Origin of the sequence: Rhizobium sp. BK181 (genome assembly GCF_014193305.1) — a bacterium.
GTDB lineage: Bacteria > Pseudomonadota > Alphaproteobacteria > Rhizobiales > Rhizobiaceae > Rhizobium.
The window spans coordinates 398,229-455,899 of record NZ_JACHZA010000002.1 but is presented as its reverse complement, the minus strand read 5'-3'; the positions used below and the strand labels follow the sequence as shown (position 1 = coordinate 455,899).

The 57,671-nt window shown below is 60.3% G+C and carries 52 protein-coding genes and 1 other RNA gene (2 of these 53 cut by a window edge); 16 read left to right on the top strand and 37 right to left on the bottom strand.

Going from position 1 to position 57,671, the window contains the following annotated elements; all coding sequences use genetic code 11:
- Window positions 1-2,369: the 3' portion of an ATP-dependent helicase gene (locus FHT77_RS09615; protein WP_183754632.1), read on the top strand. Its footprint begins 121 nt before the window's first position; only the last 2,369 of its 2,490 coding nucleotides appear in the window; its start codon lies beyond the left edge, outside the window; it ends in the stop codon at window positions 2,367-2,369.
- Window positions 2,370-2,689: 320 nt separating this feature from the next.
- Here FHT77_RS09615 and FHT77_RS09610 read toward each other — a convergent pair whose 3' ends face one another.
- From FHT77_RS09610 to FHT77_RS09600, 3 genes are all read right to left on the bottom strand, one after another.
- Complete coding sequence (locus FHT77_RS09610) at window positions 2,690-3,037, bottom strand: hypothetical protein (RefSeq protein ID WP_183754630.1); 348 nt, start codon at window positions 3,035-3,037, stop codon at window positions 2,690-2,692.
- Between the two features lie 88 nt (window positions 3,038-3,125).
- A complete protein-coding gene (locus FHT77_RS09605; protein ID WP_183754628.1) occupies window positions 3,126-3,527 on the bottom strand; it encodes a DUF488 domain-containing protein in 402 nt (133 codons plus the stop codon).
- Window positions 3,528-3,577: 50 nt separating this feature from the next.
- The gene (locus tag FHT77_RS09600; protein ID WP_183754626.1) at window positions 3,578-4,270 is read right to left on the bottom strand and encodes a methyltransferase family protein; all 693 of its coding nucleotides are present in this window, start codon (window positions 4,268-4,270) and stop codon (window positions 3,578-3,580) included.
- A 199-nt stretch (window positions 4,271-4,469) separates the two neighbouring features.
- Between FHT77_RS09600 and FHT77_RS09595 the strand changes: the two genes are divergently transcribed.
- The 3 genes from FHT77_RS09595 (at window position 4,470) to pncA (ending at window position 8,150) form a co-directional block, all read left to right on the top strand.
- Window positions 4,470-5,930: a sensor domain-containing diguanylate cyclase gene (locus tag FHT77_RS09595; protein ID WP_183754624.1), complete on the top strand. Its 1,461-nt coding sequence runs from the start codon at window positions 4,470-4,472 to the stop codon at window positions 5,928-5,930.
- 207 nt (window positions 5,931-6,137) lie between these two features.
- Entirely contained in the window at window positions 6,138-7,418 is a 1,281-nt protein-coding gene (locus FHT77_RS09590; RefSeq protein ID WP_409527438.1) for a sugar MFS transporter, read from the top strand.
- 105 nt (window positions 7,419-7,523) lie between these two features.
- On the top strand, window positions 7,524-8,150 hold the full coding sequence (pncA, locus tag FHT77_RS09585; RefSeq protein WP_183754622.1) for a bifunctional nicotinamidase/pyrazinamidase: 627 nt from the start codon (window positions 7,524-7,526) through the stop codon (window positions 8,148-8,150).
- A gap of 13 nt (window positions 8,151-8,163) precedes the next feature.
- On the opposite strand, the gene FHT77_RS09580 is transcribed toward pncA, so the two are convergent.
- Complete coding sequence (locus FHT77_RS09580; protein ID WP_183754620.1) at window positions 8,164-8,412, bottom strand: DUF2164 domain-containing protein; 249 nt, start codon at window positions 8,410-8,412, stop codon at window positions 8,164-8,166.
- A 133-nt stretch (window positions 8,413-8,545) separates the two neighbouring features.
- Here FHT77_RS09580 and FHT77_RS09575 point away from each other — a divergent pair, with 133 nt between their 5' ends.
- The gene (locus FHT77_RS09575) at window positions 8,546-9,262 is read left to right on the top strand and encodes an AzlC family ABC transporter permease (protein WP_183754618.1); all 717 of its coding nucleotides are present in this window, start codon (window positions 8,546-8,548) and stop codon (window positions 9,260-9,262) included.
- Window positions 9,263-9,264: 2 nt separating this feature from the next.
- Entirely contained in the window at window positions 9,265-9,573 is a 309-nt protein-coding gene (locus FHT77_RS09570; RefSeq protein WP_016554492.1) for an AzlD domain-containing protein, read from the top strand.
- Between the two features lie 15 nt (window positions 9,574-9,588).
- On the opposite strand, the gene FHT77_RS09565 is transcribed toward FHT77_RS09570, so the two are convergent.
- The gene (locus tag FHT77_RS09565; RefSeq protein ID WP_183754617.1) at window positions 9,589-11,424 is read right to left on the bottom strand and encodes an aminopeptidase P family protein; all 1,836 of its coding nucleotides are present in this window, start codon (window positions 11,422-11,424) and stop codon (window positions 9,589-9,591) included.
- 279 nt (window positions 11,425-11,703) lie between these two features.
- Here FHT77_RS09565 and FHT77_RS09560 point away from each other — a divergent pair, with 279 nt between their 5' ends.
- Window positions 11,704-11,877, top strand: coding sequence for a hypothetical protein (locus FHT77_RS09560; protein WP_183754615.1), 174 nt, complete (start codon window positions 11,704-11,706; stop codon window positions 11,875-11,877).
- 158 nt (window positions 11,878-12,035) lie between these two features.
- Here FHT77_RS09560 and FHT77_RS09555 read toward each other — a convergent pair whose 3' ends face one another.
- The 3 genes from FHT77_RS09555 to FHT77_RS09545 are packed head-to-tail and all read right to left on the bottom strand — an operon-like array spanning window position 12,036 to window position 14,660.
- Entirely contained in the window at window positions 12,036-12,914 is an 879-nt protein-coding gene (locus tag FHT77_RS09555; RefSeq protein ID WP_183754796.1) for a 50S ribosomal protein L11 methyltransferase, read from the bottom strand.
- An 11-nt stretch (window positions 12,915-12,925) separates the two neighbouring features.
- Entirely contained in the window at window positions 12,926-14,053 is a 1,128-nt protein-coding gene (locus tag FHT77_RS09550; RefSeq protein ID WP_183754613.1) for an FAD-dependent oxidoreductase, read from the bottom strand.
- Window positions 14,054-14,057: 4 nt separating this feature from the next.
- Window positions 14,058-14,660 (bottom strand): SCO family protein, encoded by a 603-nt coding sequence (locus FHT77_RS09545; protein ID WP_183754611.1) that lies wholly within the window; start codon window positions 14,658-14,660, stop codon window positions 14,058-14,060.
- Between the two features lie 353 nt (window positions 14,661-15,013).
- Between FHT77_RS09545 and FHT77_RS09540 the strand changes: the two genes are divergently transcribed.
- Both FHT77_RS09540 and FHT77_RS09535 read left to right on the top strand, forming a co-directional pair.
- Complete coding sequence (locus FHT77_RS09540; RefSeq protein WP_183754609.1) at window positions 15,014-16,978, top strand: methyl-accepting chemotaxis protein; 1,965 nt, start codon at window positions 15,014-15,016, stop codon at window positions 16,976-16,978.
- Window positions 16,979-16,980: 2 nt separating this feature from the next.
- Window positions 16,981-17,451, top strand: coding sequence for a chemotaxis protein CheW (locus FHT77_RS09535; RefSeq protein WP_056812703.1), 471 nt, complete (start codon window positions 16,981-16,983; stop codon window positions 17,449-17,451).
- Between the two features lie 103 nt (window positions 17,452-17,554).
- Here the strand turns inward: FHT77_RS09535 and FHT77_RS09530 are convergent, their stop codons facing one another.
- The 3 genes from FHT77_RS09530 to FHT77_RS09520 form a co-directional block, all read right to left on the bottom strand.
- A complete protein-coding gene (locus FHT77_RS09530) occupies window positions 17,555-18,424 on the bottom strand; it encodes an aldose 1-epimerase family protein (protein ID WP_183754607.1) in 870 nt (289 codons plus the stop codon).
- 79 nt (window positions 18,425-18,503) lie between these two features.
- Window positions 18,504-18,995 carry a CreA family protein gene (locus FHT77_RS09525; RefSeq protein WP_183754605.1) on the bottom strand — a complete coding sequence of 164 codons (492 nt, stop codon included), beginning with the start codon at window positions 18,993-18,995 and terminating at the stop codon, window positions 18,504-18,506.
- A gap of 62 nt (window positions 18,996-19,057) precedes the next feature.
- Complete coding sequence (locus tag FHT77_RS09520; RefSeq protein WP_183754603.1) at window positions 19,058-19,648, bottom strand: 3'-5' exonuclease; 591 nt, start codon at window positions 19,646-19,648, stop codon at window positions 19,058-19,060.
- A 269-nt stretch (window positions 19,649-19,917) separates the two neighbouring features.
- On the opposite strand from FHT77_RS09520, the gene FHT77_RS09515 reads away from it, so the two are divergent.
- Window positions 19,918-20,445, top strand: coding sequence for a GNAT family N-acetyltransferase (locus tag FHT77_RS09515; protein WP_183754601.1), 528 nt, complete (start codon window positions 19,918-19,920; stop codon window positions 20,443-20,445).
- A gap of 20 nt (window positions 20,446-20,465) precedes the next feature.
- On the opposite strand, the gene ligA is transcribed toward FHT77_RS09515, so the two are convergent.
- From ligA to FHT77_RS09475, 8 genes are all read right to left on the bottom strand, one after another.
- Window positions 20,466-22,631, bottom strand: a complete 2,166-nt coding sequence (gene ligA, locus FHT77_RS09510; RefSeq protein ID WP_183754599.1) for an NAD-dependent DNA ligase LigA — start codon at window positions 22,629-22,631, stop codon at window positions 20,466-20,468.
- 110 nt (window positions 22,632-22,741) lie between these two features.
- Window positions 22,742-24,415, bottom strand: a complete 1,674-nt coding sequence (gene recN / locus FHT77_RS09505) for a DNA repair protein RecN (protein ID WP_183754597.1) — start codon at window positions 24,413-24,415, stop codon at window positions 22,742-22,744.
- 5 nt (window positions 24,416-24,420) lie between these two features.
- On the bottom strand, window positions 24,421-25,290 hold the full coding sequence (locus FHT77_RS09500) for an outer membrane protein assembly factor BamD (RefSeq protein WP_183754596.1): 870 nt from the start codon (window positions 25,288-25,290) through the stop codon (window positions 24,421-24,423).
- A gap of 275 nt (window positions 25,291-25,565) precedes the next feature.
- Window positions 25,566-26,522 carry a UDP-3-O-acyl-N-acetylglucosamine deacetylase gene (gene lpxC, locus FHT77_RS09495; protein ID WP_183754594.1) on the bottom strand — a complete coding sequence of 319 codons (957 nt, stop codon included), beginning with the start codon at window positions 26,520-26,522 and terminating at the stop codon, window positions 25,566-25,568.
- A 287-nt stretch (window positions 26,523-26,809) separates the two neighbouring features.
- On the bottom strand, window positions 26,810-28,534 hold the full coding sequence (ftsZ, locus tag FHT77_RS09490) for a cell division protein FtsZ (RefSeq protein ID WP_183754592.1): 1,725 nt from the start codon (window positions 28,532-28,534) through the stop codon (window positions 26,810-26,812).
- 56 nt (window positions 28,535-28,590) lie between these two features.
- Window positions 28,591-29,922, bottom strand: coding sequence for a cell division protein FtsA (ftsA, locus tag FHT77_RS09485; protein ID WP_016554509.1), 1,332 nt, complete (start codon window positions 29,920-29,922; stop codon window positions 28,591-28,593).
- Window positions 29,919-30,851, bottom strand: coding sequence for a cell division protein FtsQ/DivIB (locus tag FHT77_RS09480; protein ID WP_183754590.1), 933 nt, complete (start codon window positions 30,849-30,851; stop codon window positions 29,919-29,921). The genes ftsA and FHT77_RS09480 overlap by 4 nt, the downstream gene beginning before the upstream one ends.
- Complete coding sequence (locus FHT77_RS09475) at window positions 30,839-31,765, bottom strand: D-alanine--D-alanine ligase (protein ID WP_114713179.1); 927 nt, start codon at window positions 31,763-31,765, stop codon at window positions 30,839-30,841. Before FHT77_RS09475 ends, FHT77_RS09480 begins: the two co-directional genes overlap by 13 nt.
- Window positions 31,766-32,242: 477 nt before the next feature.
- On the opposite strand from FHT77_RS09475, the gene FHT77_RS09470 reads away from it, so the two are divergent.
- The gene (locus FHT77_RS09470; RefSeq protein WP_183754588.1) at window positions 32,243-33,547 is read left to right on the top strand and encodes an MFS transporter; all 1,305 of its coding nucleotides are present in this window, start codon (window positions 32,243-32,245) and stop codon (window positions 33,545-33,547) included.
- Between the two features lie 116 nt (window positions 33,548-33,663).
- Here FHT77_RS09470 and murB read toward each other — a convergent pair whose 3' ends face one another.
- The 12 genes from murB to mraZ form a co-directional block, all read right to left on the bottom strand.
- Complete coding sequence (murB, locus tag FHT77_RS09465; RefSeq protein WP_183754586.1) at window positions 33,664-34,638, bottom strand: UDP-N-acetylmuramate dehydrogenase; 975 nt, start codon at window positions 34,636-34,638, stop codon at window positions 33,664-33,666.
- A complete protein-coding gene (gene murC / locus FHT77_RS09460) occupies window positions 34,635-36,050 on the bottom strand; it encodes a UDP-N-acetylmuramate--L-alanine ligase (protein ID WP_183754584.1) in 1,416 nt (471 codons plus the stop codon). Before murC ends, murB begins: the two co-directional genes overlap by 4 nt.
- Complete coding sequence (murG, locus tag FHT77_RS09455; protein ID WP_183754582.1) at window positions 36,047-37,171, bottom strand: undecaprenyldiphospho-muramoylpentapeptide beta-N-acetylglucosaminyltransferase; 1,125 nt, start codon at window positions 37,169-37,171, stop codon at window positions 36,047-36,049. Before murG ends, murC begins: the two co-directional genes overlap by 4 nt.
- Before the next feature lie 6 nt (window positions 37,172-37,177).
- Window positions 37,178-38,332 (bottom strand): putative lipid II flippase FtsW, encoded by a 1,155-nt coding sequence (gene ftsW / locus FHT77_RS09450; protein ID WP_183754580.1) that lies wholly within the window; start codon window positions 38,330-38,332, stop codon window positions 37,178-37,180.
- 1 nt (window position 38,333) lies between these two features.
- Complete coding sequence (gene murD, locus FHT77_RS09445; RefSeq protein ID WP_183754579.1) at window positions 38,334-39,746, bottom strand: UDP-N-acetylmuramoyl-L-alanine--D-glutamate ligase; 1,413 nt, start codon at window positions 39,744-39,746, stop codon at window positions 38,334-38,336.
- 6 nt (window positions 39,747-39,752) lie between these two features.
- Window positions 39,753-40,853, bottom strand: coding sequence for a phospho-N-acetylmuramoyl-pentapeptide-transferase (gene mraY, locus FHT77_RS09440; RefSeq protein ID WP_016554518.1), 1,101 nt, complete (start codon window positions 40,851-40,853; stop codon window positions 39,753-39,755).
- Between the two features lie 22 nt (window positions 40,854-40,875).
- Entirely contained in the window at window positions 40,876-42,309 is a 1,434-nt protein-coding gene (locus tag FHT77_RS09435; RefSeq protein ID WP_183754577.1) for a UDP-N-acetylmuramoylalanyl-D-glutamyl-2,6-diaminopimelate--D-alanyl-D-alanine ligase, read from the bottom strand.
- Window positions 42,306-43,766, bottom strand: a complete 1,461-nt coding sequence (locus FHT77_RS09430) for a UDP-N-acetylmuramoyl-L-alanyl-D-glutamate--2,6-diaminopimelate ligase (RefSeq protein WP_183754575.1) — start codon at window positions 43,764-43,766, stop codon at window positions 42,306-42,308. The genes FHT77_RS09435 and FHT77_RS09430 overlap by 4 nt, the downstream gene beginning before the upstream one ends.
- 67 nt (window positions 43,767-43,833) lie before the next feature.
- The gene (locus tag FHT77_RS09425; RefSeq protein ID WP_183754573.1) at window positions 43,834-45,576 is read right to left on the bottom strand and encodes a penicillin-binding protein 2; all 1,743 of its coding nucleotides are present in this window, start codon (window positions 45,574-45,576) and stop codon (window positions 43,834-43,836) included.
- Between the two features lie 2 nt (window positions 45,577-45,578).
- Entirely contained in the window at window positions 45,579-45,983 is a 405-nt protein-coding gene (locus tag FHT77_RS09420; protein WP_183754571.1) for a hypothetical protein, read from the bottom strand.
- A 1-nt stretch (window position 45,984) separates the two neighbouring features.
- Window positions 45,985-47,010: a 16S rRNA (cytosine(1402)-N(4))-methyltransferase RsmH gene (gene rsmH, locus FHT77_RS09415; protein WP_183754569.1), complete on the bottom strand. Its 1,026-nt coding sequence runs from the start codon at window positions 47,008-47,010 to the stop codon at window positions 45,985-45,987.
- Window positions 47,011-47,027: 17 nt separating this feature from the next.
- Window positions 47,028-47,465, bottom strand: coding sequence for a division/cell wall cluster transcriptional repressor MraZ (gene mraZ / locus FHT77_RS09410; RefSeq protein ID WP_246719752.1), 438 nt, complete (start codon window positions 47,463-47,465; stop codon window positions 47,028-47,030).
- A 579-nt stretch (window positions 47,466-48,044) separates the two neighbouring features.
- Here mraZ and FHT77_RS09405 point away from each other — a divergent pair.
- The gene (locus FHT77_RS09405) at window positions 48,045-48,239 is read left to right on the top strand and encodes a hypothetical protein (protein ID WP_016554526.1); all 195 of its coding nucleotides are present in this window, start codon (window positions 48,045-48,047) and stop codon (window positions 48,237-48,239) included.
- Window positions 48,240-48,280: 41 nt separating this feature from the next.
- Here the strand turns inward: FHT77_RS09405 and rnpB are convergent.
- The 5 genes from rnpB to FHT77_RS09380 all read right to left on the bottom strand — a co-directional run bounded on the left by rnpB (window position 48,281) and on the right by FHT77_RS09380 (window position 52,304).
- Window positions 48,281-48,676: RNase P RNA component class A (gene rnpB / locus FHT77_RS09400), an RNA gene on the bottom strand.
- A gap of 93 nt (window positions 48,677-48,769) precedes the next feature.
- Entirely contained in the window at window positions 48,770-49,957 is a 1,188-nt protein-coding gene (locus tag FHT77_RS09395) for an NAD(P)/FAD-dependent oxidoreductase (RefSeq protein WP_183754565.1), read from the bottom strand.
- A gap of 101 nt (window positions 49,958-50,058) precedes the next feature.
- A complete protein-coding gene (locus FHT77_RS09390) occupies window positions 50,059-50,574 on the bottom strand; it encodes a lytic transglycosylase domain-containing protein (RefSeq protein WP_016554528.1) in 516 nt (171 codons plus the stop codon).
- Between the two features lie 261 nt (window positions 50,575-50,835).
- Window positions 50,836-51,600, bottom strand: a complete 765-nt coding sequence (locus tag FHT77_RS09385) for an N-acetylmuramoyl-L-alanine amidase (RefSeq protein WP_183754563.1) — start codon at window positions 51,598-51,600, stop codon at window positions 50,836-50,838.
- On the bottom strand, window positions 51,597-52,304 hold the full coding sequence (locus FHT77_RS09380) for a J domain-containing protein (RefSeq protein WP_183754561.1): 708 nt from the start codon (window positions 52,302-52,304) through the stop codon (window positions 51,597-51,599). The genes FHT77_RS09385 and FHT77_RS09380 overlap by 4 nt, the downstream gene beginning before the upstream one ends.
- Window positions 52,305-52,717: 413 nt before the next feature.
- Here FHT77_RS09380 and FHT77_RS09375 point away from each other — a divergent pair, with 413 nt between their 5' ends.
- From FHT77_RS09375 to FHT77_RS09365, 3 genes are all read left to right on the top strand, one after another.
- Window positions 52,718-53,929: a pyrophosphate--fructose-6-phosphate 1-phosphotransferase gene (locus tag FHT77_RS09375; protein ID WP_114713193.1), complete on the top strand. Its 1,212-nt coding sequence runs from the start codon at window positions 52,718-52,720 to the stop codon at window positions 53,927-53,929.
- A gap of 58 nt (window positions 53,930-53,987) precedes the next feature.
- Window positions 53,988-54,623 carry a LysE family translocator gene (locus tag FHT77_RS09370; protein ID WP_183754559.1) on the top strand — a complete coding sequence of 212 codons (636 nt, stop codon included), beginning with the start codon at window positions 53,988-53,990 and terminating at the stop codon, window positions 54,621-54,623.
- A 113-nt stretch (window positions 54,624-54,736) separates the two neighbouring features.
- Entirely contained in the window at window positions 54,737-55,672 is a 936-nt protein-coding gene (locus FHT77_RS09365; RefSeq protein ID WP_183754557.1) for a lytic transglycosylase domain-containing protein, read from the top strand.
- On the opposite strand, the gene FHT77_RS09360 is transcribed toward FHT77_RS09365, so the two are convergent.
- Window positions 55,666-57,051 carry a serine hydrolase gene (locus FHT77_RS09360; protein WP_183754555.1) on the bottom strand — a complete coding sequence of 462 codons (1,386 nt, stop codon included), beginning with the start codon at window positions 57,049-57,051 and terminating at the stop codon, window positions 55,666-55,668. The two genes, FHT77_RS09365 and FHT77_RS09360, sit on opposite strands and share 7 nt — an antisense overlap.
- A 171-nt stretch (window positions 57,052-57,222) precedes the next feature.
- Between FHT77_RS09360 and FHT77_RS09355 the strand changes: the two genes are divergently transcribed.
- A protein-coding gene (locus tag FHT77_RS09355; protein ID WP_183754553.1) for a DUF3419 family protein crosses the window boundary here: on the top strand, window positions 57,223-57,671 show its 5' portion. Its footprint extends 796 nt past the window's final position; 449 of the gene's 1,245 nt are visible here — the first part of the coding sequence; it begins with the start codon at window positions 57,223-57,225; its stop codon lies off the right edge, out of view.

Below are 57,671 nucleotides of genomic sequence, written 5' to 3'. Positions count from 1 at the left end.
GCGATGGCGGCAAGCGCCCCGATTATCTTTCTGGCTTGAACCCTGAGCAGACCGAAGCCGTCGAAACGCTGGAAGGCCCGGTTCTCGTGCTTGCGGGCGCGGGCACCGGCAAGACGCGCGTTCTGACGACGCGCATCGCCCATATCCTCAACACCGGCCGCGCATTTCCCTCGCAGATCCTTGCCGTCACCTTCACCAACAAGGCTGCACGCGAGATGAAGGAGCGCATTGCCGTTCTCGTCGGCGGCGCCGTCGAGGGCATGCCTTGGCTTGGCACGTTCCATTCGATCGGCGTCAAGCTCCTGCGCCGCCATGCCGAACTCGTCGGACTGCGCTCCGATTTTACCATTCTCGACACCGACGATGTCGTGCGCCTGATCAAGCAGCTGATCCAGGCAGAAGGCCTGGATGACAAGCGCTGGCCTGCCAAGCAGTTCGCCGGCATGATCGACACCTGGAAGAACAAGGGCCTAGGACCGGGGGACATTCCGGAAGGCGACGCCCGCGCCTTCGCCAATGGCAAGGGCCGCGAACTCTACTTTGCCTACCAGCAGCGGCTGTCTACGCTGAACGCCTGCGACTTCGGCGACCTCCTGATGCATCCGATTGCGATCTTCCGGAAGAACCCCGATCTTCTCAAGGAATATCACGGCCGCTTCCGCTACATCCTCGTCGACGAGTACCAGGACACCAACACCGCCCAATACATGTGGCTGCGGCTGCTTGCTCAGCGCCCGAGGGGCGAGCCGCAAAATGTCTGCTGCGTCGGCGACGACGACCAGTCGATCTACGGTTGGCGCGGCGCCGAAGTGGATAACATCCTGCGCTTCGAGAAGGATTTTCCGGGCGCCAAGGTCATCAAGCTCGAGCGCAATTACCGCTCGACGGCGCATATTCTCGGGGCCGCCGGTCACCTGATCGCCCACAACGAAGGCCGCCTCGGCAAGACGCTTTTTACCGACCGTAGAGATCCAGAGGACATCAAGGTGCAGGTGCACGCCTCGTGGGATTCCGAGGAAGAGGCCCGCGCCATCGGCGAGGAGATCGAGCAGCTTCAGCGTGGCGCCGCTACCGGCAAGCGGCATCTGCTGAACGACATGGCAATCCTGGTTCGCGCCTCGTTCCAGATGCGCGAATTCGAAGACCGCTTCGTCACGCTTGGCCTCAACTACCGCGTCATCGGCGGCCCCCGGTTCTACGAGCGCCTCGAAATCCGCGATGCGATGGCCTATTTCCGCCTCGTCGCCCAGCCTGCCGACGACCTTGCCTTCGAACGCATCATCAACACCCCGAAGCGCGGCCTCGGCGATACGACCGTGCGCGCGCTTCACGATTATGCCCGGGCCCGCGACATTCCGATGCTGGCAGCCGCAGCCGACATGATCGAGACTGACGAACTGAAGCCGAAAGCGCGCAAAGCCCTCTTCGACGTCGTTCAATCATTCCGCCGTTGGCAGGAGATGCTCGAGAGCACGCCGCATACCGAGCTTGCCGAGCAGATCCTCGAAGAGTCGGGCTACACCGACATGTGGAAGAACGACAAGTCAGCCGATGCGCCGACCCGTCTCGAAAACCTCAAGGAACTCATCCGCTCGATGGAAAGCTTCGAGTCGATGCGCGGCTTCCTCGAGCACGTCGCGCTGGTGATGGACGCAGAGCAGAACGAAAACCTCGACGCCGTCTCGATCATGACGCTGCACTCCGCCAAAGGTTTGGAATTCGACACCGTCTTCCTGCCGGGTTGGGAGGAAGGCTTGTTCCCGCACCAGCGTTCGCTCGACGAAAGCGGCCGCGCCGGTCTCGAGGAGGAGCGCCGCCTTGCCTATGTCGGCATCACCCGCGCCAAGCACCGTTGCCACATCTGGTTTGTCTCCAACAGGCGCATCCACGGCCTCTGGCAATCGACCATACCGTCGCGATTCCTCGATGAATTGCCGGAAACGCATGTCGAGGTTGCGGAAACCGAACAGAGCTATGGCGGCTACGGTCGCGGCGGCGGCGGTTACGGCCAGTCGCGCTTCGACAAAGCTGATCCCTTCGCTAGTTCCTCTTATTCGACGCCCGGGTGGAAGCGTGCCCAGCAGAACAAGACGGACGCCACCCGCGACAACTGGGGCACCCGCTCGGGCCACGCCGTCGAACGCATCGGTTACGGCGAAAGCGGCCCGCGAGGTCGCACCATCGATGGCGAACTGGTGGCGAAATCAACCGCCACGGAGCCGTCGAAATTCAAGACCGGCGACCGCGTCTTCCACTTGAAATTCGGCAACGGCAACATCGTCGAGATCGAGGGCAACAAGCTGACGATCGAGTTCGACCGTGCCGGGCAGAAGCGGGTCTTGGATGGGTTTGTCGACCGGGTTTCGTAAAGCGAGGATTGTGCGTTTCGTAAAACCTTGCTCTCTCCGGAATCCGGGCCTCACCCATTCGTGACTTCGTTTGCGGCGGCGCGTCCCGCATACTGCGCGCTCCCGCGCGCACTGATCGCGGGAGAGTAGGAGGACGCAGATGAAACGTTATTCGCTATCTCTGATCGCAGCCTCGCTCATGATTGCCGTCTTGAGCAGTCCAACCATCGCCTTTGCCTGCAACCACATCATTCTCGGGACCTGACATCGAGGGTGCATGAACGCGGCACTTGCCGCGGCAGCGAGGAAGTCCGAATTCGCAGAGCGGGCATGACGCCCGCTCACCCCAGGATCGGCATCGAACCCAGCCCCAATATGTCGTTGAGCAATGCCAGCCCGATCCCGGCGGCGACGACCGCGATCCCGATCAGAAACAACCGCCTTGCCCGGTCATACTTGGCAGCAATCAGCGAATCCCGGGCGAGCAGATCGGCGAAAACCTTGACCTGCAACGCAATACCCACTGTCAGCAGCAGCATCGGCAGAATGTCGATCCGGCTCCAATCGTTTGGATTCGAGACCCAGCGGCTGACGAAGCTCAGGGAAAAGCCGAGGATGATGCCGGCTGCCGTCAGCGAGCCGTTGCGGAACGTCGCGTCGATCTTCTCTTCTGGACCGGGCTCGGTCATGGCTTGGGCTCCGGGTTATCCTTCGGTAAAGAAAGGCAGAGATTCCCGGACTCGGCAAGACCACGGCTCGCCGCAGATCCTATGGACACTAGGCGCAGGCTTCAGCCGCAAACCTTGCGCCCCGCTCTTCAAGCAGGCGTCGCAAGACGCTTCGATGGCATCTGCTTTCGCTCTCACAGTAGCAGCCGATCGAAAAATGACTGGCATGGGAAAGCGTCGCCAGCAGGTCGAGCACATGGCTCGCCTCCGGCACTTTCATTTCCTTGGTGAAGCTGCGCACGAAGGCCGTCCACTCGGCGTCGGTGGTTGCCGCCTTCGCTTCGGTGACAAGCACCTGGCTCGGTGAAAGGATTGGCAGCCAGACGTCATAATAGTTGCGGCTGGCAAACTCTTCTTTCGGCACGCCACGCGGCGGCCGGCGAACAGTGCCGATCCGCACACCTTCACCTTCTCCCCTCGGTGACCCCAATTGCACGACGCTAATAGCCACTGCAGCCTCTCCATCGACCCGCCGCGATATCTACAGCAAACGCCGCGCTCTCACCAGAGACCCGGGCAAAGGCGCCACCTGACCTGTTTGCGGTAGGCGCCATAACCCGGCAGATCCCGCACGAGGCGTTTCTCCTCGTCGAGCAGCCGCGCGATAAGGCCGCCCAGGATCGGCAGCACCACGAGCACGCCCCAGTAAGAGCCGAGCGCCAAAGGTACGCCGAGAAACATCGGCAAGGCTGACGCATACATCGGATGACGCACAAGGCTATAGAGACCCGTCGAGATCACTCGCTGCTCAGCGGTCACGCCGACGGTCGCCGCCGCAAACGAGTTCTGCCGGAATACAAAGAAGAACCCGATGTAGCCGGCAGCGATCAGCAGGTTGCCGAGAACGACGACAGCGACGGGAACGGAGCCCGACCAACCATACCGGTAGTCGAGCGTCGAGACGACGAAGAGCGCGATAATTGCAACGCTGTTGAAGGATTGTATGCGCTTCTGCGATGGCTCACGTTCCGCCGTCGGCCCGACGTGGAGACGCAGCTCAACCAGTTTCGGATCGTGATTGACGAAATATACCGTAAGGGCCGCGGACCACCCGCAGAAATTCGCAAGAAACAGCCATCCTTGCCAATAAGACAGGGAACCCGCGATAAGGAAGGTTATCACCAGCATGACGAGGCAAAACTTCACAGTCGCCACCGTCGCTTGCCGCCCGATACTCTGAACGCCACTCACCATTGTCACACTCTCGCGTGTTTGTAGCCGCGAGATCCCATTACCCTAGATTGGCCTGACGACGCGCGCGTCAATGGCGCGGAGGAGAAACCACGGCGTCAAAACAGCGCAACCTGTTATCGCCGCGTCAAGCGAAGGTTTACGAATCATCCTTAAAGATCCGTGAGGTAACGCCGCGCACTCAACAATCGAAAGCCCTGTCATGAGCGATTCCGATATCTTTGACCTCTCACCTATCGCGATGTGGATCGAGGATTTCAGCGGTGTTAAGACACAATTCGATCGCTGGCGCGCCGAAGGCGTCGACGATATCAGAGCCTATCTCAGGGAGGACACGGGTCGCGTCGCCTCCTGCTCGCAACTGATCCGCGTACTGCGCGTCAACAGGAAGACACTCGAACTCTTCGAAGCCAACGACCTCGACCACTTGGTAGCAAATCTCGGTTCGGTCTTTCGCGATGAGATGCTCGAAAGCCACGTCAACGAACTGGCCGAACTCTGGGACGGCAAGACGGAGTTCACGAGCAGCGCCGTCAACTACACACTGTCCGGACGCCGGCTTGATATCCAACTGCGCGGCTCGGTGCTGCCAGGGCACGAGCAATCGCTTGCACAGGTGATGCTCGCGACCGAAGATGTCACTGCTCGTGAGGAAGCACGCCGCAAGGAACGCGAGAATCGGCGTTACGCCGAAGGCATCTTCGAACATTCGCCGGTTTCGCTTTGGGTCGAGGATTTCAGCCGGATCAAGCTGCTGCTGCAGAGTGTTCGCGATCGCGGCATCGACGATTTCAGGGTGTTCACCGACGTCCACCCGGAATTTGTGCGCCAGTGCATGAGCGAGATTCGTGTCATCGACGTCAACCAGGCCACACTCGACCTGTTCTGCGCGCCGGACCGTCGCACGTTGATGCACCGTATCGGCGATGTCTTTCGCGATGACATGGAAAAGCATTTCCGCGAACAGCTGATCGAGTTGTGGCATGGCCGTCTATTCCATCAGCGTGAAGTCGTGAACTACGCGCTTGACGGCTCCGAGCGCTATGTCCTCCTTCAGTTCTCAGTTTTGCCCGGCCACGAGGCGGACTGGGCATTGGTGCAGGTGGCGCTCACCGACATCACCGCGCGCAAGAAGGCCGAGGCTTATCTCGAATATCTCGGCAAGCACGACGTGCTGACCAAGCTCCACAATCGTGCCTTCTACGTCGACGAACTGAACAGGCTGGAGCGCAAGTCGCTGCGTCCGGTGTCGGCCGTCATCATCGATCTCAATGGCCTGAAGGAAGCAAACGACCAGCTCGGGCATGACGCAGGCGACGCGCTGCTGCGTCGACTGGGCGAAGTTCTGGGCGGCGCTGTCGCACAACCCAACCATGCGGCCCGAATTGGCGGCGACGAGTTTGCAGTTCTCATGCCTGGCGCCGACAAGCAGGCCGTCGCCACGATGGTCGAGACGATCGGCGAACTTCTGAAGATCAACAACCAGTTCTATTCCAATGCACCGCTCAGCATTTCTCTGGGTGTCGCGACAAGCGAGCCCGGGGAAACGATGGAGTCGATGGTGCGGCGTGCCGACATTGCCATGTACGCACAGAAGCGCGCCTATCACGCCAGTCGCACGGCAGAAGAACAGGCAGGCGCGAAGTCCGCCTCCGCGGCCTAAGACCCGTCCAATTCGCGGTCGAGAACCTCCCACCAACCGCACAATAAAATAGTTTGAATACTACCAATTCGACTCCAAATGAATATATGAAGCCTTGTGGCTTGCTGCACGCCTCCTCCCAAGCGCTCTGCCGAGCCACCGCCGGCCCATCGCCTTGATAGCTCCGAGGGAAGTTTCCGGCGCAACAAGAACAAGAGGTACAAGACTGTGGCTGGTATCATCACCAACAACGCCGCGACGACACGCCCGGCTACGACTTCCCCGGCAGCGAACTATCGATTTGCGCTCGTGGCGCTGACGTCGCTGTTTTTCATGTGGGGCTTCATCACCTGCCTGAACGACATTCTCATTCCGCATCTGAAGAACGTCTTCCAACTGAATTACACGCAGTCCATGCTGATTCAGTTCTGCTTTTTCGGCGCGTACTTCATCATCTCCTTGCCCGCCGGCGCGCTCGTCAAGCGCATCAGCTACAAGTGGGGCATCGTAGCCGGCCTCCTCATCGCGGCGGTCGGTTGCGCGCTGTTCATTCCTGCAGCGAGCTACCGCGTCTACGCGCTCTTCCTCGGAGCCTTTTTCGTCCTGGCAACCGGGATCACTCTGCTCCAAGTCGCGGCCAATCCCTATGTCACCGTGCTCGGTCCACCCGACACGGCCGCAAGCCGCCTGACCCTGACGCAGGCATTCAACTCTCTAGGCACCACGCTTGCACCCATGTTTGGTGCGTTCCTGATCCTGTCCGCTACGACCGCCGCCGTTGTCGGCGCCACACCCGAACAACTCGATGCCATGAGGCTCGCCGAAGCGGGCGCCGTGAAGTTTCCCTACGTGCTCCTGGCCATCGCCTTCCTGGTATTGGCAGCACTTTTTGCAGCCCTGAAACTGCCGCATGTTGACAGCTCCGAAGAGATCGAGCCGATCACCGGCGGCGGCTCTGCCTGGCAGTACCGCCATCTGATCCTCGGCGCCGTCGGCATCTTCGTCTACGTCGGTGCCGAAGTCAGCATCGGCAGCTTCCTCGTCAACTTCCTGGGCCAGCCTGATATCGCCGGCTTTTCGGAAGCCGAGGCCGCGCATCACGTGTCCTATTTCTGGGGCGGGGCGATGATTGGTCGTTTCGTTGGCGCTGTCGTCATGCGTTACGTTGACGACGGCAAGGCATTGGCCTTCAATGCAGTCGTAGTAATCGCGCTCCTATTGCTGACCGTCTTCTCGGGTGGTCATGTCGCCATGTGGTCCGTGTTGGCGATCGGTCTCTTCAACTCGATCATGTTCCCAACGATCTTCAGCCTGGCACTGTACGGTCTCGGAAAACATACGAGCCAAGGCTCGGGAATCCTCTGCCTTGCAATCGTCGGCGGCGCTTTGCTTCCGCTTGTTCAAGGCGCGCTGGCGGACACGATCGGCATTCACCTCGCCTTCCTCATGCCGGTTCTGTGCTATGCTTACATCGCCTTTTACGGGCTGAAAGGGCACCGGCCGAGCTGACCCTTTCAAGGCGCACTTCGCTGATCTGCGGCGAAGCGTCTTGGCGCTTGCGCCATCCCTCCACCCTTGGCATGGTGCAGCGCACAACTCGAGGGAATCGCACAGATGAAAGCCTTGTTGCTGGTCGATATTCAAAATGGCTTCTGCCCAGGCGGCAACCTTCCGGTGCTGGATGGCCACGAGGTGGTCCCCATCGCGAATCGTCTGATCGACAGCGGCAAATACGACCTGATCGTTGCCTCGCAGGACTGGCATCCGTCCGGTCACGGCAGCTTCGCTTCCTCTCATCCGGGAAAGCAGCCCTTCGAACTCGGCACGCTGTCGGGCAAGCCGCAGATGTTGTGGCCGGACCACTGCGTTCAGGGCACGACGGACGCGGAACTGCATCCAGACCTTAAGATGGGCAAGATCGATCTCATCCTGCAAAAGGGCGAGAATCACAGTGTCGACAGCTACTCCGCCTTTCGCGACAACGATCAGGACGCGCTGACGGGTCTTGCCCATTTCCTTGAGGGCCAGGAGGTGACCGATCTGGACGTCTGCGGTCTCGCAACCGACTACTGCGTGAAGTTCTCGGCATTGGATGCGACCGAGATGATGCCCGACGTCCGCGTTCGCTTCATCGAAGACGCCAGCCGCGGAATCTCGCCTGAGGGCGTTGCGGCGGCGATCGAGGAGATGCGCGAGCATGGCATCGATATCATCACCAGCCGGCAGGTTCTCGACGGCTAGCGGCAGGACCTAGCTACGCCGTCGCATTCCGTTGCAATTGGTAGACGTCCTCGGAAAAGTCGTCCATCCGTCTGGCGAGCGCGACTTGCGCATCTTCCAGCCCCTTCTTGTAGTAGGCGGCGCCGACTTCCTTCGCAAAGAACTCGAGCACGAACTCCGCTTTCAGGAGACCGATCGGCTGGTCCAGCTCGCTGCTGAAATAGTGCTGAATCCGCGCAAGAAGTTCGGCCTTCTCTTCCTTCGAAAATTCGATCTGGTTCATCTTTTCTCCCCGAACGGTAATCAGTCGCGACCGCATCGTTCAGCGAAATCGATCGTTCAATCAAGGAAATTTGCTTGCGGCAGGTACTACCCCTCCTTACACGGAAGGCAAAATTCCAGAAGGATTGTCGCCGATGAGTCGTGCTGATTTTTTCGACGGTTTGCGCGGTGGCTCGGCCATCGCGCTGGCCTCGGCCCCGTTCGGGGCCTTGTTTGGAGCGCTCGCGGTTGATAACGGCATGTCACTTGCGGAAGTGACCTTCATGAGTGCCACCGTTTACGCCGGCGCGAGCCAGATGGTCGGCATCGAGCTCTTCGGCCACAATGTGCAGGCGTGGCTGATCGTTGCCTCGATCCTTGCAGTCAATTTCCGCCACGTCCTCTATTCCGCGGCGATCGCGCCTTACATCAAGCATTTTTCGCCGCTCCAGAAGTTCTTCACGTTTTTTCTTCTGGTCGATCCGCAGTTTGCGGAAACGGTCAAACGTGGCGAAAGCGGCAAGCCGGTCACGTTCATCTGGTACCTCGGCTTTGGGATCATCATCTACGTGCCCTGGGTTTTGGTCAGTCTGCTGGGCGGCACGCTCGGAAGTTACATCGGCGACCCGAAATCGATCGGACTGGACATCCTGTTGCCAGCCTATTTCCTCGGCATCGTCCTCGATTTCCGCCATCGCGACAACTTTCTACCGGTCGCTGCCGTTAGCGCGGTCGCCTCTGTTGTCGCCTACCATTATGTCGGCTCGCCTTGGCACGTAAGCCTTGGCGCCGCTGCCGGCATCGTGCTTGCCGCCCTGTTCCCGCCGCCGCCGCATGAACAGGAACTCGAATCCGATCTGCACGAGGTATGATGATGGCCTTCGATCTTCACATGGCGCTCGTGATCCTGGCGGCAGCGGCTGCGACCTACGCGACGCGCATCGGTGGCTATATCCTCATCACGACTATGAAGCGCATCCCGCCGCGCATGGAGGCAGCACTTGCCGCAGTTCCGGCCGCGGTGTTGACGACGCTTGTCGCACCGGCCTTCTTCACCGGCGGTTGGGAGTCGAAGCTCGCCCTGCTCGCCGCGCTCGTCGTCGGCCTGAGGGCCTCGCACACTTGGATGCTGATTGTTGCATGGCTCGTCGTGATGGCCTGGCGTCACACCATCGGCATGTGACGCCGCCGGCGCTAGTCAATATTCGAGCGGCAGGGTGGCATTCTCCAGCCACGCCTTGACGTCGTGGTCGTGGATCAGCGGCATCAGCGCCTCACGCGTGCGTTCGTGATAGCCATTGAACCAATGCAGTTCGTCGTGCGTCAGAAGTTCCGGAATGACCAGGCTCCGGTCAATCGGGCAGAAGGTCAGCGTCTCGAAGCCAAGCATCGGCAAGTCACCGCCGTCGATCGCCTCCGCCTCTCGGACATAGATCAAATTCTCGATGCGGATACCGAAGGCGCCGGGCCTGTAATAACCCGGCTCGTTCGAGAGGATCATCCCTGGCAGCAGCTCCTGCGTCGACAGCCTGGCGATGCGCTGAGGCCCCTCGTGCACCGATAGATACGAGCCAACGCCGTGGCCGGTGCCATGCGCGAAATCGACCCCTGCTCGCCAAAGCGCGATGCGGGCCAGCGGATCGAGGTCACAGCCGCGGGTGCCCTTGGGAAAGCGCGCGGTGCTGATCTGGATCATGCCCTTCAGCACCAGCGTGAAGAAGCGCTTATGTTCCTCGGTGACCGAGCCGATACCGACGGTGCGGGTAATGTCGGTCGTACCGTTGATGTACTGGGCGCCGGAATCGATCAGAAAGAGTTCGCCGGCTTGAAGCTTGCGGTTCGTTTCCGTCGTCACGCGGTAGTGCATGATCGCCGCATGCTCACCGGCACCGGAGATCGTGTCGAAGGAGATGTCCTTCAGCGGGTTCTGCATGTTCTGGCCGACGCGAGCGCGTGCCGCTTCCAGCTTCTCCGCCACCTCGATTTCGGTCACCGTTCCCGGCTTGGTCTGCGACAGCCAGTAGAGAAACTCGACCATGGCCGCGCCGTCCTGGAGATGCGCGGCAGCAGAACCATCGATCTCCACGCCGTTCTTGACAGCCCGTGGCAGCTTCGCGGGATCATTGCCTTCCACGACCTCGCCACCCGCCTTGCGAATGATCTCCGCCAGGGCATACGAGGTGAGATCCGGATCGACCAGGACGCGGCCACCATCCCTTGCAACGGTCGACAGTTTCTTTTCGAGTTCCGACGGTGGAAGCTGAACGCACATCTGTGCAAGATAGGCTTCCGCCTCGATGCCGGTTTTGCGCTTGTCGAGGAAGAGATCGGCCTTGCCGTCGGCATGGATGATCGCGCGCGCCAGCGGGTGCGGCGTATGCGGCACATCGGCACCGCGGATATTGAAGGTCCAGGCCACCGAAGACGGATCCGCGATCAGGGCCGCCTTCAAGTTCTTCCTTGCGAGATCGGCTGCAATCGTCGCGATCTTCTCGGTCGCGAGTATGCCCGCCTGCACGAAGTTCTGGATTGCCACCTGCCCCAGCGGTTCCTGCGGGCGGTCGCTCCAGAGCTCATCAAGGGGATTGTGGGGAAGGACGACAAGCGAACCACCAATTTCGGCGAGCGCCTTCTCTAGCCGCCGCACCTCTGCGCCGGAATGCAGCCACGGATCGATACCGAGACGCAGGCCCTTCGAACCATTCTTCGCAAGCCAAGCGTGCGGCGGTTCGTTCACAAGGTCTCCGCCGGTAAAGACGGAATTATCCACTTGCTCGGCAAGCTGCGTCACGTAGCGCCCATCCACGAAGACAATCGCTGCCGAACGCGTCACCAGCGCGATGCCCGCCGATCCGGTGAAGCCCGTCAACCAGGACAAGCGCTCGGAACAAGCAGGGACATATTCGCCGTTGAACTCGTCGGCGCGCGGTACCAGAAAGGCGTCGATGCCAAGCGCATCAAAACTTGCGCGCAAGGCGGAGACGCGATCGCGGCCGAATTGTGGCGTCGAAGTGACTTCGAAAGACTGGAACATGCTCAATAACCCGGTTTTGTGCGAATCCCTCAGCGACGGGATTCGGCTATGTTATCGGAATTTCAGGCGAATACGAGAAATCTGCAAAGTGATGCCTGAGCAAAAGCCGCCCAATAATTCGGCGGAAATGAGGCATCAATTCACAAACTGGCACGCTTTATGCATTCAGCGCATGGCTCCCATGAACGAAACCCTCTCCCTCCGCTTTTCTAAATCGCTAAATAGGCGCCATCAAACGGGTTCGAGACGAACCTGAAACGAAACAAAAGGAATTCAGATATGACTGCCCCTCTGTCGCGCTTCGCTTACAGCAGCCCGGTACAGGCTGGCGAGCGCCAGACTGTGCGTCACATCATCGGTTCGCGCCGTCCGCTGCATGAGGACACCCTCAAGATGCTCGGCGCCGGCCAAAAGGTTACGCGCCATCAGGTCGCAACCAGCTACGCGTTCTGAGCAACTCGCCGCTCCCTTCTCCTCCTCCCTCACGGGATCGGCGATCAGAACCAGTAGAAGCCCGCTCGAGCGCTCCTCCTCCTTCGAGCTCGCGGGCATGACCGGGAAACTGGTCCGAAGGCGGTGCCATTGGCACCGCCTTTTCTTTTGCCTTCATTTTAGGGGCGGTCGAGATGGATCGTCACCCAGCCGTTACGCCAGATGGTGCGGACATGCCGCAGATGCGCGCCATTGTAGGCGGCCAGCACCTTCCAGCGTTGGGCAGCCAGAATTCCGGAGAGGATGACGGAACCACCGGGCGCCAAGTGATTCACGAGTTGAGGTGCCATCTTGATCAGGGGCCGCGCCAGGATATTGGCAATGATCAGATCGAAGGGGCCGTGGGCGGAAAATGCGGTCGAGTGAAAGCCCGGGGCCGTTGCCGTCGAAATGCCTGACGCAATGCCGTTGCTTCTGACGTTCTCGGCCGCAACCTTCGTTGCGATCGGATCGATATCGGTCGCGAGAACAGGAATGTTCCGGAGCTTGCGCACGGCAATCGCCAGAACGCCGCTGCCGGTTCCGAGGTCGAGCGCATTACGCACCGGGCGGGAACGAAGAACGCGATCGATCGTCTCCAGGCAGCCGGCCGTTGTGCCATGATGACCGGTACCAAACGCCTGGCCCGCATCGATCTCAATAGCGATGTCGCCCGGACGCACCTTATCTCGGTCGTGCGAGCCGTGGACGAGAAACCGCCCTGCCCGCACCGGCTTCAGCCCCTCGAGTGATTTCGCAACCCAATCGACATCGGGGATAACCTCACGCTCGATCTTGGCGTCGGGAAAACTCGTCTTCAGCGCTTCCTCGACACGCGCTCTGACCTCCGCCTCGTCTTCACGCATCATGTAGACAGACGCTTCCCAAATGTCCTTTTTCTCGTCGATCTCAGTCGTCGCGATTGCGAAGTCTTCTTCGCCGAAGACATCGGACAGCAGATCCAGGATCTCGCCGGCCAGCACTTCGGTTGTCGTCACATAAAGGCGTATTTCCACAATCGGTCTTTCTTCTATAGCGCGCCAGCGATCCAGGGAGGCGACTGCGTATCATATCCCGACACGCCGCGAAGCAATTTTTGTCGGAAGGCAGGTATTCGCAAAAGGAAGGGGACGGCAAGGTTGCGGACCGCGATCGCCATCGGATTCTCCATGGTGATCAGCGACGTCAATTGGTGGGTCTGTTTCAGCACCGTCGTCACCGCCGGCATCCTCAGAGCCGCATATTCGCGTTCCCGCCCTTCGGAAATGAGCCAGGCGAGCCAGCACGCGTCTTCTATGCCAAGGTTCATCCCGCGCGCACCGGCCGGCGAGTGAATATGCGCCGCGTCACCTGCGAGAAACACGTTACCCCTTGCCATCTCCGAAGCGCGACGGAAGTGAATGCGAAAATCGGAGGCCCAGACGCGCTCGGCGACCCGTGCAGGATGCCGGATACGGCTCTCGAAATCGGGGAGCGTCGAGATATAGCGCAGGACATCATGCGTAACAGGCAGACGTCCGATCATCCCCGGGTCGAGCAGATTGATCTCGACAAAGCCGGTATCGACCGGTTCGCCGTAGCGGAAATCCGCGAGATAAAAGCTGCTCTCCAGCGCCTGCCCGGGGAAATCGATGCCGACAGCCTTGCGCACCGTCGAATGAGCGCCGTCGGCGCCAATGACAATGTCGAAATCCGCCGTTTCTACAGATCCATCGGGCTTCCGCAGAGTTACTCGCGGCTTCGAGGTATCCCGCGAAACCGTCTCCACCACGGTCTGCCATTCGGGAGCAACCTCAAAATCGGAAAGCTTACCCAACAGGAGCCGCTCGGTATGTCCCTGCGCCAGCATCTGGATAGCGCTGTAGGGACCGGGCACGGTTGTCGTGTCGACGTCGGCAAGCAGTCTGTTCCCGGAGACGATGCGGAAATGCGCAATCCGCTGTGCTTCCTGCAGGATGGCGTCGCTTACACGTGAAGGCGAAAGCAGCGTCAGTGTTCTGGCATTGATGCCGAGAGCCCGGCTTTCCGCCAACGGCACAGGGCCGGCGTCACCGTCGATGATACGCGGAACGTGCCCGCGCCGGGCAAGTTCGAGGGCGGCAGTCAGGCCGGTCGTGCCGGCGCCGGCGATCAAGATGCTGCGATGCCCTGACGCCATGCCGTCATCCCTTGCTGACGAGGTTCTCCAATTTCTTTACCGCCGTATCGGGGTTTTCGCCATAGGCGATGGTGCCGGCGAAGCGCCCCGCCGAGTCGAGCAGGAAGACAGAAGCCGTGTGATCCATTGTGTAGTCGCCGTCCGGCTTGCTCTCGTCGACCGGCACTTTCTTGGCGTAGACCCGGTAGCCCTTGATGACATCGGCGACCTTGTCGGGCGCGCCTGAAATACCGACGATGCGTTTGGACACATTGGAGACGTACTGGTTCATCACGTCAGGCGTGTCGCGCTCCGGATCGACGGTCACAAAATACGCTTGAAGCTTCTTGCCCTCTGGGTCGACCTTCTCCAGCCAACCATTCATTTCGAACAGCGTTGTCGGGCAGACTTCCGGGCAATGAGTGAACCCAAAGAACAGCGCCGTCGGCTTGCCGCGGAAGGCCTGCTCGGTGATCGGTTGGCCGTCCTGGGCGACCAGCGTGAACGGCACGCCGAACGGTCCCTCGGACACCGCGTCTTTCGTCTTGGTGACATTGAGGGTCAGCCAGCCGAGAATCCCGGCCATCAACAGCACCGCAACCCACACCGCAACGCGGACAGTCTTCATCGATCAAACCTCTGATGTCGGGACCATTCCCGTTCACGGGTGATATCGCCTCATTCTCGATGGCGCAATTCAACAAGACGTTTCCCGCCGGCGACCGATTGCCCCACAGGCACACGGAAAAAGCGCAATCGAACTAAAAAACCTAGATAGTTACCAACACATGCTGGTACGACAGGAGGCAGCCTACAATCTTTGAGGGTTAGCAAATACTTAAAAATACACATCTATATTTAGCACTGGATGGAGCGTCCGCCGCTCCCGTGACATGACGTCTGCCTGGCATTTCGATCCCGGCTATCCGCGTGAGCGCAAAATGGATACCGCGTCTCATCGCGGAGGGGGATAATCATCACATGACTGATATGAAAGTGCGCAGCAGCCTCTCTGTTGGCCAGAGGCTCGGCACCCTTGCGGGCGCTGCGTTCATCGGGTTCGGCTCGATGATCGCGGTTGGCTGGTACCAGAATTCAAGCGCTGATGCCGGTCTAAGACACGCCAACGAAATCCAGGTCAGTGTCGACCACATCAACGAGATGCGAGCCGCAAACCTCACTCTGATTCTTGCCGCCATGGATACCATCGTCGACCGTGGCGATCGCACTGTGATGCCCGAACGCCTGAAGCTGATGAACGACGCAATTGCGGGGCTACAAGACAGCGCCAAGGAATTGCACCGTCTGGCCGAAGAACTGAACGCTGGAAGCCTGCTATCCACGTATGACGCAGACGTCGCGACGCTCGGGAAGAATATCGTCGGCGACCTGAAGGCGGCTGTAGAAGCCGGCGCGCCAGACAGTGAGTTCGACAGGCTCGACGACGCTATCGACGGAGGTGGCGACAAAGTAGGCGCGACATTGGACAAGCTCGCGCGCGATGGTGGCGAACTCGCCAAGGCTCGAATCGACGAGGCAAACGCGATCTCGCAGCGGGCAATCCACATCCAGCTTGCACTCGGTATCGTTGCCATCCTCGCAATGGCGATCCTGCAGTACATTCATGGCGGCTCCATCAGCCGCGGCATCGAGGCCGTCCGCAAAAGCATGCACGCGATCATGCGGGGCGATCTCGCCAGCCACGTCCCCGCCACCGAGCGTGGCGACGAGATCGGCGACATGGCACGCGCGGCGGAAAGCTTCCGGCTTGCCGCAATCGACAAGTTGGAACTCCAGGCGCGGACTGACAGCGAGCGTCAGCAAAGCGACGCAGAGCGTCGCAGCCGCGAAGCAGCAAAGCTGGCCGATGCCGAGGCGCTCGACAATGCTGTCAAGGCATTGGGCCAGGGCCTCAACCGGCTCGCTGGCGGCGACGTAACGGTCACCATCGACCAGCCATTCAAGCCTGAACTGGAGCGCCTGCGCAGCGACTTCAATTTGACCACGGCAACACTCCGCCAGACGATGGCCGGCATTTCTCAGAACGGCACGTCCATCCAGGCAAGCAGCCAGCAGATGCGTGCCGCCGCCGACGATCTCGCCAAGCGCACGGAGCAGCAAGCCGCATCGCTTGAGGAAACATCCGCGGCACTCGATCAGATCACGGCAACGGTCCGTAACGCCACCAACCGCGCCGAAGAAGTCGGGCACATGGTTGCCCATACCCGACAGAACACGACGAAATCAGATGCGGTCGTCACCGACGCCATGGCCGCCATGGAGCGAATCGCCACGGCCTCTCGTGAGATCGGAACGATCATCAACGTCATCGATGAGATCGCTTTCCAGACCAACTTGCTCGCCCTCAATGCCGGCGTCGAAGCAGCGCGTGCCGGCGAAGCCGGCAAGGGCTTTGCGGTCGTCGCGCAGGAAGTGCGTGAGCTCGCCGGTCGTGCTGCGGGTGCCGCCAAGGATATCAAGGCCTTGATCGGAAAATCCGGCGCCGAGGTGAAGGCCGGCGGTGAACTCGTGACCGCCGCCGGTGAAGCGCTGCGCCAGATCGGCGAAGATGTTTTGCGCATCGACGAGCATGTTAAATCAATCGTAACCTCTGCACGCGAACAATCCACCGGACTGAACGAAATCAACACGGCCATCAGCCAGATGGACCAGGTCACGCAGAAAAATGCGGCCATGGTGGAAGAGACGAACGCAGCCAGCCATGCGCTCGCCACCGATGCCGATAGCCTGATCCACCTGATCCGGACGTTCAAGATCGGCGAGGGCATGAATGCCCGTTCCACGCCGCGGGAAGCCACCGCAGTCTCGCATCCGAAACCATCTCCCGCACGAAGCCTCATCGGCAAGGTCGCGGGCGCATTCAGCGACGGCGCAACCGCCAGAGCCATGGCCGCACCGGCCGGAGACAACTGGGAAGAATTCTGATCATGAACAACACCGTCATCAACCAGACCGGCTCGCATCTCGAGATCGTCTCCTTCCATCTCGGCGAGCAGGAATTCTGCATCGACATCATGGCGATCCGCGAAATTCGCGGCTGGGCGCCGGTGACGCCGATGCCGCACACGCCGCCTTACGTCCTCGGCCTCATCAACCTGCGTGGCGCTGTGATCCCTGTCATCGACATGGCCTGCCGTCTCGGCATGAAGATGACCGAGCCGTCAGAGCGCTCTGCCATCATCGTCACCGACATTGCTGGCAAGCTCGTCGGCCTGCTGGTCGAACAGGTCTCCGACATGATGACCATCAAGAGCGAAGACCTGCAGCCCGCCCCGGAAATCATCCCGGAAGCCCAGCGCGCCTTCTGCCGCGGTATCGTGGCCCTCGAAAAGACCATGGTCTGTTTCCTGAACCTCGACACCGTCATCGCCGACGAATTGACGCGCGAAGCTGCGTAATAGCCCGTCTTGCGCGGTCACGTCCCTTAAGCAAACTCGCCGCCTGCAAGACTACTTGCAGGCGGTTTTCGTTTTTCGCGCGCTGGAAAGATGCCGGCTTTAACTACTCCACGATCTCCACCGTGAATGCAAAGCGGCTGGTTTCGCCGGGAGGCAATGTCAGGCTGTACGGGCGCTTTGCAATCTCGTTCGAGCCATCCTTCTCAGCGGCCGTTCCATGCCAGGGTTCGATACAGATGAACGGTGCGCCCGGTTTCTGCCAGAGCGCCAGATTGGGCAGATTTTCAAAACGGAAATGCATCGTCGGCCCACCATCGACACCGTAGCTTAATCCCTTCCCCGCCCCCTCGGGAAAGATCATGGCATCCTGCTCGAACATGCCGCGGTCCAGCACAAGCCGTCCGGCCGTGAATGGGGACGCCAGCTTCGCGGGCGAGATCAACCCGCCCTGCAATCGCACCAAACCTGGCTCTCCCTGATTGTCGAGCGTGATGACGTGATCGCGCCCGGCAAATCCAGGCAATGGCCAGACGAAGGCGGGATGAAAGCCGAGGCCGAAGGGCAACGGCCGGCTATCGCGATTTGTCACCTCGGCTGCGACGGTCAGTGCCCGTCCCTCCAGCGTGTGTTCCACCGCCAACAGGAAGTCGAACGGATAGACCGCCCGCGTCGTCGGCGACGAGGCGAGTTCATACCGGCATGTCGTTGCGTCCGCGGAGGCAAGGGCAAATTCCGTCCGGCGCGCGAAACCGTGCTGCCCCATCGGATAGGTCTCGCCGTCGATCGCCAACATGTCCTCGGGCGCCTTGCCGACAATCGGAAAAAGCACCGGCGAACGTCCGCCCCAGAAAGCCGCATCTCCGTTCCACAACCACGACCGGCCGTCGCGTGTCGCAAGCGACTGCATCTCGGCTCCGAGTGAGGAAACATCGACCGTCAGATATTGGTTGCCGATCCGCGCGTGGCTTGGCATGAGCGTTCCCTTCGGTTTGGTCCGCCATCGGACCCTATCTGGGCCTGCCGCCGATTCCATCCGAACCGGCGTGCAGGCGTTATTGCGGCTTACCGTTTTTCCAGGTGACGTTCTGGCCATAAAGCGGGATCGTCGAGATCGCCATTTTGGCCGAGCCATCGGTCAATTCGCGGGAATGCGCGAGGTAGATCAGCGTGTCGTTTTCCTTGTCGTAGATCCGGTTGACGACCAGCTTCTTCCAGATCAGCGACATGCCCGTCTTGAAGACTTCGTCGCCGCCTTTCGAGAGGTTGATGTCGTCAATCTCGATCGGCCCGGTCTGGCGGCAGGAAATGGAATTGTTCGAGGGATCCTCAAACCAGTTGCCGTTCTTCACGCGGTCGATGACGCTGCGGTCGAAATAGGTGACGTGACAGGTTACGCCCTTCACCTGAGGGTCTGCCACCGCGTCGATGATGATGTCGTTACCGATCCAGTCGACACCAACCTTGCCGACTTGGTCAGCCGATGCCGTGCCGGCGCAGAGACCGATGAGCGAGGCAGCGAGAATGATGCAGCTTTTTCCAGACATGGTGTTTCCCTGGTTACATCCGATTCTAAGGTAAGTCCGACGGATGCCTTTACAAGGAACCTTCACGCCTTCCGGCAGGTGCAGGCTTCATATCCTTCCGGTGTCAACTTTCCCGGCTTCATCCCGATCAGAGCGGGAATGGCATTGACGGCAGCGGCACCGACGGCCTTTGCCATCGCGAGCGCCGCATGCGCACAGACGGCTGCGTCTTCGGCAGCGTTGTGATGCGCAAAGCGCAGGCCAAGGTGCTCGGCGACGATGTTGAGCCGATGCGACAGGAAATGCGGCCAGATCCGCTGAGCCATCTTCAGGCTGCAGAGATAGGTCAGTTCCGGATAGGATTGCCGATAGAGATCGAGGCTTGCGCGCCAGACGCTGAAATCGAAAGCAGCATTGTGCGCGATCATGGTCGCCCCCCGGAAATCGTGGTGGAACTCGTCCATAACCTCGGGAAACTCCGGCGCGTCCTCGACATGCTCGGGACGAATGCCGTGGATGGCGATGTTCATGCCGGAAAACCGCATTTCCTTCGGTCGGATCAGACGCTCCTCGACACGGGTGACTTTGCCATCCGCGATCCATGCAAGACCGACCGAACAGGCGCTGCCGCGCTGTTCGTTGGCTGTTTCGAAGTCAATGGCGATGGTCTTCAACGAGGCTTCCGCGAGTCGGTATCTTGTCACCGATTTAGCGTTGCGGGGCGTCGGAGGTAAACACCCCGGCTTGACTCAAGCGCTGCCATCAACGACTTTCCTCGCATGATCGGATCACGCGCAATTCTTACGACCATGCACCACACCACGACCCATGCAGGGCTCGGGGAGGCATTGGCGCGTTAATCGACCGATCGATCCCGAAGACCCTGCCGAGGTGAGCAGGGTTTTGGAAGCTTGCTCTCCTCCAACAACTCAAGGAGAGCGTTTTGGATAATCCGGAAGAAAAGCCCCTCAAACCGCCCGTGACGGGCGTGACGATCCGCGCGATGCGCGCAAGCGACATCGAGGCGGTAACGGCCATGCTCAACCTGCCAGGCTTTCGCCACGGCACGCTTCGTCTTCCTTATCAGAGCGTCGAGGAAACACGGAAGCGTTTCGAGTCGATGCCACAGGGCAACGTGAGCATTGTCGCGGAGGTCGACGGGGTGCCGGTCGGCGACGCGCATCTCATGCGCCTTCAGGGGCGGCGCAGCCACGCGGCGAGCATCGGCATGGGCGTGCACGATAATTTCACCGGAAAGGGCGTCGGCAGCGCGTTGATGCAGGCGCTTGTCGATACGGCGGACAATTGGCTTGATATCAAGCGGCTGGAACTCACGGTCTACACGGATAACACTGCCGCCCTTGCACTCTACAAGAAGTTCGGTTTCGAGACGGAAGGCCTGTTAAAATCCTTCGGCTTCCGAGACGGCGCCTATGTCGATGCGTACACGATGGCGCGGGTCAGGCTGTAGAAAGGCGAAGGCTGGCGTCCTCACCCACTGATCAGTGCCAGCCACTCGTCCTCGTCCATCGTTTGGACGCCAAGCTCACGTGCCTTGTCGAGCTTCGAGCCGGCTCCGGGTCCTGCGACGACGATATCGGTCTTCTTCGACACCGAACCGGCAACCTTGGCTCCAAGGCTCTCGGCCCGCGCCTTGGCCTCGTCACGCGTAAACTTCTCCAGCGAGCCGGTGAAGACGACGGTCTTGCCGGCAACAGGGCTGTTGGAAGCCGCGACCTTTTCTGCCGCTAGGGGTGTCCCGTCGTTCAGTTCGGCAAGCAGCCGCGAGATGACCTCGACATTGCGCGGCTCCTTGTAGAATTCGACGATGGCGCGCGCCACGATCTCCCCGATGCCTTCAATCGCGTTGAGGTCGTTCCAGGCATCGCCGGACAGGGGCGCAGCATCCTTCATCGCTGCCTCGAAATCGGCGTAGGTGCCGTAGGAGCGCGCCAGAAGCTTCGCCGTGGTCTCGCCGATATGGCGGATGCCGAGGGCATAGATGAACCGATGCAGCGCAATGCTGCGTCGCTCGTTGATTGCAGCATAGAGCTTTCCGACGCTGACCTTGCCGAAGCCTTCGATGTTCTCAAGCCTGGTCAGCGAGTTTGCCTGCCGCTTCTCCAGAGTGAAAATATCGGGCGCAGTGCGGATCTGCAGGGCAGGATCGTCGCTCTCAAAGAAGAAGTCGACCTGCTTCGACCCCAGGCCCTCGATATCGAAGGCATTGCGGGAGACGAAGTGCTTCAGATGCTCGGTTGCCTGTGCACGGCAGATGAAACCGCCGGTGCATCGGGTAACTGAATCGAGCTTTCCCGTTTTCTCGTTCTTTTCCCGCACAGCATGACTGCCGCAGACCGGGCATTTTTGCGGGAAATCGTAGCGGACGGCGTCTGTGGGCCGCTTCTCCATGACGACATCGAGCACCTGCGGGATGACGTCGCCTGCCCGCTGCACGATCACGGTATCACCGATCCTGATGTCATGCCCGACGTCGCGGATGCGTTCGCCTGAATTGCCGATGCCTTCGATATAATCGGCGTTGTGTAGTGTCGCATTGGTCACAACGACGCCGCCGACCGTAATCGGCGTCAGCCGCGCTACCGGAGTGAGCGCACCGGTGCGGCCGACCTGGATATCGATATTTTCGACCGTCGTGAACGCCTGCTCGGCCGGGAACTTATGGGCTGTCGCCCAACGTGGACTGCGTGAGCGGAAGCCAAGGCGGGCCTGCAGCTCAAGACTGTCGACCTTGTAGACGACACCGTCGATGTCATAGTCCAGGTCCGGCCGCTTCAGGCCGATCTCATGGTAATGGGCCAGAATCTCGGCGACCGAATTCAGCCGCTTCATCAGCGGATTGACCGGGAAACCCCAACTCTTGAAAACCTCGACCATGCCAAACTGAGTGTCGGAAGGCATGTCGGATATCTCGCCCCAGGCATAGGCGAAGAACTTCAGCTTGCGGCTTGCCGTCACATTGGCGTCAAGCTGACGCAGCGAACCCGCGGCCGTGTTGCGCGGATTGACGTAGGTCTGCTTCCCCTCGGCTTCCATCTGCTTGTTCAACGCCAGAAAGTCGCTCTTGGCCATATAGACTTCGCCGCGCACCTCGACGACTGCTGGCGCGCTCGCAGGAAGGGTTTGAGGAATTTCCTTGATCGTCCGGATGTTGGCGGTGACGTTTTCGCCGGTCGTACCGTCGCCGCGGGTTGCAGCGCTTACCATCCTGCGGTTCTCGTAACGGATCGACATGGAGAGGCCATCGATCTTCGGCTCTGCCGTAAACGCGATCGACTGGTCCGGCAAGCGGCCGAGGAAACGATAGACGCTTGCAACGAAGTCCTGCACATCGTCCTGCGAGAAGGTGTTGTCTAGCGACAGCATCGGCCGTGCGTGCACAACAGGCGCGAAGGTCACCGAAGGTGCCGCGCCGACGCGCCGCGACGGACTGTCCTCGCGGATGAGCTCAGGGAAACGCGCTTCGATCGCGTCGTTGCGTCGCTTCAGCGCATCATACTCGGCGTCCGAGATCGCCGGACGGTCCTCGCCGTGATAGAGCTCGTCGTTGCGGGCGATCTCTCTGGCAAGCCGCTCAAGCTCGGCTGCGGCATCTTCGATCGTCAGGGCATCAACGGCTATGGCTTCAGTCGACATACGGCTCTCGCTCCACGAATCTGGAGTCGGTTTTAGAGCAAAACGTATGGATTGAAAGAGCGGGAGAGATCGTTAACCGCGCCTGCTCCCCATTTCGAAGAGCTGTGGAATCAGCCGTTGCCGGCCAGCAGCCGGGCAGCGGCGGCCCTCGCCTCTTCGGTCACCGAAGCCCCGGCCAGCATGCGAGCGATCTCCTCGGTCCGATCGCCGGGGGCCATCGTCGCGACGCGCGTCGCGATCTTCTCGGAGCCGTCGGAAGTAGGCCCTTTGGAGATCAGCAGGTGCGTAGCCGCCCGCGCTGCAACCTGCGGCGCATGCGTGACGGAAAGGACCTGCACGCGGTCGGAAAGGCGTTTGAGTCGCTGACCGATCGCATCCGCAACCGCTCCGCCGACGCCGGTATCGATTTCGTCGAAGACGAGCGTTGGTGCCGAACCGCGATCGGCGAGCGCCACCTTCAGGGCGAGCAGGAAGCGCGAGAGTTCACCGCCGGAGGCGACCTTCATGATGGAGCCCGGACGCGTACCCGGATTCGTCTGAACATGGAACTCGACGATGTCGATGCCCTCGGATGTCGCATCCTCGGGATTGGTGGTGATTTCCACCATGAACCGCGCCCGCTCGAGCTTCAGGGCCGGCAATTCCGCCATCACGGCAGCAGCCAGGGCGTCGCCGGCATGATGGCGCTTGTCGGAAAGCGAGCGAGCCGCGGCGTGGTAGTTCGCCTTGCTGACACCAACTTCGGCCTCAAGCTTGGCGAGCCTTTCCTCGCCGGCGTCGAGGTCCGCAAGATCGCTGATCATGCGAACGGCGAGCGCCGGCAGTTCGGTCACCGGAACGGAGTATTTGCGCGAAGCGGCGCGCAGGGCAAACAGGCGCTCTTCGACACGCTCCAACTCCTTCGGATCGTATTCCGTCTTCCTCAGCGCAGCCTCGACTTCCATCTGCGCATTGGAAAGCTGATCGAGAGCAGCGTCCAGGAGCGCCACTGTATCTTCCAGCAAGCCCGGGGCTTCGTGGCTCTTGCGCTCCAGCCGGCGCACCAGCGAAGCGATATGCGGCACGGGAGACGCGTTGCCATTGAGGAACTCGGACGCTTCGGCGATATCACCCGCGATCCGCTCGGCCTTCATCATCTTCTGGCGACGGTCGGCAAGTTCGTCCTCTTCGCCGTCGTGGGGCGAAAGCTTCTCCAGTTCCTCCACGGAGGAGCGCAGATAGTCTGCCTCGCGGGCGGCGTTCTCCACCTTCTCGCGCTGTTTCTTCAGCGTTCGCTCAGTATCGCGCCAGACACGGTAAAGGTTGGAAACGGCGGCAGCCTCTTCGTTCGCGCCCGCGAAGGCATCAAGCAGGATCCTGTGCGCATGCGCGTCGACGAGTGCGCGATCATCGTGCTGGCCGTGGATCTCGACGAGCATTTGTCCGGCCTGACGCATCAGCTGAACGCTGAGCGGCTGGTCGTTGACATAGGCCTTGGTGCGCCCGTCGGAGTTCTGAACACGGCGGAAGATCAGATCGCCGTCATCATCGATGCCGTTCTCACGCAGCAGGTTGCGGGCACCGTGATCCGGGCCGACGTCGAAGACGGCCGTAACCTGGCCCTTGTCTTCGCCATGGCGAACCAGGCCGCCGTCGCCGCGCCCCCCGAGGGCAAGCGAAAGGCTGTCGAGGAGGATGGATTTGCCAGCGCCGGTCTCACCGGTCAGCACCGAGAGGCCGGTCTCGAAGGCAAGATCCAGCCGCTCGATCAAAACGATATCGCGGATCGAAAGCTGGATCAGCATTGGCCTCAGGTACCGAGCAGGAGTTTCTTGCCTGCGGCAGCGATCCAGGAGCCCGGATTTTCACGCGGCTCGGTGCCACCGCTCTTCAGGAGCTTGAAGGAATCCGCGTACCACTGGCTGTCAGGGTAGTTGTGGCCGAGAACCGCCGCAGCTGTTTGCGCCTCGTCGACGATCCCCATTGCATAGTAAGCCTCAACGAGGCGCGCGAGGGCTTCTTCGATCTGGTTAGTATTCGGATACTTCTCGACCACCGTGCGGAAGCGCGAGATCGCGGCGAGATATTCCTTACGCTCCATATAGTAGCGGCCGACCTGCATTTCCTTGCCGGCCATCTGGTCGCGTGCGAAGCGGATTTTCGCCTGTGCGTCGTCGACGTATTCTGAATCCGGATAGTTGTCGATGACCGCCTGCATGGCTTCGACGGTCTTGGCCGATGCGCGCTGATCCTGCGTGACGTCAACGATCTGCTTCGAATAGGTCAGGCCGATCAAATACTGGACGTAAGGCGCATCCTTGGACTTCGGATACTGCGCCATATAGCGGTTACCCGAAGCAAGCGCGTCATCGAGACGGCCCTGGCGGTACTTGACGAAGGTGCTCATCACGAGCGCCTTGCGCGCCCATTCGGAAAACGGGTTCTCGCGGTCGATCGCATCGAATTTGCGCGCCGCTTCGGCCATGTTGCCGGCCTTCATATTGGCGAGACCCTGCGTATAGAGAACATCCGGCGGATCATTCTCGAGGCCGAGCTTTGTGATGTCGATATCGGGGTCAGACTGGCATCCGGAAATTAAGGCACCTGCGCTCAGCACCAAGAGCGATGCGAACAAAGCGCGCGCTGTCTTCATCATACTTTCAGACCCTGCATAACCCATCGGAACAATCCCAACGCCGCCATCCCTCAACGGCAGCCACGCCCTGCTGGCGTTTCTAGCCACAAATGTGGAGCCAGAGCAACGCAATGATGATGCATTAACGCATTTTTGTGGCGAGGCGGGCCATAATCGCCAGTTTTGCACCGGGAAAGCTGCAACTGTTGCCTCTAAACATCTGCGGCAAAACACCTATCCAGGATTCGCCGACAGCTCACAGCCCATAAAGAAACCGCCTCCCGAAGGAGGCGGCCCTGGCCTAAAAACTGCGATGGAGGTCATGCCGACCAGGGAGCAAATTCCGGTGCGTTGACCCGGATGAAGTCCCGGGGAGCAACACGCTGGCGCGGCGCAGACGTCTCGACCACTTCATAGGCGGTCGGATCGCTGAGCAACGCCTTGAGAGCATTGGCATTCATCTTGTGGCCGCCACGATAGGAGCGATAGCAGCCGATAAACGGAGCGCCAGCAAGCGCGAGGTCGCCGACGGCATCGAGCGCCTTGTGGCGTACGAACTCGTCCTTGGCGTAACGCAGACCTTCGACGTTGATGACGGTGTTGTCGTCCGAGATGACGACCGAATTTTCGAGCGACGAACCAAGCGCATGACCGGAGGCCCAGAGACGCTCGACATCCCGCATGAAGCCGAAGGTACGAGCGCGCGACAGCTCCGACTTGAACGTCGCGGAAGTCATATCGCCTTCCCACTTCTGACGGCCGATCAACGGGCAGTCGAAATCGATCTCGACTTCGAAGCGCATACCGTCATAGGGACGGAACTCGCTCCACGAGCCGCCATGCTCGATGCGAACCGGCTTGGTGATGCGGATATAGCGGCGCTTCACGCCGAGCGACACCAGGCCAACCTGCTCGATCGCTTCGATGAACGGCATCGAGCTGCCGTCCATGATCGGCATTTCCGCTCCATCGACCTCGATGACGACGTTGTCGAGACCAAGCGCATAGACAGCGGCCATGACATGTTCGATCGTCGCGACCGAGCGCGCCGGAGAAAAGCCGAGAACCGTGCAGAGATCCGTATTGCCAACCTGCGAAGACACAGCGCGGTATTCGGAAACCTCACCGTTCTCGTGCATGCGATTGAAGACGACGCCAGTGTCGGCTTCCGCCGGGTTGAAGGTAATCGAAACGTCAGCACCGGAATGGACGCCGATGCCCGAGAGCGTGATCGGACGTGATACCGTCGTCTGAAAACCCAACATGCCAATAACCATAAATTTTGCCTTTATTATCCCCTGGTGATCCGTCGCGGCTAACATGCCGGCCATCCGCCAGGGTTCATTTCACTCCGTCAAACTCGCACCATAAAGCGCACGAAGACGGTTTCTTCGAGCACATACATACGTGCGCCGGGGTTCCATTCCAAATCACTGTTTCTTTCGCATTGTTACGAAAGCATGCCATTGAAATAACTGTATAATTCGCACCAATTTTTGCGGCCAAAAACAACGATGCCCGGGAGCGTACTCCCGGGCATCGTTGTGGCGATTCCGTCCTTGCGTCAGTTCGACTGGCGGCGAAGGAACGCAGGAATTTCAAGCTGATCGTCTTCCTGCATCATGCGAGCCTGCGGAACGCTGCGGCCCTGATCGTCCAGGTTCCCCCGGCGCGGCGCATAGAGGCTTGCTTCGGGAGAAAGCGGACGACGCTGCTGCGATGCGGCCGCCGGGGCCGAGGTCATCTCCGGAGCGACTTCCTCTTCGCGGCGACCAAGCGAGCTGGTAATCCGCTTCAGGAGGCCCATCGGACCACGCTCTTCATGGGCATGCGACGGAGCAGCCGGCTGCGAGCGATGGTCGATCTCAGCCTGAACCACCGGCGGGAAGTCTTCCACCTTTGGCATGCGAACGGCCTGCTGGGCGACCATCGGCTGCTGCATGACAGGAGCCGGCTGGCTGATGACCGGCTGCTGAACCGGCTGGCTCATGACAGGTGCGTGAACGGGAGCCTGCTGGACCGGCGCCGCACGGATGATCGGAGCGGCCTCAGGAGCAGCGAAGATCTTGCTCTGCGGACGGAAGGTTTCCTGAGCTATGGGCTGATGGACCGGAGCTGCAGCACGCGGAGCGTGGATTTCGAGCTCGCGTTCCATTTCGGCCTCAGCCGTACGGATGGCCTGCGCGACCGTGTCGACGGGCTTCGGTGCCTGCTGCATGACAGGTGCAGGCTGGACTGCGGCCGGCGCCGGAGCAACGGCCGCGGAAGGACGGACAACAGGCTTTGCGGCTGGCTGAAAGGTCTTGCCTGCCGCTGCGTTGATCGCGCGATCGATGCCGGTCGCAACGACGGAAACGCGGATGATGCCTTCGAGCGATTCGTCGAACGTCGCGCCGAGGATGATGTTCGCATCCGGATCGACTTCTTCGCGGATACGGGTCGCCGCTTCGTCGACTTCGAAGAGGGTCAGGTCGCGACCGCCCGTGATCGAGATCAGCAGGCCCTGTGCACCCTTCATCGAGGTTTCGTCGAGCAGCGGGTTGGCGATGGCAGCTTCGGCAGCCTGCATCGCGCGGCCCTGACCGGATGCTTCGCCGGTGCCCATCATCGCACGACCCATTTCGCGCATGACCGAACGGACGTCGGCAAAGTCGAGGTTGATGAGACCTTCCTTCACCATCAGGTCGGTGATGCAGGCGACACCAGAATAAAGAACCTGGTCTGCCATCGCGAAAGCGTCGGCAAAGGTCGTCTTGTCGTTGGCGATGCGGAAGAGGTTCTGGTTCGGGATAACGATCAGCGTATCGACCGACTTCTGCAGCTCCTCGATGCCCTGCTCGGCAAGCCGCATACGGCGACCGCCTTCAAAGTGGAACGGCTTGGTCACGACGCCCACCGTCAGGATGCCCTTGTTCCGGGCTGCCTGGGCAACAACCGGAGCAGCGCCCGTACCCGTGCCGCCGCCCATGCCGGCGGTAACGAAGCACATATGCGTTCCGTTCAGATGATCGATGATTTCATCGATGCACTCTTCGGCGGCCGCACGACCGACTTCCGGCTGCGAACCAGCACCGAGACCTTCCGTGACGTTGGCACCGAGCTGGATGATGCGCTCTGCCTTGGTCATTGTCAGGGCCTGGGCATCCGTGTTGGCAACGACGAAGTCGACGCCCTGGAGGCCAGCGGAGATCATGTTGTTGACAGCGTTGCCACCGCCACCGCCAACACCGAACACGGTGATACGCGGCTTAAGCTCAGTGATATCCGGCTTTTGCAGCTTGATAGTCATGTTACCGTTCCTTCTCTTTATGGCCGCATCGCCACGCCGGCCAATTCACTCAATTGTCAGAAGCTTTCTTTCAACCACTGCCCCATGCGGGCAAAGCGGCTGGTATTTCCCCCAAGCGACATGAGCAGACCGCTCTGTGACGCATGTGTTTCCTGGTCCGCGACCTGCGGATAGATCATCAGGCCGACGGCCGTCGAAAAGGCGGGGCCTTTCGCTGCAGTCGGCAGGCCCGAGACGCCCATCGGACGACCGATTCTGACGTTGCGGGCAAGAATGCGGCGCGCAACTTCGGCAAGGCCGGTCAGCTGGCTCGCACCACCCGTCAGCACGACACGCTTGCCGACGATCGGGCTGAAGCCCGAACGCTGGATGCGGTCACGGATCAATTCCATTGTTTCCTCGATACGGGCGCTAACGATGCGCGACACCAAAGCGCGCGGCACCTGCGTCGGCAGATCGCGTTCGTCTTCGCCGATCGGCGGGATCGAAATCAACTCGCGTTCGTCTGAGGAGTTCGGCATTGCGGAAGCGTGAACGACCTTGAGGCGCTCGGCGTCTTCGATCCGGGTCGAAAGACCGCGTGCCAGGTCGGTCGTGACGTGATGGCCACCGAGACTGACGGCGTCCGTGTGCACCAGCTTACCCTCTGCAAAGACCGAAATCGTCGTCGTTCCGCCCCCCATGTCGATCGCCGCACAGCCAAGCTCGACTTCGTCATCGACAAGCGCGGCCAGACCCGAAGCGTACGGTGTTGCAACGATTCCCTCAACAGAGAGGTGCGCACGATTGACGCTCAACTCGAGATTCTTCAGCGCGGTGCGCTCAGCGGTGACGACATGCATGTCGACACCGAGAACGTCGCCGTACATCGACAGCGGATCGCGAATGCCTCGTTCGCCGTCGAGCGAGAAGCCGGTCGCCAGCGAATGCAGCACGGCGCGATCCTGTCGCAGCGACTGTTGGCAGGCTGCCGACAGAACCTTCTTCAGGTCGTTCAGCTCAACTTCCTGTCCACCGAGATCGATGGTTGCAGTGTAGATATCACTCGTCAGGCGGCCCGCCGTGACATTGACGATCAGGCTCTCAACGGTCAGGCCCGCCATACGCTCGGCCGCGTCGACGGCAAGGCGGATCACGCTTTCCAGCGCATCGAGGTCGGAAATCGCGCCGGTCTTAATGCCACGCGAGCGCTGATGGCCAATCCCGATGATTTCAATGTTGTGCGTGCGACCAGGCAGCACCTGGCTTTCCTCGCGAGGCGTCAGGCGGCCGATCATGCAGACGACCTTCGTCGATCCGATGTCGAGCACCGAAACGACGTGGGACCGCTTCGATGAAAGCGGCTTCAGGCGCGGCAATCCGAAATGGGACGAACCGAAAAAGCTCATATATTTTGCCCCGCCTTCTTCAAATCCTTAGCCCGCTGATCGAGCACAAGCTGCCGGCGCGCCATCGCTTCCGGTGTCAACTGAATTGCCGTGCGGTCGGCCAGCCTCAGATCGACAGCTGCGATATCGCGGTCCAGAAGATCCTGTTCCTTCATGAACTTCGCCAGCCGCGCCAAGGCCAGATCCACTTCGTCTTCCGGCAGCTTTACCGCAACGCCGTTATCCATATGCAGGTCCCAGCGACGGCCCGAAACCCAGACGTAAGCCCTCACGCGCGCCTTGATGTCCGGCCACTTTGCAAACTCGGTCTCCAGCGAAGTTGCCGCAACTTCCGCACCGCGACCAACAACCAGAGGCAACTGCGAAAATTTGTTGTCGCGCAGGGGCGCGATGACCGAGCCGCCCTTCTCCACGAGAGAGAGCTCCTGGCCATGCTGCCAGATGGCATAGGCTTGGCGCTCCTTTAGCTTAACCTCGATCGTCTTCGGATAGATCTTGCGGACCTCTACGTTCTCGACCCAGGGGAGCTTGGCAATCTTCTGGCGCGCAGCATCGACGTCGAGAGCGACCAGCGAGGTCGTACCGTCGAGCCCCAGCAACTGCAAAATCTCGATTTCGGAAGTCTCGGCGTTGCCGGAAACCTTCACATCGTCGATCGCAAAGCCGGCAGCAGTCGTCGTCGCCTGAGCAACCGCTTCGGTGTGACCACCGAGCGACATGCCATAGAGGCCGGTCGCAGCAAAGAAAGCCAGGGCGGAGACCGTTCCGACATGAGCCGGAATATGGATGCGACCGCTTCCGAGGCTGACAAGAAAGCGCACCACGCGACGCAGCGGCCGCGGCAGAATCAGCCGACCATCACCCTCGGGATACGAAGGCTCAGCCAGATGACTTGGGCGCCCTATCCTTTTGACCGTCACCGAGAACAAGAAGCGTCCTCCACCATCCAACGGAGAAATTCCCCAAACGAGTAGCCGGCATGACCGGCCATTTCGGGCACCAGGGAGGTTGGCGTCATGCCCGGCTGAGTATTGATTTCCAGCCAGATAATTTCGCCATCTTCGGAGAAGCGATCGTCGTAACGAAAGTCGGAGCGACTGACGCCACGGCAACCAATTGCTTGATGCGCCCTTAACGCCAATGATTGTATTTTTTGGTAAATATTCGGTGAAATTTCCGCCGGGATGACGTGTTTCGATCCACCGGCGACGTACTTGGCATCATAGTCGTAGAAGCCGTGCCCCATCGGCACCACCTCGGTCACGCCGAGCACTTGATCCCCCATAACGCCGCAGGTCAGTTCCCGACCATAGATGTAGCGCTCGACGAGAACCTGTTCGCCGTAGCGCCATTCCGGGGAGCTGATGATCTGCGGCGGGTGGGATTGATCTTCCTGAACGATCACTACGCCGAAGCTCGAACCTTCACGGACAGGCTTCACGACGTAGGGCGGTTTCATGGGGTGCTCCGCCGGAAAGGCGAATCGATTGATCACCTCGGACTGAGCAACAGGAATGCCCGCAGCGGCAGCAACCCCCTTTGCCTTTTCCTTATCCATAGCAAGCGCCGACGCCAACACGCCGGAATGCGTATAGGGGATCTCGAGATACTCGAGGACACCCTGGATGGTGCCATCCTCGCCGAACGGGCCATGCAGCGCATTGAAGACGACGTCCGGTCGCAACGCGGCAAGCTTTGCGGACACATCGCGGTCGACGTCAATCCGCGTCACTTGGAAACCCTCAGCCTCGAGAGCATCCGCGCACGCCGTCCCGGAAGAAAGGCTTACCGGCCTCTCCGAGGAAAACCCGCCCATCAGGACAGCGACATGCTTGCGACTCATCAACACCCCCAAAAATAACCTGCACTCTGAGTTCCGACGCTTGCACCAAGCTTGTTTCTCGTCCGAATCTCGCTCGGTGATGCAGATGTATTAGAGCCCGATTATGGTTAATGAAGTGTTTACTTTCGTTAATTTTCGCCTCTCGCGACCATCTCCTCGGAACCGCTCCAGACGCAAAGAAACCAGCAGCGCCAGGGCATAGCGCACGGGGTTTCATCAAGAAGTTGAGCCAGCTTGGGGTTTCTTGGAACGTTAACTTTCCGACGAGGCGCCGCCGAGATCGGCGAGATCAATGATCCAAGTCCGCGTTCGAGGTATTGGTGATTCTGGTCGAGCAAACCGACGGGCGGCAAAAAAATGCGAAGCACGCTAATCTTTTTTCCGTTTCTTACGCGATGACCATTTGCGCCGAATTAAAATTGCGTTAAGAGCCGCCTGCCTTCCCAAGGCGCAGCTATAATCCCGATTGGAATGAAAATGTCTGACGCGATATCCAGAGTATCGCCGACCCCCGCTTCATCGAACAGTGCGCAAGTCAACTCGCCGGCGCGCGTTCTGATCGCGAGCCTCGTCGGCACCACGATCGAATTCTTCGACTTCTACGTCTATGCAACCGCCGCCGTGCTGGTCTTCCCGACGCTGTTCTTCCCGAACAGCGACCCGACGACCGCGCTGCTTGCTTCCTTTGCAACCTTCTCGATCGCCTTCTTCGCCCGTCCGCTCGGTGCCGTGGTCTTCGGCCATTTCGGTGACAGAATCGGCCGCAAGACGACGCTCGTTGCCGCCCTGCTCACCATGGGCATTTCGACGGTGGTGATCGGCCTTCTGCCCTCATACGAATCGATCGGCGTCCTCGCGCCGCTGCTCCTCGCCCTTTGCCGCTTCGGCCAGGGCTTCGGCCTCGGCGGGGAATGGGGCGGCGCCGTTCTGCTCGCCACCGAGAATGCGCCGGAAGGCAAGCGCAGCTGGTACGGCATGTTCCCGCAGCTGGGCGCGCCCGTCGGCCTGTTCCTTTCTTCTGGCATCTTCTGGCTGCTGCTTCAGGTCATGTCGCAGGATGCGCTTCTGAGCTGGGGCTGGCGCGTGCCGTTCATCTCGTCGATCCTGCTGATCGTCATCGGCCTCTGGGTTCGCCTTTCGATCACCGAAACGCCGGCCTTCCAAAAGGCAATCGACAAGCAGGAGCGCGTGGCCGTTCCGGTTGCCGAACTCTTCCGCAAGCACAAGCGCAGCCTGTTCCTCGGCACTTTCGTGGCGCTGGCGACCTTCGTGCTGTTCTATATCGGCTCGGCTTACCTGCTGTCCTACAACGTCAAGGTCCTGAAGATCCCGTTCCTCGACGCGCTTGAAATCCAGATCGTCGGCTCGATCGCCTTTGGCGTCTTCATCCCGATCGTGGGCAAGCTCGCCGAGCGCTTCGGCCGTCGCGAAGTGCTGATCCTGACCACCGTCCTGATCGGCATCTTCTCGTTCTTCCTGCCCGGCCTGATGACGGGCGGCGAAGGCAGCATCGTGGTCTTCGCGACCGTTGCCATGGCGCTGATGGGGATGACCTATGGTCTGATCGGCACGGCGCTTGCCGCCCCCTTCCCGACGGCGGTGCGCTACACCGGATCGTCGATCACCTTCAACCTTGCCGGCATCTTTGGCGCCTCGCTGGCGCCATACATCGCCACCTGGCTGCAGGCGAACCATGGCATGCAGTATGTCGGCTACTATCTCGGCTTCTCTGCGGTCATTACCCTGATCTGCATCCTGGCCTCCGGCCGCGACGAAGTCTGAGGTTTACCGCGACTGAAAACAGAAAGGCCGCGAAACATATGTTTCGCGGCCTTTCTAGTTCTTAGAGAAACTAAGAAGACTGTTCCTGTCACCTAAGCCAGGAATGTCACAGCCCGCTATTCGCTGGTGACACCCTGGAAGGGGCGCACTTCGCGGCCGGGCATGAAGACGCCGAGACGCTTGATCTCCCACTCAAGCTTGATGCCGGAGTTTTCGAAGACTTCACGGCGGACCTGTTCGCCGAGATATTCGAGATCGTAGCCGGTTGCCTGCCCCATGTTGATCATGAAGTTGCAATGAAGCGAGGACATCTGCGCGCCGCCGATGACCAGGCCGCGGCATCCGGCCTCATCGATGAGCTTCCACGCCGAATGCCCCTCGGGGTTCTTGAAGGTTGAGCCGCCGGTCTTTTCGCGAATCGGCTGGACCGTTTCACGATGGCTGCGAACGGCATCCATCTCGGCGCGGATCTTGGCGCGATCTTCGCTGTACCCTTCGAAAAGCACCGACGTAAAAATCAGATCGCTTGGTACCGACGAATGACGGTAGGAATAGCCCATATCCGCGTTCGACAGAACGTGCTTGTTGCCCTTGCGATCAACCGCATTCACCTCGACGAGGCGTTCGCGTGTCTCTCCGCCATTGGCCCCCGCGTTCATGCGCGCGGCGCCGCCGATGCTGCCGGGAATGCCGTAATAGAAATGGAAGCCGCCGATGCCGTTGTCCATTGCCATCGCCGCGACATGCTTATCGGGGCAGATTGCGCCGGCACGGATGCGATTCTCGCCGGCAAGTTCGACCGCACCGAAGCCCTTCGCCGAAAGGCGCAGGACAACGCCGGGAATGCCGCCATCACGTACGAGAATGTTGGATCCAACACCGACAACAGTGATTGGCACCTCTTCCGGCAGAAGCTTGAGGAAGGCAACGAGGTCTTCCTCGTCATGCGGCTGGAACATCAGCTCGGCGAGACCGCCGGCGTGGAACCAGGTAACACGGTCCATCGGCGCATCCGGCGTGATCCTCCCACGGATGTCCTTTACGCCGTCGCCAAGCGACGCAAGAAGCTTTTCCCCATTCACCTGTTTCATGCAGATATTCCCGAAAGGCTTTGCAATTGCTTGGGCAGCGCCGCCGCCCAGTACGTGATGCTCCCAGCCCCCAACAGAACCACAAAATCCCCCGGCTTTGCAATCTCTGCGACCATTTCAGGCAAAAGCTCTGGGGATGACAGGAAGCGGGCATCGCGGTGACCGCCGGATTTGATCCGCGACACCAGCGCCTCCGAGTTCGCTCCTTCGATGGGATCTTCACCCGCGGCATAGACCGGAGCAAGGAAAATGCTATCCGCATCATTGAAGCAGGACGCGAACTCCTCGAAGAGGCTGGACAGCCGCGAATAGCGATGCGGCTGGTGAACCGCAATCACGCGCCCCTTGCAGGCTTCGCGCGCGGCCCGCAGCACGGCCTTGATCTCGACCGGATGGTGTCCGTAGTCGTCGAAGATCTGCACACCGTTCCATTCGCCGGTCAGCGTGAAGCGACGCTTGACGCCGCCGAAAGAGGCCAGCCCCTTGGCGATGTCCTCACTCGCCATGCCGAGACGGTTGGCGACGGCAATCGCTGCGGTTGCGTTGGAAATATTGTGACGGCCGGGCATCGGCATGACCAGGTTGTCGAGCTTGATCACCTGCCCGGTCCGCCGGCGGCGGATTTCGACGTCGAAAATCGAACGCGGACCATCAATGCGGACATTCATGAAGCGCACGTCCGCTTGCGGATTCTCGCCGTAGGTAACGATCTTGCGGTCCTCGATACGACCGACGAGCGCCTGGACTTCCGGATGGTCGAGGCACAGCACGCCGAAACCGTAAAACGGCACGTTCTCGACGAATTGGCGGAACGCGGCGCGCACGGCATCGAAGTTGCCGTAGTGGTCCAGGTGTTCCGGGTCGATATTGGTGATGACTGCAACATCGGCAGGCAGTTTCAGGAACGTGCCGTCGGACTCGTCGGCTTCCACCACCATCCACTCGCCCTCGCCCATACGGGCATTGGTGCCGTAGGCGTTGATGATGCCACCATTGATGACGGTGGGGTCGAGGCCGCCTGCTTCCAGCAGCGTTGCCACCAGCGACGTAGTCGTCGTCTTGCCATGCGTTCCACCGATCGCGATCGCATTCCGGAACCGCATCAACTCGGCAAGCATCTCCGCCCGGCGCACGACCGGCAGCAGCTTTTCGCGCGCCGCAACAAGCTCCGGATTGTTCTTCTTGATCGCCGTCGAGACGACCACGACTTCGGCGTCACCAAGGTTCTCCGCCTTGTGGCCGACGAAGACTTCGATGCCCTTGTCGCGCAGGCGTTGCACGTTGGCGCTGTCGGCTTGGTCCGACCCCTGCACGCGATGACCGAGGTTGTGGAGCACCTCGGCAATGCCGCTCATGCCGATGCCGCCGATGCCGATGAAATGAACGAGGCCGATGGCCTTCGGCATTTTCATGCGCGTTTCCCCTTGAACTCTGCAATTGTACGTCGTGCCGCAATAGCCTCTACCATATCAGCAAGCAAGTTCGCAGCGTCGGGTTTGCCCGCTTGCTTGGCGGCAGCCGCCATCCGGGCAAGCTTTTCCGGATCGTTCATCACATGGGTCAGGATCGATGCGATCTTCTCGGGCGAGAGTTCCGCCTGGGTGATCACCTTGGCGCCGCCGGTGGCAGCCAGCGCCGCGGCGTTGGCCGCCTGGTCATGGTCGAGCGCATGTGGATAAGGCACGAGGATCGCCGGACGCCCAATCACCGAGATCTCGGAAACGGTCGAGGCTCCGGAACGGCAGATGACAAGATGGGCGGCGGCAAGCCGCTCGGCCATGTCAGTAAAGAACGGTGCCGTGTCAGCCGCCATCTTCAGGCGAGCGACGCATACGCTCATCATCTCAGTGTCTTCCGGTCGCACTTGCTGGGTAATGCGCAGGCGGTCGCGAAGCTCGTCATCGAGCAAACTGATGGCGGTCGGCATCGCCTTGGAAAAATATTGCGCGCCCTGACTGCCGCCAAAAACGACAAGATTGAAAGGCTCGCCTGACTTGGACGGAGAGTACGGCACCTTCGCCGCATCGATGATCGCCGGGCGCACCGGATTGCCTGTCGTCACCGTCTTGTCAGGAAACTGACCGCCGCCTTCAGGCAGGAAGCCGCCGGCAATCGCCTGCACCCGGCTCGCCAGCGCCTTGTTTGCGCGTCCCATCACCGCATTCTGTTCGTGGATCATGGCGGGCACGCCAAGGCGCGTCGCCGCCAGCAGCGGTGGTACGGTCGGATAGCCGCCAAAACCAACGACGACAACAGGCTTCAGCCGTGAAATGAGCTTCTTGGCCGCGCGCATGCCGCTCCAAAGCGTCCACAACGAGCGCGTAACGGCAACCGGGTTTTTCGAGCCGATTGTCGCCGATGGGACGACATGGATCTCGTCGGCCGGAAATTTGCCAGCATAGCGCTCGGCACGGCTATCAGTCACGAGATGCACAGAATAACCGCGTTCCTTCAGCTTGTAGGCCAGAGCCTCCGCCGGAAACACATGGCCGCCGGTCCCCCCGGCGGCAAGCAGGACGATGCCTTTGCTCATGAACTCTTACTCCGCCGGCATTCCATGCGCGACGCGGAAGAGGCTCCGGTCCTGCGCACGTTTTTCCGGCCTATGGCGCGTCAGCGCGAGAATAAACCCGGCGGTGACGCAGATCGCGACCATGGACGAACCGCCGTAGGAAATCAGCGGCAGGGTCATGCCCTTCGCCGGCAGCAGTTCGAGGTTGACGCCCACGTTGATGATGGACTGTATGCCGATCTGCAGCACGAGGCCAGCGACGGCAAAGCGGTTGAAGTCGTTCCGCTCCTTGTAGGCATGCGAGAGACCGCGGAGCACGAGGACGGAAAACAGCGCGACGAGCGCCATACAGAAGACGATGCCGAATTCTTCGGCCGCGACAGAGAAGATGAAGTCGGTATGCGCGTCGGGGATGATCCGCTTGACGATGCCCTCGCCCGGTCCCTGGCCGAACCAATCGCCGCGAATGATGGCTTCGCGTGCCGTGTCGATCTGAAAGGTATCGCCTTCGCCGGTCAGGAACTTGTCGATGCGCAGCGCCACGTGCGGGAAGATGTAATAGGCGCTGACAAGACCGCCGACACCGCCTGCACCGAGCAGGATGATCCAGATCCACGGCATGCCGGCCATGAAGAACATGCCGCCCCACACGGCCGTCGTCAGGATCGTTTGCCCAAGGTCGGGCTGCGCGACCAGAAGTGCAGCGACAATGCCGAAGAGGATGATGGCAAACAGGTTACCCGGTATCTCCGGCTGCCTTGCGTGCTCGGCAAAGAGCCAGGCACAGACAACGACAAAAGCGGGCTTCATGAACTCCGAGGGCTGGATCGAGATGCCGGCCAAGGTGACCCAGCGGCGGGAGCCCTTGACCTCGACGCCGAAAAACAACGCCAGCAACATCATGCCGAGAGCGACGATCAACAGGATGATCGCCGTTCGCCGCACTTGGCGGGGCGTCAGGAACGACAGACCGAACATGACGGCGAGCGACGGGATCATGAACGCCGCGTGGCGCTTGACGAAGTGGAACGGCTCCAGCCCGATGCGCTCGGCAACTGCGGGTGATGCCGCGAACGACAGCATGAAGCCGATGCCCATCAGGAAGATGAACATCGCCAGGAAGAAGCGGTCGATGGTCCAAAACCAATCGGCCAGAGGCCCACGTTCCGCGCGGCTTACCATGTCACTTATCTCCTGTTGCCGAACCGATCAGCATGGTGATTCCGTCGAGCGCTGCCACATGGCTGACAAATGCATCGCCCCTGACTTCGAAGTTCTTATACTGGTCGAAGCTTGCGCAAGCCGGGGACAACATCACGGCCAACGGGCCGCTTTCATCTTTTTCGGCGTCCGCGGCCGCGTGCGCCACAGCACGCTCCAATGTCCCTGATATCTCGTAGGGGACGGCCTCGCCGAGTGTTGCAGCAAATTCCGCCGCAGCCTCGCCGATCAGGTAGGCCTTGGCAATACGAGGGAAGAGCCCGGTCAGCGAGGTTATGCCACCAGCCTTCGGCAACCCACCGGCAATCCAGTAGATGCGATCGTAGCTCGACAGAGCCGGCGCGGCCGCGTCCGCGTTCGTGGCCTTAGAGTCGTTGACGAAAACGACATTGCCGCGACGACCGACCGGTTGCATCCGGTGCTTGAGGCCGGGGAAGGACGCAAGTCCGGCGCGTATCTCCTCCTCGGAGACGCCGACCGCAAGGCACGCGGCAACCGCCGCAGCTGCATTCTGCGCGTTGTGGCCGCCGCGTAGTGTCTGGATGCCGTCAAGATCGGCGATCGGCTTCGTTGCGCCTCCCGAAGCCTGGACGAGCTTCGTTCCTTCCGCATAAATACCATAAGGCAGCGCATGGCGGCGGGAAATTCGCGTGACCTTGCCGCCGGCTCGCTCGATGCGATCCGCGATCATCTCGCAGTGGCTGTCGTCCACGCCGACCACTGCCACACCACTGCCGGCAACCAGACGCTCCTTGATGTCGGCATAGTGCTGCATCGTGCCGTGACGATCGAGATGATCCGGCGTCAGGTTGAGCAGAATGCCCGCCGACGGATTGAGCGTCGGCGCGAGGTCGATCTGATAGGATGAGCACTCGACAACATAGAAGCGTCCATCCTTCGGCGGATCGAGCGTCAGGACAGCCGTCCCGATATTGCCGCCGAGCTGCGTGTCGCGCCCGCTCGACTTCAGGATATGCGCGATTAGCGCCGTTGTCGTTGATTTGCCATTGGTGCCGGTGATGGCGATAAACGGGCAATCGGGCGCATGCGCGCGGCGCTCACGCACGAAGAGCTCGACGTCGCCAACGATATCAACGCCGGCGGCGCGAGCGAGATCGACGGTCCAGTGCGGTTTCGGATGCGTCAGGGGAACGCCCGGCGAAAGCACGAAGAGCGATTGTGCGCTCCAGTCGAGGGAACGCAGATCAGCCGTATGGATTCCCTCGGCAGCGGCTTTGGTGACACTATCCGGATTGTCATCCCATGCCGTCACCTCGGCTCCGCCCAGTTTCAGAGCTCGCGCAGTAGCAAAACCGGAACCACCGAGCCCGAAGAGCGCGACCTTCTTTCCCGAGAGTGTTGTGACGGGAATCATCGCCGCTTACCGCAGCTTCAGGGTCGAGAGACCAAGCAGGGCGAGACCGCCCGCAATGATCCAGAAGCGGATCACCACCTGGCTTTCAGTCCAGCCCTTTTTCTCGAAATGGTGATGGATCGGCGCCATCAGGAAGACACGTCGGCCCGTCATCTTGAAGTAGCCGACCTGAATGATGACCGACAACGTCTCCATCACGAACAAGCCACCGATGATCGCCATGACGATCTCATGCTTCGTGGCCACGGCAACAGTGCCGATCGTGCCGCCGAGCGCCAACGAGCCGGTGTCACCCATGAAGATAGCGGCAGGCGGCGCATTGAACCAAAGGAAGCCGAGACCAGCGCCGATAACCGCGCCGAGAACGACTGAAAGCTCGCCCGTGCCCGGGACGAAGTTGATCTGCAGATAGTTTGCAAAGACTGCATTACCTGCGAGGTAGGCAATCACACCAAACGACGCCGCAGCAATCATGACCGGAACGATGGCAAGGCCATCAAGGCCATCGGTCAGGTTCACGGCATTGCCGGCGCCAACGATCACGAAGCCGCCGAAAACGACGAACATGATGCCGAGATTGATCATGAAGTCCTTGAAGAACGGAAATGCGACCGAGGACCCGAAGGTCGAACCCGCGGTTCCGGACGCCAGCGCCGTGCGCATCATGAAGTAGACGGCGATGCCGGCAATGACGAATTCAATGCCAAGGCGAGCCTTGCCGGAGAAGCCCTTGTGGCTCTGCTTGGTGACCTTGAGGTAGTCGTCATAGAAGCCGATCGCCCCGAAGCCGAGAGTGACGAGCAGCGTGGCAACCACGTAGACATTCGAAAGATCGGCCCAGAGCAGCGACGACCCAACGATACCGGCGAGGATCATCAGACCACCCATGGTCGGCGTACCGGCCTTCTTGAAGTGCGTCTGCGGACCGTCGGCGCGGATCGGCTGCCCCTTGCCCTGGCGGATGCGCAAGGATCTGATGATCATCGGTCCGAACAGGAAGACGATGAAGGCGGACGTAAACAGGGAGGCGCCCGTGCGGAAGGTAATGTACCTGAACAGATTCAAGAATTTCAGGTGTTCCGACAGTTCGACAAGCCAAATCAGCATTCAGGGCCCCTTGTTTACCCGCTCAAAAATCGCGTTGCGTGTCGGCAAATGGCGGGAACTTGTCAAGGAGCGCGGCGACGATCTTGCCGAAACCTATGCCCAGTGACGATTTTACCATCAGCACGTCGCCAGCCGCGACAGCGTTCAATACATATTCTGATAGTTCCTCGGTCTTCTCATAGTGGACGACCTGCACACCCTCGGGGAGCGATTCTTTCAGCGCAACCATTTCAGGCCCCGCGAGCCAGACATGCTCTATACCAGCAGCGAGCAAAGGCCCCGCCAGATCCGAATGGACTTTCTCCGCGTAGTCACCCATCTCCAGCATATCGCCAAGCACGGCGATGCGCCGCCCAGCACCCGTCGGAACGGCACTCGCGAGCACGGATATCGCGGCACGCATCGAAGCGGGATTGGCGTTGTAGCTTTCGTCGATGACCGTGAAGGCGCTGCGGTCGATTGCCAGGCGGTGACGCCGTCCCCTGCCATTTTCCGGCTGCAGCGTCGAAAGGGAGGTGATTGCCTGATGCATGTCCGCACCGACAAGCTTGACGACGCCAAGGGCGGCCAGTGCATTCTCGGCAATGTGCCGGCCCGGCGCGCCGATCGCGACCTCCTTGGTGTCGCCATCGATGGTGATCCACAACGTCGAACTCTGGTCGGAGCCATTGAACTCCGCGAGGCGGAAATCGGCCTTCGCATGCTGACCGAACGAATGAATGTGCTGGATGCCGCAGGCCTGCGCCGTGCGCTCGAGGAAGTTGAACTGGTCGTTGTCCCTGTTGAGCACGACCTGACCGCCGGGAACCACACCTTCGAAAATCTCGGCCTTCGCCGTTGCGATCTCTCGTATGCTCTTGAAATTGCCGAGGTGAGCCGGCGCAATCGTAGTCACTACTGCAACATGCGGCCTGATCATCTTGACCAGCGGACGGATTTCGTCCGGATGATTCATGCCCACTTCGAAAACACCGAAATAGGTATCGAGCGGCATCCGGGCGAGCGTCAAGGGTACGCCCCAGTGATTGTTGAACGAGGCCACCGAAGCATGCACCTTGCCCGATGGGGACAAGACACGCCGCAACATCTCCTTGGTGGTCGTCTTGCCGACCGAACCGGTCACGGCAATGATCTGAGCACGCGAACGGGCACGAGAAGCCTGGCCGAGCTTGCCGAGTGCCGCCAGCACATCTTCGACGACGATGACAGGAACGGTAAGCCGCCCCATGGCTGGAAGGCGCGCTTCGCTAACAACGAGCAGAGCAGCCCCGTTTGCCATCGCCATCGACGCAAAGTCGTGGCCGTCAACGCGGTCGCCCTTGATGGCGAAGAAAGCTTCGCCGGGCGCAATGGAGCGGCTGTCGATGGAAATACCGGTAATGCCCTCAGGCAAAGTTCCGAACGGCCGCCCTGCCATGGCGGCAATCATGTCTTCCGTCGTCCAAAGCCAGTTCACGGTTTCAGCTCCTCCAAAGCCTTACGCAATTCGGCATGATCCGAAAACGGTAGGGTGACGCTCCCGATCGTCTGCCCTTCCTCGTGTCCCTTGCCGGCGACAATCAGCGTGTCGCCCGACGTCAGCATTCCTACGGCCGTTCGGATCGCCTCGGCACGGTCGCCAATTTCGCTCGCGCAGCCTGCGGCCGCCATGATCTCGGCGCGAATGGTCGCCGGCTCTTCCGAGCGTGGATTGTCGTCGGTGACAATCACCACATCGGCCAGACGGCAGGCGATCTCGCCCATGATCGGGCGCTTGCCGCGATCGCGGTCGCCGCCGCAGCCAAACACGACGATGACGCGGCCCGTCGTAAACGGACGAACGGACTCCAAAACATTGGCAAGCGCGTCGGGCTTATGGGCATAGTCGACATAAGCAAGCGCACCGTCCTTGGTGTGGCCCACCAATTCGAGACGACCGGATGCGCCCTGCAGCTTTTCGAGGGCCGCCATGGCGACCCTCGCCGGCACGCCCGTCGACATGGCTAGACCTGCCGCCACGAGCGCGTTGGCCACCTGGAAGTCCCCTGCAAGCGGAATATCGACCTCGAAGATCTCTCCCTCGGCGTGGATTTCAGCCACCTGCTTGTGCCGGAAATGCTCGACGCGCTTCAGCGCCAGGTAGTCGCCCTTGCGGCCGACGGTGCGAACGTCGTGACCCGCGTCGCGTGCCGCTTTGACGGCTTGCTCTGACCACGCATCGTCGGCGAAGATCACGGCCGGTGCGCCCTTCGGCAGCAGCGTATCGAACAGCCGCATCTTCGCGGCCATGTAGCTTTCGATCGTCGGATGGTAGTCCATGTGATCGCGGCCGAGATTGGTAAAGGCAGCCGCTGCTAGGTTGACGCCATCGAGACGGCCCTGATCGAGGCCATGGCTGGAGGCCTCCATCGAGGCATGGGTAACACCCTCATCTGAAAGCTCCGCGAGCAATTTGTGAAGAGAAACCGGATCCGGGGTCGTCAGCGAGCCATAGTCATTGCGTGTCGGCGAGACGACGCCAGTCGTGCCGATCATCGCCGCTGGATGGCCTGCATAGGCCCAGATCTGCCGGGTGAAGGAAGCAACCGACGTCTTGCCGGCGGTACCGGTCACGGCAACCATCGTTTCCGGCTGCTTGCCATAGAAATGAGAGGCCGCGATCGACAGGAAGCGGCGCGGATCGGTTACCACGAGAACAGGTATGGAAGCATCAACGCCATGGGACGCAATGGCCACGACAGCACCGCGCCCCGCCGCGTCGGCGACAAAGCCGGCTCCATCGGCCTTCGTCCCGGCGACAGCCACAAACACCATGCCGGGTTCGATCTTGCGGCTGTCGGACGAGATACCCGAAACCGCCAGCGCCCCGACAGACCCGGCCAATTGATCTTCAAGTTCCGGAAATGCATCTCCGGCGATGTCTCGCAAGTTCATCGAATGTACTTTTCTCTCTCAAGCCGCCGCGCCCCCGTGGCGAATCGGCTCCGACATTCATTCAGACTCAATAAGACACCAACATGGCCGATCCGTCGTCACCGAACTTGGGTTCCACACCGAGAATTGGGGCTGCGCGGGCGATGATGTTCTTCACCATCGGCGCTGCCGTGTACGCTGCAATGTTCTGGCCCTTCTCGCCATTGTGCGGCTCATCGCAGAACGTCAGCACGACATACTTCGGATCGTCGATCGGAAAAGCCGCGAGGAACGCATTGAAATTGAGGTTCGTCGCGTAACGGCCATTGACCACCTTGTCAGCCGTGCCGGTCTTGCCGCCGACATTGAAGCCGGGCACGTCAGCATTGCGCCCGGAGCCCTTGATGCCGTTCAGCTTGAAGAGATAGCGAACGTCATCGCTGGTGGTCTTCTTGACGACCACTTCCGCAACTTCGTCTGCCTGTTCGCGGTTGCGCGGCAGGAAGGTCGGTTCGATGAGCTTGCCGCCGTTGACGAGCGCCGCGCCGGCAACCGCCGTCTGCAGCGGCGTCGTGGAAACACCGTGGCCAAAGGAGATCGTCACCGAGTTGATCTTCTTCCAGACCTTCGGCTGGCTCGGCATCTTCACCTCGGGGAGTTCCGTCTGCATCTTGGTGAGCAGACCGAGCTTCGTCAGGTAGTCCTTCTGCGCATCGATGCCGACGATGTCGATGATGCGGGCGGTACCGACGTTGGACGAATACTGGAACACCTCCGGCAGCGTCAGCCAACGGCGCTGGCCGTGGAAGTCGTGAATGGTGAAGCCGCCGATGCGGATCGGCTGCGTCGCGTCGAAGCTGTCGTTGAGGCTGACCTTGCCCGTATCGAGCGCCATGGCGAGCGAAAAGGTCTTGAAGGTCGACCCCATCTCGAACGTGCCGTTCGACATGCGGTTCAGCCAGCCTTCCTTGGCGCCTTCCAGCGGGTTGTTCGGATCGAAGTCAGGGGCCGATGCCATTCCGAGCACTTCGCCGGTATGAATATCGAGGATGACGGCGCCGGCGCCCTTTGCCTCGTAGTTCTTGACGGCGTTGACGACGACATCGCGCACGATGTTCTGAACGCGAACGTCGATCGACAGGCGAACGGGCTCAAGCGGCTGGTCGCTTGTCATGCCGACTGAAGCGAGGTCGGCAAGGCCCTGATCGTCAATGTATTTCTCCATGCCGGCAACGCCGCGGTTGTCGATGTTGACGTAACCGAGGATATGCGCTGCGGTCGCGCCGCCAGGATAGAAGCGGCGCTTCTCAGGGCGGAAGCCGATGCCGGGAATGCCGAGCGCTAAGATCTGGCTCTGCTGCTTCGGCGTCAACTGGCGTCGCAGCCAGGCGAAGTGCGATGTGCGGTTCGCGAGCTTCTTGTAGGTGCCTTTCATGTCGAGGTCGGGCAAAACCGTCGCGAGCTTCTCGACCGCCTCGTCTGGGTCGACCACCTTGTTCGGCTCGGCAAAAAGCGAGACCGTGCGAATATCGGTCGCCAGCACCTCGCCGTTTCGGTCCAGGATATCCGGACGCGAGGCCATCAGACGATCCGGTGGCAGGATGCTGGACACGACATCAGGATCGCGGACTGCGTATTCCACGAGGCGCCCGCCGATCACGCAATAAACGCCGAGAAAGCCGACGATCAGGAGCCCGACGCGGCTCTTCGCCTGTCCCGCCTTCTTCTTTCGCGATCCCTCGATCGGCCTATTGCCGCCGAGGCGGTTATTGGTGCCGGCGGAGAAATGCGCCTGGCTCTTCAAGACCATGATGCGTGAAAGAAACGACATCTCTACTCCACCGATCCGGTTGCCATCATGTCTTCTTCTTCGGGTTCAGGCGTCGCTGGCTTTGGCTTTGCCCTGCCCGAACCGGCTTTCGCTTCTGTAATCTCGGGAACAGGAACCTGCGATTTCAGCATCGGCAGTTCCTTGGCGTGAACCAGCGATGTGGACGCCGTCGGCTGCAGCTGAAGCTCACCGTTGTAGTTGTTGACGAGGCGCTCAAGCCTGTTCGGCTGGGAGAGCAGAGCCCAATCGGCCTTCAACAGATCGATGGTATCCTTCTCGAGCTTGATCTCCGCTTCGAGGCGATGAACCTCCTCGAGCTTGAGCTCGGCATGGTGCTTGATGGTGTAGGTGACAGCAGCAGCGGCTGTCATGACACCGACGAGGATGAGGTCCAAGGTTCTCAGCATATCAGGCTCCGAGCTTTCCGAGACTCGCCAGATTCGGCAATCCAAAGATGGAAATATCTGCCGCTTCGGCAGGCGCGGCAGTGCGCAGCCCCGCCCGCAGCTTGGCAGATCGCGCCCGCGGGTTTGCTTGCGCTTCCGCCTCCGTCGCAGCAACCATCGGCTTGCCGATCCGCTCGAACGTTGCAGCACGCTCGTGCGCGACAGGCAGATGACGCGAGCCCGAAGCCTTGCCGGCACGATCGGCGAAGAAGGTCTTGACGATCCGGTCCTCGAGCGAATGGAAGGTAACAACAACGAGACGCCCGCCGGGCTTCAGCACACGCTCGGCGGCAAACAGCGCCTGCGCCAATTCGCCAAGCTCATCGTTGACAAAGATTCGCAACGCCTGGAAGACGCGGGTCGCCGGATGGATCTTGTCCTTCATCTTGCGCGGCGTGACGAGTTCGATCAGACCGGCCAGATCGCGCGTCGTCTCGAACGGTTTTTCCGCTCGCCGCTTTTCAATTGCGTGCGCGATGCGCGGCGACTGACTTTCCTCTCCGAGAAAATGAAAGATGCGGATGAGATCAGACACTTTGGCGCGATTGATCACATCAGCCGCAGAAACACCGGCCACCGACATGCGCATGTCCAGCGGACCATTCTTCTGGAACGAGAAGCCGCGATCGGCCTCATCGATCTGCATCGAGGACACGCCGATATCGAGCACAACTCCATCCAATCCGCCGGATGGAGCAGCATCGGCCAATCGAGAGAACTGCGAATGAACGAGCCTCAAACGACCCTGGCTCTCGGCGACAAGAGCCTGACCAGCTTCGATAGCGGTCGGATCGCGATCCAGGGCGACGACGTTGGCGCCGGTGCCCAGAATGGCAGAAGTGTAGCCACCCGCACCGAAGGTGCCATCGAGAATGATCTTGCCGGGCAACGGCTCGAGCGCGGCGAGGACCTCATTGAGAAGAACCGGAATGTGGCGAACCGATCCGCCACCGGCATCAGTTGAATCTCCACCAGGATCCGCCGTCATTCCGTTCCCTCGTACCGTTAGGAACGCCTGCCCGCCAGCCGACGCCCTCCTCGTGCCTGCATCTGAGCAGCCTGAAATGCCTGCGGCTGCCACAGCTGAAAATGATCCGCCCGACCGACGAAGGTCACCTCGTCCGAGATACCGGTGAAGTCGCGAATGAAATCCGTGACCATCAGCCGGCCTTCCGCGTCGAGCTTCATGAAGATACCGCCCCCGTGGATGAGAAGCGACATCTCGTTCGCGTCCGGCGAAAACGGATCCTCCGCAGAAATCTGACGCTCGAACCTCTCCAGGAGATCCGGACCGCCGACACTGATCGCCGGAAACACAAAGTCCTGGAAGCAATAGAGCTCCTGAACGTTGCGCTGCGCCAGCACGGATCGAAACGCCGCCGGCACGGAAACCCTGCCCTTGGAATCGATTCTGTTGGTCGCATTTGAAAGGAAGCGGCTCATGACACGAAACATCCGTTCCCGAAAGAGCCCGGACTGAACTCAAAAGCCCGGAACCTCGAAATTCAGGCACAGCTTCGCGAGCCGAATGGGCGAAATCCCATCCGGCGCTTCCGGAGCGGAAGACACCTTGGCTTTGCGATTGTTGGGCACCTACTTGCCCTTGCGCAGTGCATGAATGGGATAACATGGGACCATATGGGCGTCAATGGGAAACGCCCGTCTCACGATGAGCGAAGTATCCGAAATTTATAAGCTGTTAAGTTTAACAAAGGGTTAGGATCGAGCTTGCGGACACCGGACAGCCCAACCGCCGAAGCGCCCTCAAAGGCCACATATGGTTCAAATTGGCACAGCAAAATATGCGCTTTTAAACAGAGGCTTAATGCATCCTCTTCAAGAGTGGGAGCACCCGTCTCGAGCGCTCGCACGAAGAGGTATGCAGCCGCTATCTCCTTTGAAGTAATAGGCCGAGCCATTCGGCTGCTGCCACGTGCAAAATAATGAACGGCGGGAGAATTGAATTAGTTCACTGCTGCCGCATATTACTTGAAGCTAAATAAGTAACCGTGGAGTAACATTATGACAAACTTCACATTAAAGGGACTTCTTTACGGACGCTTTGAGCCGGAGAAGCGTATTCCGCTGTCGCAGTCGGGAATGACGACTGACATCCAATGCGATTCTTGCGGCAAGATATTCAAGCGCTGGTCCATTCTCGCCCGCAGCAGCACAACCTGCGAGGAATGTCTGGCGAAGGCGCCGACCGCCCACTAGCAATCGACGGCAATCACAAAGACATGCTTCCGCAAGGGTAGTTCGCCAGCTGGCCTGTAAGCCGGGTTCTGTATGGCCCCGGCCGAAGCCGGAACGTGGCAGCCATTCCTCTGGGACAGCGTTCGCACGCTGCCTCACGCAACCCACCCGGATGACTGACCTGGAAACCGGCCGGAAGGCTTTCGCCTCCCACGTCATCCCTATTCGGTCTTGCTCCCGGTGGGGTTTACCTTGCCATCGCCGTTACCGGAGATGCGGTGGGCTCTTACCCCACCCTTTCACCCTTACCTGCCGAGGCAGGCGGTTTGCTTTCTGTGGCACTTTCCCTGAGGTCGCCCTCGCCGGACGTTATCCGGCACCGTGTTTCCGTGGAGCCCGGACTTTCCTCACCCTACCGCCTTTCGGCATTGGTAAAGCGCGGCTGCCCGGCCAACTGGCAAGGCTCCCTTAGCGGAGACACGGAGCGAATGCCACCGAAATATTACCGGCTTCGCGACGACAAAGCTCTGTCTACTGACAAGACTCTAGGCCTAGCGGAAAACCGGTGTCAGTTCCCGGCCGAAGTCCTCTGCCCCGAGCCAGCCCTGCGTCATGACGACGGCCCCTAGCCGGCCGAGTTCGTCAGACGATTTCGCGGCAACGAAATTGCCACCCGCCAGGACAGCGATCCGCGGTGAATCCGTATAGCCGACATAAGGATACGCGGTCGTCGTGAAGGTTGACACACACGGCGCGGAGGTTGTTGGGCAGCCAGCCAAGGCCGGCATCAGCCGCAGTGCCGTTGAGACCAGATTGTCGCGCTCCAGTGGATCGCCGTCAGAGCGAAACCACGTTCCGATATCCCCGAGCGTCTCGAATGAGCGCGCCTCTAGATCGCCGCCGAGCTTCAGGTAGGTCCGACCATCGGGGTATCGCACGGGTGGCAGGATATAGACGTGGTCCTCATCCCGATCACCGAAGACAATCGTCGAAGGCATGTCGGAGAAAGTCGCCATCTCCCGTTCGCCAAGCTCAAAGAAGGCAACGGTGCGGGCGGCAATTCTGATGTCGATCGGAGCTGGCAGGAGATCGTTGAAATTACTGAAACCGCCAGCGGCAACCAGCACCCGCTCCGCGGTATAGCTCCTGCCACCAGCCTCAACTTCGACAGATGGGCCTCGGTCGCGAACCGAGGTAACAGTTGCATCTACGACCGTTACACCTGCCTGCTCGGCAAGCATGGTTTGTGCCCGAACCAAAGCGCGCGGGTTGATGTGCCCCGCCCGCCGCTCTTCGAAATAGCCGTGGTGGGACGGATCGAGGGAGAACTGAGGAAAGCGCTCACGCAACGCTGCCGGCGTAAGCGCTTCAACGTCAAGACCGAGGGTTTCGCTGACCTGCAGCGCCCGCCCGAGAAATCCCTCGCCCGGTCGCGCGGGCGGGCCGGTAAACAGACAACCCGCTTCCGAGAAAAAGGAGATACCGCTTTTCGCTTCCATCTCCCCGTAGCGATCGAGCGAACGTGCTGCGAGGGTCGCCCAGACCCTATTGTCATCGAAGGACCGCGTAATGCGAGCCTCGTCGTAGTGGCTGGCAAAGACGCCGTGATGGCTCTTGCGCTCGGCCGGCTCGCTGGGGCCGATAATCGCTACGCCCTCGATCATACCCGAAAGATGGCGGGCAGCAGCCGCGCCCATCATTCCGCGTCCGACGATGATCACCTTGAAATCAACTGCCATATGTCACCTCATTTTCCGAGGTCGGATAACACAGGCGCCACGTTGAATCATATTGTTAAGTGCCAGTTCGAAGCGATTCTCGAACAAGCACTTTCAAGCGATCAAAGCATCGCCAGGACCTTGCCGCAGTAAGCCTTGGAAACCGGGTTCATGCGGGTTGCGCCATGGCCGGCATTGTACTTCAGGATCGTACCGCAAGTTTCGCCACCGCCTAGCTGATGTGCTGCAGCCAGATACTTCATGCCGAACTTGATGTTCGTCTCAGGGTCGAACAAGCCCTTCGCAGGGCCCGAGTAGCCCATCATGCGTGCCGTCGCCGGCTTGATCTGCATGAGGCCGATTTCGCCCGCGCTGCCGCGTGCATTCGGATTGAAATTGCTCTCGACGCGCACGACCGCACGAGCAAGCTCGACGGGGACGTTGTACTGGTTGGCATACTTGACGATGATCGCGGAATATTTGTTGGCTGTGAAATCCGGCATTGCATAACCGCTGGTGCGGTCAACGGTCTTCAAGGGGATTGTCTGAGATCTTGCGCCCCATTCGCCCGCGAAGGCGCAGTTGATACCCATCAACAGCGCGCTGGCGCACACTGCAGCAGAAATGATCTTCTTCATTTAGTCTAATTACTCCGACACAAAGAATTTCCGGATTGCAGTTGAAATAACAATCCGGTCGTATGCAGCAGATATATATTAGATATTCTGCAGCAATTCTTTTTGTTTCAATTGACGGCCGCTCGAAACCCCAAACAACACAAGCGGCGCCGTTCGACGGTTGGCGTTAGACCATCGCAATGAGGAGATAATAGGGAAATGATGTGGCGACGCAGCAGACTCTCAAAATCCTGAGAATCCGCGCCACTCTAAAAGTACTACTTATGCGGAGTAACGCGGCAGTGACGCCAGCAAACGGTGCAGCGTGTCGATCGTCGAAAAATCCGCGATCCCGTCGATTCGAGCGGGCCGAAAATGGCGCTGGAAGGCCTCGATATCGCCAGCCATCTTGTCGGAGAATTGGCCTGTGATCTCAGTCGCATAACCGTAAAGCGAGAGCATCGACTGCAGGGCCTCGACCGGTTGGCCGCTGTCGCCGCGTTGGAAAAATCTTCCACCGGAGATCGCAGCTGGCTCGACCCAGTGCCCCACACCGGCCTTGTGGAGCTCTGACCAAGGAAATTTTTCTCCTGGGTCAACCTTCCGAATCGGTGCTACATCGGAGTGCCCGAGCACCCTTTCGGGGGCAATGGACCAACGTTGGCCGCAATCGCGACACAATTCGATCACCGCCTGAATTTGTTCTTGCGGATACTCGGGGAGCCCTCCGGGATGACCCGCATTGGCGATCTCGATCCCGATCGACAAAGAGTTGATATCGGTCTCACCCCGCCAGTAACTTTTGCCAGCGTGCCAGGCACGGCGCTCCTCGGGGACGAGCTGCAGAACCTCGCCATTTTCACCAACGAAGTAGTGGCTCGAGACCTGACTTTCGTCCCGACAGAGCCACTCCAAGGCTCCGTCAGGCGTCGGCATGCCTGTATAGTGAAGAAGGATCATGTCTGGCCTGCGCCCATCAGCACGTTCGCCGTGATTTGGCGATGGGCGAACGGTTGCCTTCCGGTAGTCGGCCTCGAACGAGGTCATGCCGCGCGGCGTTCCTTCTCGATTGCCTCGTAGGCTGCATTCAGCGCAGCCATGCGCTCATTGGCAATCGCATGGAACTCGGCCGGCACGCCCCGCGAAATCAGGCGATCAGGATGATGTTCGCTGACAAGTCCATGATAGCGGCGACGGATCGTCGTGAAGTCGTCGGAGGGCGAAACGCCGAGCACCTTGTAGGGATCGCGGCCCATGGAAACATGCCGCGCTGCAATTCGTTCGAAATGATCTTCATTCATATGGAAGATCTCGCTCACGTGCCGCAGGAACGCCAATTCCTTCTCATGGATGAGACCATCCGCTTTGGCGATATGGAAAAGACCGTCCAGCACCTCTTCCAGCACCGGGCAATTGGCTGCGCATGTCACGCACAAGGATGACAGGCGCTCCGCATAGGCTTCATAGCCGGCGACGTCCTGACGCGCCAGATTGTAGAGGCGTGCGACATTCTTCGCCTGCTCCGGCGGGAACTCAAATATCTCGCGAAAGGCATCCACCTCCCGCTCGCTCACGATTCCATCGGCCTTGGCCATTTTTGCCGACAGAGCGATGATGGCGACCGAGAAGGCCACCTTGCGGCGCGTCTCGGGATCCCCTTCGAAGACTGTCCGGATAGCCTCGACCACCGCCGAAAGGACGTTGCCCGCGGTGTTGCCAATGGCATTCAGCAGTTTTTCCCAGAAGGACATAAAAGTCTCTCGCAGCGCAAATAGGTTAGACACCTTGACCAAATAAAGCCTGCGTTTGCAAGGCGGCGATTGGTCGTAGGAGCGAATACAGCTTTCACATTTCGGTAATTGTCGCCCCGATGCTGAAGCATACGCCGCATTCGCATTGCCTCATATGACACCAAAGGATAGGCTGCGGTGACGGCGGCACGGCGCCCGGCGCACCGCTGCTCCGCGCGCGCTCGGAGATTTCCACAATCGATCTCAACGGCTATCCGAAGCTTGAAACGATTATATCGTCGTCCAGCCTATCTTCGCCGTTTTGGTGCAGGATTTTCACAATAACTACACTTTACATGCCCCTTTCCCTGTCGCATCCATGCGTTAGGTAAGCAGCACGCAGGTGCTCTGATAAGAGGCACGATGGAGGGATCATGGCCAAACAGAAAGTCGCAATGCTCACGGCTGGAGGCCTGGCGCCCTGTCTGTCGTCGGCGGTTGGCGGGCTGATCGAACGCTATAGCGACGTCGCGCCCGACATCGAACTCGTCGCCTATCGCTCCGGCTATCAGGGCGTGCTTCTCGGCGACAGCATCAAGATCAACGCAGACATGCGCCAGAAGGCGCCGCTTCTGCATCGCTACGGCGGTTCGCCGATCGGCAATAGCCGCGTCAAGCTCACCAACGCAGCCGATTGCGTGAAGCGCGGCCTGGTCAAGGAAGGCGAAAATCCGCTGCGCGTTGCCGCCGAGCGCCTCGCCAACGATGGCGTAACCATCCTTCACACCATCGGTGGCGACGACACAAACACCACCGCCGCCGATCTCGCGGCATATCTAGCTGCGAACGGCTACAATCTGACGGTCGTCGGACTTCCGAAGACGGTTGACAACGACGTCGTTCCTATCCGCCAGTCACTCGGCGCGTGGACGGCGGCCGAGGTCGGAGCGCATTTCTTCGACAACGTCAGCAACGAGCAGACGGCAGCACCGCGCACCTTGATCATCCATGAAGTCATGGGGCGCCACTGCGGATGGCTGACGGCCGCGACGGCGCGTGCCTATCTGCAACGGACGAAGAACTACGAGTACGTTGGCGGCTTCATGACGAACGCCAAGATGAAGAGCATCGACGCGGTCTACCTGCCCGAAATGGCTTTCGACCTCGATGCGGAAGCGGCACGCCTGAAGGAAATCATCGACCGTACTGGCCATGCGACCGTGTTCGTCTCGGAAGGCGCCTGCCTCGATGCAATCGTCGCGGAACGCGAAGCCGCCGGCGAGACCGTCAAGCGCGACGCTTTCGGACACGTCAAGATCGACACGATCAATGTCGGCGGCTGGTTCCAGAAGCAGTTCGCTGGCCTCATCAACGCCGAACGCTCGCTCGTGCAGAAGTCCGGCTATTTTGCGCGTTCGGCTCCCGCTAACGGCGATGACCTTCGCCTGATTCAGAGCATGACCGACCTCGCCGTTGAAAGCGCCCTTAATAAGGTGTCCGGCGTGACTGGCCACGATGAAGCGCAAAACGGTAAGCTCCGAACGATCGAGTTCCCGCGCATCAAGGGCGGCAAGGCCTTCGACACCTCCACCAAGTGGTTCGGCGAAGTCATGGACACGATTGGCCAGAAATACCGGGCAGCATGATTGACTGAGGGTTGATATGGTGTCTTTGCTTTTGTCCTAGGGAATAGGAGGAGATTCCATGTCGCTCGAAGCCTGGTTCGCTTTTGCCGCTGCGTCTGCAATCATGCTGGCCATCCCTGGCCCGACGATTCTCCTCGTCGTTTCCTATGCGCTCGGGCACGGACGCAAGACGGCGCTTGCGACGGTAACCGGCGTGGCGCTCGGCGACTTCACCGCGATGACCGCATCATTGTTCGGATTGGGGGCCGTGCTCGCGGCCTCCGCAACCCTGTTCACGGTGCTGAAGTGGATCGGCGGCGCCTATCTGATCTGGCTCGGGATCAAGCTCTGGCGGGCGCCGGTGATTTCCGAACCGATGGCAGACAATGACAACCTGCCCGAAAAGAAATCCCTCAAGGTTTTCCTCCACGCCTATGTCGTCACGGCTCTCAACCCGAAGAGCATCGTCTTCTTCGTCGCATTCGTTCCGCAGTTCTTGAATCCGGCTCAGCCGTTCTTCGGCCAGATGCTCATCATGGAAGCCACCTTCCTGGTGCTCGCCACCATCAATGCCTCGACTTATGCGCTGGCAGCAAACGCGGCGCGCGGGCTCATCCGTAAGGCGAGCGTTCAACGCGCAGTCAACCGTACCGGCGGCACTCTGCTCATTGCCGCGGGCGCCGTAACGGCCGGCTATCGCCGCATCGCCGCGTAAATATTTTCGGCGGGTTGCAGCAAAGCAACGAATACGTTAATGGCGGAATCCGGGCTTAAGGTTTTTGGTAACTTCTAACGCTGCCGGGGCGGCGCGTTCACGAAAGTGAGAGTATGGTAGCGATCGGTTTTTCCGGCCTGAAACGCAGTCTCGTCGTTTCGACGATGCTCTGCGGCGTTGTTGCCGGATGCACGAGCGTCGAATACACCTCGCAGGCAGAATTGACCGCTCTCCAGACAGTTGTACCGACACCGAAGCCGGGCGAAGATGCCACACTTGCCGCCGTGCCTGCCGGCGAAGGCAGCACTGAAACGGCGATGGCCCCTGCCACGGACCCGACAGCGGCTGCTCTCGCGGCCCCAGCCATGCCGACCGCGGCGCCTTCACAACCAGGCGGTCAGATCGAGCCTACCGCCGCAACGGGTTATGCGCAGATTCCCCTTACTCCCGAGATGACGGCAATACAGTCCGTCATACCCATTCCGCGTCCTGGCACCCCCTCCCCGTCAACGCAGCTCGCCTTTGCCGCAACGCCCCAGGCCGGCAGCGGCGCCATCGCCGCCCTTTCCGCAATCGACACCACGCCGCACCCGATGATGGACTACGGCTTCGACACTTCGGGTCCATCCGACCCGCCTGCTGCCCCGCCGATGTTCAGCGACAGCGACGACGACGGCGCGCCGACCGTGGAAAAAAGCGCGATCACCAAGATCATCGACAAGTATTCGAAGATGTATGAGGTGCCCGCCTCGCTGCTTCACCGCGTCGTCCACCGCGAAAGCCGGTACAATGCCAAGGCTTACAACAAGCGTGGCTACTTCGGCCTGATGCAGATCAAGTACAACACGGCGAAGTCGATGGGCTACGAAGGCGAGCCCGCCGGTCTGTTCGACGCCGAGACCAACATCAAATACGCCGCCAAGTATCTGCGCGGCGCCTGGCTCGTGTCCGACAGCAGCGAAGACAATGCCGTCCGCCTTTACGCCCGTGGCTATTATTACGAGGCCAAGCGCAAAGGTATGGACGACGTCGCCCAGGGCAATTATTGACCATTATGGTCCAGCGTAGCGAGTAGCTCCTTCACCAGCATCTGCGGCTTGTAGCGAAGCCAGCTTGGCGTTAACCCAAGTCTGACGACGACGAGTTTCGCCGACGGCACGATCGCCACGCTCTGCCCGTCATGTCCTTCCATCCAGAATGTATCGTCGGGAAGACCGGCTAATGCACTGCTATCGCCACCCGGCGCGGCAAGCCAGGCTTGCGCCTGCGTATATTTGCCGCCTGAGGATGCCGTCGGCGTCCTCATCGCCGTCATGAAGCGTTCCGGCAGCAGCCGCTCCCCATTCCAGACGCCGTCCTGAAGAAGGAACTGCCCGAAACGGGCCCAGTCCCGTGCTGTCGCATAAAGATACGAACTGCCGGCGAATGTACCACGCGCGTCCACCTCCAGAACCGCGCTCGACATGCCGATCGGATCGAACAGGGCCATCTTCGGATAGGCAAGCGCTGTCTGCATGTTGCCGATCCGATCCATCCATATCTTCGATATCAAGACCGATGTGCCGCTTGAATAATTGAAGCGCTCGCCGGGGCTTGCCTCCAATGGCAGGCTCGCTGGCAGCGCCGTCATATCCGGATCGAGATAGAGCATCCGCGTAACGTCGGCGACCGTGCCATAGTTCTCGTTGAAGGCCAGGCCGCTCTCCATGCCCATGAGGTCGCTGAGCTTGATTGCCGAGTGATCGCCACCCTGCCACTGGGGCAGAAGCGCTGCGTCGTCAAATGCTATTTTCTTGTCGAGCATCAACCGCCCGACGATCGCGGCATTGACCGTCTTCGTCATGGACCAGCCTGTCAGCGGCGTCGTTGGACCGAAGCCGTCGCCGTAGCGCTCGGCGATGATGCGGCCGTTGTGAACGACGACGACCGCACGCATCGCAGGACCGGTCAAATCCTTGTCCGAAAGCAGGGTATCGACACGATTGTCATTGGCACCGGAGACGGCGTTGCCCTCCGGCCATATCGCCGGATTTTGCAATTCCTGAGCCGCCGGGCGATCGGGCACCGCGCGCGCTGCAGCCTCGAAGTCGCCGTCCGGCACACTGCTGCAGCCGAGCGCGCCGCGATAGATTGCATAACTGGGCGCGAAAAGTCCGAGGATCCGGGCAGTGACCCGCTTCTCCTGACTGTCGACGGCCACACGTACGAGCCGCAGCAACGGATTTCCCGGCGCCTGCACATCCTCATAGAGCACTTGTTCAGGATCCCGTCCCGCGAGAAAGACGTTCGAGCAAACGATCTTGGCAGCGTAGCCATCCCCCACGCGCAGCAATTCCGGCGGGCTGACATAGAGCCAAGCCGCGCCCATGGCGACAATCACGACCAGCAGAAGAGCAAGTGACTTTACGACACGCAGCACAAATCGCATGGGTGGTCCTCCCTGCCCGCAAGAGAAGCAAAAAAGCCCTCGCCACGAAAGCCCCCTACCCTGGAACACTTCCTATTTGCTCCCGCGCAATAGACCGCCCACAGCCCGCGTCATCAAACTGTAGTGACGGCGCGCTAAACGCCCTGAACGCTAAAAGGGTGAAAGACTCATATGACGGAATTTGCACCGGATGCCGGCTTCCGCAAGAACCGGAAACTCAAGGCAGCGCTTCTCCGCCACAACGCCTTCTCCAAGGCAGGCTTCTCGGAACGGCTCTTCGGCCTGTTGTTTTCCGGCTTGGTTTATCCGCAAATCTGGGAAGATCCCGATCTCGATATGCTTGCGATGGAGCTTCAGCCCCATCATCGCATCGTGACGATCGGCTCCGGCGGCTGCAACATGCTTGCCTATCTTTCCAAAGGTCCGGCATCGATCGATGTCGTCGACCTCAATCCGCATCATATCGCCCTCAATCGCTTGAAGTTAGCCGCGTTCCGTCACCTTCCCGGCCACGCCGACCTCGTTCGCTTTCTCGCCAAGCCGCGTGAAACATCGAACAGCCACGCGTTCGACCAGTTCCTTGCGGCAAACCTCGACGATGCGACCCGGAACTATTGGAA

Bases quoted from the DNA above. Each gene is read 5' to 3' on its own strand.
- FHT77_RS09500 (WP_183754596.1), bottom strand. From the start codon at position 25,290: ATGGGTTATGCAGGGTCTGAAAGTATGATGAAGACAGCGCGCGCTTTG.
- FHT77_RS09540 (WP_183754609.1), top strand. From the start codon at position 15,014: ATGACTGATATGAAAGTGCGCAGCAGCCTCTCTGTTGGCCAGAGGCTC.
- rsmH (WP_183754569.1), bottom strand. From the start codon at position 47,010: ATGACGGCGGATCCTGGTGGAGATTCAACTGATGCCGGTGGCGGATCG.
- ftsW (WP_183754580.1), bottom strand. From the start codon at position 38,332: ATGGTAAGCCGCGCGGAACGTGGGCCTCTGGCCGATTGGTTTTGGACC.
- FHT77_RS09390 (WP_016554528.1), bottom strand. From the start codon at position 50,574: ATGAAGAAGATCATTTCTGCTGCAGTGTGCGCCAGCGCGCTGTTGATG.
- FHT77_RS09545 (WP_183754611.1), bottom strand. From the start codon at position 14,660: ATGAAGACTGTCCGCGTTGCGGTGTGGGTTGCGGTGCTGTTGATGGCC.
- FHT77_RS09380 (WP_183754561.1), bottom strand. From the start codon at position 52,304: ATGTCCTTCTGGGAAAAACTGCTGAATGCCATTGGCAACACCGCGGGC.
- mraY (WP_016554518.1), bottom strand. From the start codon at position 40,853: ATGCTGATTTGGCTTGTCGAACTGTCGGAACACCTGAAATTCTTGAAT.
- lpxC (WP_183754594.1), bottom strand. From the start codon at position 26,522: ATGGTTATTGGCATGTTGGGTTTTCAGACGACGGTATCACGTCCGATC.
- FHT77_RS09595 (WP_183754624.1), top strand. From the start codon at position 4,470: ATGAGCGATTCCGATATCTTTGACCTCTCACCTATCGCGATGTGGATC.
- FHT77_RS09375 (WP_114713193.1), top strand. From the start codon at position 52,718: ATGGCCAAACAGAAAGTCGCAATGCTCACGGCTGGAGGCCTGGCGCCC.
- FHT77_RS09430 (WP_183754575.1), bottom strand. From the start codon at position 43,766: ATGAACTTGCGAGACATCGCCGGAGATGCATTTCCGGAACTTGAAGAT.
- FHT77_RS09570 (WP_016554492.1), top strand. From the start codon at position 9,265: ATGGCCTTCGATCTTCACATGGCGCTCGTGATCCTGGCGGCAGCGGCT.
- FHT77_RS09535 (WP_056812703.1), top strand. From the start codon at position 16,981: ATGAACAACACCGTCATCAACCAGACCGGCTCGCATCTCGAGATCGTC.
- ftsZ (WP_183754592.1), bottom strand. From the start codon at position 28,534: ATGACTATCAAGCTGCAAAAGCCGGATATCACTGAGCTTAAGCCGCGT.
- FHT77_RS09395 (WP_183754565.1), bottom strand. From the start codon at position 49,957: ATGGCAGTTGATTTCAAGGTGATCATCGTCGGACGCGGAATGATGGGC.
- FHT77_RS09470 (WP_183754588.1), top strand. From the start codon at position 32,243: ATGTCTGACGCGATATCCAGAGTATCGCCGACCCCCGCTTCATCGAAC.
- ftsA (WP_016554509.1), bottom strand. From the start codon at position 29,922: ATGAGCTTTTTCGGTTCGTCCCATTTCGGATTGCCGCGCCTGAAGCCG.
- FHT77_RS09560 (WP_183754615.1), top strand. From the start codon at position 11,704: ATGACTGCCCCTCTGTCGCGCTTCGCTTACAGCAGCCCGGTACAGGCT.
- FHT77_RS09385 (WP_183754563.1), bottom strand. From the start codon at position 51,600: ATGACCTCGTTCGAGGCCGACTACCGGAAGGCAACCGTTCGCCCATCG.
- FHT77_RS09525 (WP_183754605.1), bottom strand. From the start codon at position 18,995: ATGTCTGGAAAAAGCTGCATCATTCTCGCTGCCTCGCTCATCGGTCTC.
- murC (WP_183754584.1), bottom strand. From the start codon at position 36,050: ATGAAAATGCCGAAGGCCATCGGCCTCGTTCATTTCATCGGCATCGGC.
- FHT77_RS09475 (WP_114713179.1), bottom strand. From the start codon at position 31,765: ATGAGTCGCAAGCATGTCGCTGTCCTGATGGGCGGGTTTTCCTCGGAG.
- FHT77_RS09600 (WP_183754626.1), bottom strand. From the start codon at position 4,270: ATGGTGAGTGGCGTTCAGAGTATCGGGCGGCAAGCGACGGTGGCGACT.
- FHT77_RS09365 (WP_183754557.1), top strand. From the start codon at position 54,737: ATGGTAGCGATCGGTTTTTCCGGCCTGAAACGCAGTCTCGTCGTTTCG.
- murG (WP_183754582.1), bottom strand. From the start codon at position 37,171: ATGAGCAAAGGCATCGTCCTGCTTGCCGCCGGGGGGACCGGCGGCCAT.
- FHT77_RS09575 (WP_183754618.1), top strand. From the start codon at position 8,546: ATGAGTCGTGCTGATTTTTTCGACGGTTTGCGCGGTGGCTCGGCCATC.
- FHT77_RS09550 (WP_183754613.1), bottom strand. From the start codon at position 14,053: ATGGCGTCAGGGCATCGCAGCATCTTGATCGCCGGCGCCGGCACGACC.
- murD (WP_183754579.1), bottom strand. From the start codon at position 39,746: ATGATTCCCGTCACAACACTCTCGGGAAAGAAGGTCGCGCTCTTCGGG.
- FHT77_RS09405 (WP_016554526.1), top strand. From the start codon at position 48,045: ATGACAAACTTCACATTAAAGGGACTTCTTTACGGACGCTTTGAGCCG.
- ligA (WP_183754599.1), bottom strand. From the start codon at position 22,631: ATGTCGACTGAAGCCATAGCCGTTGATGCCCTGACGATCGAAGATGCC.
- pncA (WP_183754622.1), top strand. From the start codon at position 7,524: ATGAAAGCCTTGTTGCTGGTCGATATTCAAAATGGCTTCTGCCCAGGC.
- mraZ (WP_246719752.1), bottom strand. From the start codon at position 47,465: ATGAGCCGCTTCCTTTCAAATGCGACCAACAGAATCGATTCCAAGGGC.
- recN (WP_183754597.1), bottom strand. From the start codon at position 24,415: ATGCTGATCCAGCTTTCGATCCGCGATATCGTTTTGATCGAGCGGCTG.
- FHT77_RS09565 (WP_183754617.1), bottom strand. From the start codon at position 11,424: ATGTTCCAGTCTTTCGAAGTCACTTCGACGCCACAATTCGGCCGCGAT.
- FHT77_RS09580 (WP_183754620.1), bottom strand. From the start codon at position 8,412: ATGAACCAGATCGAATTTTCGAAGGAAGAGAAGGCCGAACTTCTTGCG.
- FHT77_RS09610 (WP_183754630.1), bottom strand. From the start codon at position 3,037: ATGACCGAGCCCGGTCCAGAAGAGAAGATCGACGCGACGTTCCGCAAC.
- FHT77_RS09360 (WP_183754555.1), bottom strand. From the start codon at position 57,051: ATGCGATTTGTGCTGCGTGTCGTAAAGTCACTTGCTCTTCTGCTGGTC.
- FHT77_RS09370 (WP_183754559.1), top strand. From the start codon at position 53,988: ATGTCGCTCGAAGCCTGGTTCGCTTTTGCCGCTGCGTCTGCAATCATG.
- murB (WP_183754586.1), bottom strand. From the start codon at position 34,638: ATGAAACAGGTGAATGGGGAAAAGCTTCTTGCGTCGCTTGGCGACGGC.
- FHT77_RS09420 (WP_183754571.1), bottom strand. From the start codon at position 45,983: ATGCTGAGAACCTTGGACCTCATCCTCGTCGGTGTCATGACAGCCGCT.
- FHT77_RS09425 (WP_183754573.1), bottom strand. From the start codon at position 45,576: ATGTCGTTTCTTTCACGCATCATGGTCTTGAAGAGCCAGGCGCATTTC.
- FHT77_RS09530 (WP_183754607.1), bottom strand. From the start codon at position 18,424: ATGCCAAGCCACGCGCGGATCGGCAACCAATATCTGACGGTCGATGTT.